The organism is Streptomyces sp. A0592 (assembly GCF_004795115.1).
Classification (GTDB): domain Bacteria; phylum Actinomycetota; class Actinomycetes; order Streptomycetales; family Streptomycetaceae; genus Streptomyces; species Streptomyces erythrochromogenes.
Map to the genome: position 1 here is coordinate 1 of NZ_SSBM01000017.1, position 55464 is coordinate 55464.

Annotated in this window: 52 protein-coding genes and 3 pseudogenes; 28 read left to right on the forward strand and 27 right to left on the reverse strand. The window is 72.5% G+C overall.

The window, feature by feature from the left end; all coding sequences use genetic code 11:
- Positions 1 to 123 precede the first annotated feature (123 nt).
- Together E6U81_RS23150 and E6U81_RS23155 are read right to left on the reverse strand one after the other, a co-directional pair.
- Positions 124 to 2202: an SGNH hydrolase domain-containing protein gene (locus E6U81_RS23150; protein ID WP_136232009.1), complete on the reverse strand. Its 2079-nt coding sequence runs from the start codon at positions 2200 to 2202 to the stop codon at positions 124 to 126.
- 240 nt (positions 2203 to 2442) lie between these two features.
- The gene (locus tag E6U81_RS23155; protein WP_136232010.1) at positions 2443 to 3948 is read right to left on the reverse strand and encodes a cryptochrome/photolyase family protein; all 1506 of its coding nucleotides are present in this window, start codon (positions 3946 to 3948) and stop codon (positions 2443 to 2445) included.
- 170 nt (positions 3949 to 4118) lie between these two features.
- Between E6U81_RS23155 and E6U81_RS23160 the strand changes: the two genes are divergently transcribed.
- Genes E6U81_RS23160 through E6U81_RS23170 form a run of 3 tightly spaced genes read left to right on the forward strand, consistent with a single transcriptional unit; the run spans position 4119 to position 6085 of the window.
- Positions 4119 to 4487, forward strand: coding sequence for a UBP-type zinc finger domain-containing protein (locus tag E6U81_RS23160; protein ID WP_136232011.1), 369 nt, complete (start codon positions 4119 to 4121; stop codon positions 4485 to 4487).
- A gap of 16 nt (positions 4488 to 4503) precedes the next feature.
- Entirely contained in the window at positions 4504 to 5001 is a 498-nt protein-coding gene (locus tag E6U81_RS23165; protein WP_136232012.1) for a DUF427 domain-containing protein, read from the forward strand.
- A gap of 19 nt (positions 5002 to 5020) precedes the next feature.
- Complete coding sequence (locus tag E6U81_RS23170; RefSeq protein ID WP_136232013.1) at positions 5021 to 6085, forward strand: MerR family transcriptional regulator; 1065 nt, start codon at positions 5021 to 5023, stop codon at positions 6083 to 6085.
- A gap of 18 nt (positions 6086 to 6103) precedes the next feature.
- On the opposite strand, the gene E6U81_RS23175 is transcribed toward E6U81_RS23170, so the two are convergent.
- The 7 genes from E6U81_RS23175 to E6U81_RS23205 form a co-directional block, all read right to left on the reverse strand.
- Positions 6104 to 6283 (reverse strand): DUF6480 family protein, encoded by a 180-nt coding sequence (locus E6U81_RS23175; protein ID WP_136232014.1) that lies wholly within the window; start codon positions 6281 to 6283, stop codon positions 6104 to 6106.
- Between the two features lie 123 nt (positions 6284 to 6406).
- Positions 6407 to 8917, reverse strand: coding sequence for an acyl-CoA reductase (locus tag E6U81_RS23180; RefSeq protein WP_136232130.1), 2511 nt, complete (start codon positions 8915 to 8917; stop codon positions 6407 to 6409).
- A 2-nt stretch (positions 8918 to 8919) separates the two neighbouring features.
- On the reverse strand, positions 8920 to 10068 hold the full coding sequence (locus E6U81_RS23185) for an acyl-protein synthase (RefSeq protein ID WP_136232131.1): 1149 nt from the start codon (positions 10066 to 10068) through the stop codon (positions 8920 to 8922).
- A 5-nt stretch (positions 10069 to 10073) separates the two neighbouring features.
- On the reverse strand, positions 10074 to 11219 hold the full coding sequence (locus E6U81_RS23190) for a GNAT family N-acetyltransferase (RefSeq protein ID WP_168714711.1): 1146 nt from the start codon (positions 11217 to 11219) through the stop codon (positions 10074 to 10076).
- The gene (locus E6U81_RS23195) at positions 11216 to 12532 is read right to left on the reverse strand and encodes an MFS transporter (RefSeq protein ID WP_136232015.1); all 1317 of its coding nucleotides are present in this window, start codon (positions 12530 to 12532) and stop codon (positions 11216 to 11218) included. Before E6U81_RS23195 ends, E6U81_RS23190 begins: the two co-directional genes overlap by 4 nt.
- Positions 12529 to 13863, reverse strand: a complete 1335-nt coding sequence (locus E6U81_RS23200) for an AMP-binding protein (protein WP_136232016.1) — start codon at positions 13861 to 13863, stop codon at positions 12529 to 12531. The genes E6U81_RS23195 and E6U81_RS23200 overlap by 4 nt, the downstream gene beginning before the upstream one ends.
- 248 nt (positions 13864 to 14111) lie before the next feature.
- Complete coding sequence (locus tag E6U81_RS23205; RefSeq protein ID WP_136232017.1) at positions 14112 to 15185, reverse strand: helix-turn-helix domain-containing protein; 1074 nt, start codon at positions 15183 to 15185, stop codon at positions 14112 to 14114.
- Between the two features lie 137 nt (positions 15186 to 15322).
- On the opposite strand from E6U81_RS23205, the gene E6U81_RS23210 reads away from it, so the two are divergent.
- Positions 15323 to 15745, forward strand: coding sequence for a DUF1398 family protein (locus E6U81_RS23210; RefSeq protein WP_136232018.1), 423 nt, complete (start codon positions 15323 to 15325; stop codon positions 15743 to 15745).
- A 230-nt stretch (positions 15746 to 15975) separates the two neighbouring features.
- Entirely contained in the window at positions 15976 to 18753 is a 2778-nt protein-coding gene (locus tag E6U81_RS23215; protein WP_136232019.1) for a sugar-binding domain-containing protein, read from the forward strand.
- A gap of 104 nt (positions 18754 to 18857) precedes the next feature.
- On the opposite strand, the gene E6U81_RS23220 is transcribed toward E6U81_RS23215, so the two are convergent.
- The gene (locus E6U81_RS23220) at positions 18858 to 19364 is read right to left on the reverse strand and encodes a nuclear transport factor 2 family protein (RefSeq protein WP_136232020.1); all 507 of its coding nucleotides are present in this window, start codon (positions 19362 to 19364) and stop codon (positions 18858 to 18860) included.
- A gap of 235 nt (positions 19365 to 19599) precedes the next feature.
- Between E6U81_RS23220 and E6U81_RS41165 the strand changes: the two genes are divergently transcribed.
- The 4 genes from E6U81_RS41165 to E6U81_RS23235 all read left to right on the forward strand — a co-directional run bounded on the left by E6U81_RS41165 (position 19600) and on the right by E6U81_RS23235 (position 22072).
- The gene (locus E6U81_RS41165; RefSeq protein WP_240803970.1) at positions 19600 to 19923 is read left to right on the forward strand and encodes a barstar family protein; all 324 of its coding nucleotides are present in this window, start codon (positions 19600 to 19602) and stop codon (positions 19921 to 19923) included.
- Entirely contained in the window at positions 19902 to 20075 is a 174-nt protein-coding gene (locus tag E6U81_RS39960) for a hypothetical protein (RefSeq protein ID WP_168714712.1), read from the forward strand. Before E6U81_RS41165 ends, E6U81_RS39960 begins: the two co-directional genes overlap by 22 nt.
- A 67-nt stretch (positions 20076 to 20142) precedes the next feature.
- Complete coding sequence (locus E6U81_RS23230; RefSeq protein ID WP_136232021.1) at positions 20143 to 21000, forward strand: NAD(P)H-binding protein; 858 nt, start codon at positions 20143 to 20145, stop codon at positions 20998 to 21000.
- A gap of 43 nt (positions 21001 to 21043) precedes the next feature.
- The gene (locus E6U81_RS23235) at positions 21044 to 22072 is read left to right on the forward strand and encodes an AraC family transcriptional regulator (protein ID WP_136232022.1); all 1029 of its coding nucleotides are present in this window, start codon (positions 21044 to 21046) and stop codon (positions 22070 to 22072) included.
- Here the strand turns inward: E6U81_RS23235 and E6U81_RS23240 are convergent.
- Complete coding sequence (locus E6U81_RS23240) at positions 22029 to 22553, reverse strand: GNAT family N-acetyltransferase (RefSeq protein ID WP_240803971.1); 525 nt, start codon at positions 22551 to 22553, stop codon at positions 22029 to 22031. The two genes, E6U81_RS23235 and E6U81_RS23240, sit on opposite strands and share 44 nt — an antisense overlap.
- Before the next feature lie 354 nt (positions 22554 to 22907).
- On the opposite strand from E6U81_RS23240, the gene E6U81_RS23245 reads away from it, so the two are divergent.
- From E6U81_RS23245 to E6U81_RS23265, 5 genes are all read left to right on the forward strand, one after another.
- Positions 22908 to 24146 carry a tryptophan 2,3-dioxygenase family protein gene (locus tag E6U81_RS23245; RefSeq protein WP_136232023.1) on the forward strand — a complete coding sequence of 413 codons (1239 nt, stop codon included), beginning with the start codon at positions 22908 to 22910 and terminating at the stop codon, positions 24144 to 24146.
- Between the two features lie 80 nt (positions 24147 to 24226).
- On the forward strand, positions 24227 to 24418 hold the full coding sequence (locus E6U81_RS23250) for a hypothetical protein (RefSeq protein WP_136232024.1): 192 nt from the start codon (positions 24227 to 24229) through the stop codon (positions 24416 to 24418).
- Between the two features lie 116 nt (positions 24419 to 24534).
- The gene (locus tag E6U81_RS23255) at positions 24535 to 25041 is read left to right on the forward strand and encodes a hypothetical protein (RefSeq protein ID WP_136232025.1); all 507 of its coding nucleotides are present in this window, start codon (positions 24535 to 24537) and stop codon (positions 25039 to 25041) included.
- A 52-nt stretch (positions 25042 to 25093) separates the two neighbouring features.
- Positions 25094 to 25723: a hypothetical protein gene (locus tag E6U81_RS23260; RefSeq protein WP_136232026.1), complete on the forward strand. Its 630-nt coding sequence runs from the start codon at positions 25094 to 25096 to the stop codon at positions 25721 to 25723.
- Positions 25724 to 25774: 51 nt separating this feature from the next.
- Positions 25775 to 26221, forward strand: coding sequence for a helix-turn-helix domain-containing protein (locus tag E6U81_RS23265; protein ID WP_136232027.1), 447 nt, complete (start codon positions 25775 to 25777; stop codon positions 26219 to 26221).
- On the opposite strand, the gene E6U81_RS23270 is transcribed toward E6U81_RS23265, so the two are convergent.
- Positions 26218 to 26721, reverse strand: a complete 504-nt coding sequence (locus tag E6U81_RS23270) for an NUDIX domain-containing protein (RefSeq protein ID WP_240803972.1) — start codon at positions 26719 to 26721, stop codon at positions 26218 to 26220. The genes E6U81_RS23265 and E6U81_RS23270 overlap by 4 nt on opposite strands.
- Positions 26722 to 26756: 35 nt before the next feature.
- Positions 26757 to 27092 (reverse strand): ankyrin repeat domain-containing protein, encoded by a 336-nt coding sequence (locus tag E6U81_RS23275; protein ID WP_136232028.1) that lies wholly within the window; start codon positions 27090 to 27092, stop codon positions 26757 to 26759.
- Positions 27093 to 27203: 111 nt separating this feature from the next.
- Between E6U81_RS23275 and E6U81_RS23280 the strand changes: the two genes are divergently transcribed.
- Positions 27204 to 27662 (forward strand): DUF5990 family protein, encoded by a 459-nt coding sequence (locus E6U81_RS23280; RefSeq protein WP_136232029.1) that lies wholly within the window; start codon positions 27204 to 27206, stop codon positions 27660 to 27662.
- A gap of 26 nt (positions 27663 to 27688) precedes the next feature.
- On the opposite strand, the gene E6U81_RS23285 is transcribed toward E6U81_RS23280, so the two are convergent.
- The gene (locus tag E6U81_RS23285; protein ID WP_136232030.1) at positions 27689 to 28507 is read right to left on the reverse strand and encodes a DUF1963 domain-containing protein; all 819 of its coding nucleotides are present in this window, start codon (positions 28505 to 28507) and stop codon (positions 27689 to 27691) included.
- 151 nt (positions 28508 to 28658) lie between these two features.
- Between E6U81_RS23285 and E6U81_RS41170 the strand changes: the two are divergent.
- The 6 genes and pseudogenes from E6U81_RS41170 to E6U81_RS23315 all read left to right on the forward strand — a co-directional run.
- A pseudogene (locus tag E6U81_RS41170) lies at positions 28659 to 28909 on the forward strand (hypothetical protein); the annotation flags it as partial.
- 121 nt (positions 28910 to 29030) lie between these two features.
- Positions 29031 to 29510, forward strand: a complete 480-nt coding sequence (locus E6U81_RS23295) for a DUF4279 domain-containing protein (RefSeq protein WP_136232031.1) — start codon at positions 29031 to 29033, stop codon at positions 29508 to 29510.
- Complete coding sequence (locus E6U81_RS23300) at positions 29507 to 30229, forward strand: SMI1/KNR4 family protein (RefSeq protein WP_136232032.1); 723 nt, start codon at positions 29507 to 29509, stop codon at positions 30227 to 30229. The genes E6U81_RS23295 and E6U81_RS23300 overlap by 4 nt, the downstream gene beginning before the upstream one ends.
- 435 nt (positions 30230 to 30664) lie before the next feature.
- The gene (locus E6U81_RS23305) at positions 30665 to 32143 is read left to right on the forward strand and encodes an SMI1/KNR4 family protein (protein WP_240803973.1); all 1479 of its coding nucleotides are present in this window, start codon (positions 30665 to 30667) and stop codon (positions 32141 to 32143) included.
- 19 nt (positions 32144 to 32162) lie between these two features.
- Complete coding sequence (locus tag E6U81_RS23310) at positions 32163 to 32438, forward strand: hypothetical protein (protein ID WP_136232033.1); 276 nt, start codon at positions 32163 to 32165, stop codon at positions 32436 to 32438.
- A gap of 49 nt (positions 32439 to 32487) precedes the next feature.
- Positions 32488 to 32733, forward strand: coding sequence for a hypothetical protein (locus E6U81_RS23315; protein WP_136232034.1), 246 nt, complete (start codon positions 32488 to 32490; stop codon positions 32731 to 32733).
- A 538-nt stretch (positions 32734 to 33271) separates the two neighbouring features.
- On the opposite strand, the gene E6U81_RS23320 is transcribed toward E6U81_RS23315, so the two are convergent.
- Positions 33272 to 34012, reverse strand: coding sequence for a PhnD/SsuA/transferrin family substrate-binding protein (locus tag E6U81_RS23320; protein WP_168714713.1), 741 nt, complete (start codon positions 34010 to 34012; stop codon positions 33272 to 33274).
- A gap of 145 nt (positions 34013 to 34157) precedes the next feature.
- A complete protein-coding gene (locus E6U81_RS23325; RefSeq protein WP_168714714.1) occupies positions 34158 to 35405 on the reverse strand; it encodes a cupin domain-containing protein in 1248 nt (415 codons plus the stop codon).
- 190 nt (positions 35406 to 35595) lie between these two features.
- Here E6U81_RS23325 and E6U81_RS23330 point away from each other — a divergent pair, with 190 nt between their 5' ends.
- A complete protein-coding gene (locus tag E6U81_RS23330; protein WP_136232037.1) occupies positions 35596 to 36072 on the forward strand; it encodes a VOC family protein in 477 nt (158 codons plus the stop codon).
- Positions 36073 to 36319: 247 nt separating this feature from the next.
- Positions 36320 to 36391, forward strand: a pseudogene (locus E6U81_RS41175) (NTP pyrophosphohydrolase); the annotation flags it as partial.
- Positions 36392 to 36998: 607 nt separating this feature from the next.
- Here E6U81_RS41175 and E6U81_RS23340 read toward each other — a convergent pair.
- Positions 36999 to 37328 (reverse strand): SHOCT domain-containing protein, encoded by a 330-nt coding sequence (locus E6U81_RS23340; protein ID WP_136232038.1) that lies wholly within the window; start codon positions 37326 to 37328, stop codon positions 36999 to 37001.
- 43 nt (positions 37329 to 37371) lie between these two features.
- Positions 37372 to 37791 carry a DUF6325 family protein gene (locus E6U81_RS23345; RefSeq protein ID WP_136232039.1) on the reverse strand — a complete coding sequence of 140 codons (420 nt, stop codon included), beginning with the start codon at positions 37789 to 37791 and terminating at the stop codon, positions 37372 to 37374.
- Positions 37792 to 37998: 207 nt separating this feature from the next.
- On the opposite strand from E6U81_RS23345, the gene ppk2 reads away from it, so the two are divergent.
- Positions 37999 to 38790 carry a polyphosphate kinase 2 gene (gene ppk2, locus E6U81_RS23350; protein WP_136232040.1) on the forward strand — a complete coding sequence of 264 codons (792 nt, stop codon included), beginning with the start codon at positions 37999 to 38001 and terminating at the stop codon, positions 38788 to 38790.
- Here the strand turns inward: ppk2 and E6U81_RS23355 are convergent.
- Entirely contained in the window at positions 38787 to 39842 is a 1056-nt protein-coding gene (locus E6U81_RS23355) for a terpene synthase (RefSeq protein WP_136232041.1), read from the reverse strand. The genes ppk2 and E6U81_RS23355 overlap by 4 nt on opposite strands.
- 254 nt (positions 39843 to 40096) lie before the next feature.
- Between E6U81_RS23355 and E6U81_RS23360 the strand changes: the two genes are divergently transcribed.
- A complete protein-coding gene (locus tag E6U81_RS23360) occupies positions 40097 to 41512 on the forward strand; it encodes an amidase (protein ID WP_136232042.1) in 1416 nt (471 codons plus the stop codon).
- 78 nt (positions 41513 to 41590) lie between these two features.
- On the opposite strand, the gene E6U81_RS23365 is transcribed toward E6U81_RS23360, so the two are convergent.
- From E6U81_RS23365 to E6U81_RS23385, 5 genes are all read right to left on the reverse strand, one after another.
- Positions 41591 to 42565 (reverse strand): carbohydrate ABC transporter permease, encoded by a 975-nt coding sequence (locus E6U81_RS23365; RefSeq protein WP_136232043.1) that lies wholly within the window; start codon positions 42563 to 42565, stop codon positions 41591 to 41593.
- Positions 42562 to 43956, reverse strand: coding sequence for an ABC transporter permease subunit (locus E6U81_RS23370; RefSeq protein ID WP_240803974.1), 1395 nt, complete (start codon positions 43954 to 43956; stop codon positions 42562 to 42564). The genes E6U81_RS23365 and E6U81_RS23370 overlap by 4 nt, the downstream gene beginning before the upstream one ends.
- A 10-nt stretch (positions 43957 to 43966) precedes the next feature.
- Positions 43967 to 45301, reverse strand: a complete 1335-nt coding sequence (locus E6U81_RS23375) for an ABC transporter substrate-binding protein (RefSeq protein WP_136232044.1) — start codon at positions 45299 to 45301, stop codon at positions 43967 to 43969.
- Positions 45302 to 45363: 62 nt separating this feature from the next.
- Positions 45364 to 47100, reverse strand: a complete 1737-nt coding sequence (locus E6U81_RS23380) for a glycoside hydrolase family 13 protein (RefSeq protein ID WP_136232045.1) — start codon at positions 47098 to 47100, stop codon at positions 45364 to 45366.
- A 211-nt stretch (positions 47101 to 47311) separates the two neighbouring features.
- Positions 47312 to 48589 carry an ABC transporter substrate-binding protein gene (locus E6U81_RS23385; RefSeq protein WP_136232046.1) on the reverse strand — a complete coding sequence of 426 codons (1278 nt, stop codon included), beginning with the start codon at positions 48587 to 48589 and terminating at the stop codon, positions 47312 to 47314.
- Positions 48590 to 48756: 167 nt separating this feature from the next.
- Between E6U81_RS23385 and E6U81_RS23390 the strand changes: the two genes are divergently transcribed.
- From E6U81_RS23390 to E6U81_RS23400, 3 genes are read left to right on the forward strand one after another with little or no spacing between them, the layout of a single operon-like run.
- Entirely contained in the window at positions 48757 to 49263 is a 507-nt protein-coding gene (locus E6U81_RS23390; RefSeq protein WP_031151728.1) for a PadR family transcriptional regulator, read from the forward strand.
- Complete coding sequence (locus tag E6U81_RS23395) at positions 49260 to 50051, forward strand: ABC transporter ATP-binding protein (RefSeq protein ID WP_136232047.1); 792 nt, start codon at positions 49260 to 49262, stop codon at positions 50049 to 50051. The genes E6U81_RS23390 and E6U81_RS23395 overlap by 4 nt, the downstream gene beginning before the upstream one ends.
- A gap of 2 nt (positions 50052 to 50053) precedes the next feature.
- Complete coding sequence (locus tag E6U81_RS23400) at positions 50054 to 52402, forward strand: FtsX-like permease family protein (protein WP_136232048.1); 2349 nt, start codon at positions 50054 to 50056, stop codon at positions 52400 to 52402.
- Between the two features lie 69 nt (positions 52403 to 52471).
- Here E6U81_RS23400 and E6U81_RS23405 read toward each other — a convergent pair whose 3' ends face one another.
- The 3 genes and pseudogenes from E6U81_RS23405 to E6U81_RS23415 form a co-directional block, all read right to left on the reverse strand.
- Positions 52472 to 53029 (reverse strand): ribosome-inactivating family protein, encoded by a 558-nt coding sequence (locus E6U81_RS23405; protein WP_240803975.1) that lies wholly within the window; start codon positions 53027 to 53029, stop codon positions 52472 to 52474.
- Between the two features lie 264 nt (positions 53030 to 53293).
- A pseudogene (locus E6U81_RS23410) lies at positions 53294 to 53629 on the reverse strand (nuclear transport factor 2 family protein); the annotation flags it as partial.
- A gap of 237 nt (positions 53630 to 53866) precedes the next feature.
- A complete protein-coding gene (locus tag E6U81_RS23415) occupies positions 53867 to 55417 on the reverse strand; it encodes a hypothetical protein (protein ID WP_136232049.1) in 1551 nt (516 codons plus the stop codon).
- Between the last annotated feature and the right edge of the window lie 47 nt (positions 55418 to 55464).

The following is a 55464-nucleotide window of genomic DNA, read 5'->3' on the forward strand; positions in this document are numbered from 1 at the left end:
GCAGGCCGGCGGCGGGCAGATGCGCCTCAAGCCGCACCCACTCCGCATTCGTCAGATCACCCCGCCCCATGCCCGACCTAACGACCGGACAAGCAGACAGTCACAAGATCCGCCGGACAGGACCTAGCCGCGCCGCTCGCGTGCGGAGACGGTCACGTGGTCCACCCGCATCGGTTGGCCCGGCTGTGTCTTCGGTCCCACGTCGGCGCCGTCGGCCTGCGGCAGCTTGCCGCCGACCGCCACGTTCAGGATCAGGAACAGCCCGTGGTGCACCGCCCGCTTCCACGTCGCGGAGTCCATGCGGTCGGCTGTCACCCGGCGGTGAACGCGGCCTTCCAGATACCGGCGCACCTCCTCCGCACCCGGGGTGAGGTCCACCTCGACGGCATACGGGTGGAACGCCGTACGGTAGTCCGGGCACGGCTGCGGACCCGAGGTCAGGCCCACCGGTTCCGGGCACGGACCGCCATCCGGGACCCCGCAGTGCATCGAGCCGAAGACGGTGTCCCGCCCGTTCACGGACTCCATGACGTCGAGCTCCCCGACGCCGGGCCACCCCGTGTACCCGTCGCGCAGCGGTGCTTCCAGGGTCCAGAACGCCGGCCAGTACCCGGCCGCCCCGGCCCCGGTCACGTCCGGAAGGGCGATCGACGCCTCGATCCGCAGTGCCCCGCCGGGCGGGGGAGTGAAGTCGGAGCGCCGGATCTCGATGCGCCCCGAACTTCCCGCGCCGTCCTTGCGGGTGGGGACGATCTCCAGCGCGCCCTTCCCGTCGAGGCGGACGTTGTCGGTCGAGTCCGTCATGGTCTCGACCTCGCCGGTGCCCCACTGCGGCGCCGGGCAGCCCGGATAGCAAGTTCCCACGTCATGCATCCAGTTGGCGGCCGACGGCGGACTGCCCGCCGGCCCGTCGAAGTCGTCCCGCAGCAGGCGCGTCCACCCGTCCGCCCCGCCGACCGTGCTCGCCGCTCCCGCACTGCCCGCCGCCGCTACCGCCTTGCCTGCCGGCGCTGCCGCGGGCAGGGCCCCCGCCTCCGTGAGCAGCCGCTCCAGCCGGTTGGTCAGGACGGCGGCCGCCGCATTGGTGAGGTGGGCGTCGTCGCGGTAGAGCGGGATCCGGTCGAGCACTGCCGGGCAGGTCGGCCCCTCGCCCGGGCACAGCACCTCGTTCACGCCGACGCTCCGTACGCCGGGCAGCGCGCCGGACGCGATCCGGCGCGCCGGCGGATCGGGCCGGAGCGCGTCCGCGCGGCCGAACGCACAGTCGGCGGGGGAGTCCGGGCTGCCCGAGACGCACGCCGGGACGTCCGCACCCGGTACGGGGGTGTCCTCGACGTAGACGACCGGGACGCCCAGGGCCCGCAGCGGCGCCAGGGTCTTCTCCCAGCCCTCGGCCAGGAGCTTCTCGTCCGCGGTGTACCGGTTGAGCGAGGAGACCACGACGAGGCGGGGCTTCGCCTGCTTCCCGAGCCGCTCCAGGGTGTCCGCCCGCCAGGTGTCGCACTCCCGGTAGGCGCGGCCGGCGCGCTGGATACAGCTCATGGTCCCGTCGGTGTCGAAGCACTGGGGGCTCTGGACGATGCCGACGGCGGGGTCGGACAGGTACGGGACGAGATGGCGCAGGAAGTCCGGCCTGGGTGCGAAGTCCGCGTCGAGGATGGCGATGAACTCGCCGCTGCTCAGGGTGAGCGCGTGGTTGAGGTTCCCCGCCTTCTTCAGGTGCCCGCGGTCGGGGCGCACGACGTACCTGTAGCCGTGACGGGCGGCCAGCGCGGCGACTTCGGGCCGGTCGGCGTCGTCCAGGACCCAGACGGTCAGCGCGTCGGCCGGCCAGTCGACGGCGGCCACCGCCCGGTAGGCGTTGTCCAGGACCGCCGGCGGTTCCCCGCAGGTGGGCAGGTACAGGTCGACGCCGGGCAGGGCGGCCGGCCGCCAGGCGCGGACCAGCACCTCGTGCGACTGCCGGGTGAGGCGGCGCTGGCGCAGGCTGTTGACGGAAGAGAGCGCCAGGGCCACGACGTTGAGGCCGAGGACGGCGAGGAACGCCCACAGGGCGGGTGTCCGCAGGGCGAAGGTGAACATGGTCGCCGCCGTGAACACGAAGGCGAGCGAGGTGGCGATCAGCACCCATCGGCGTTGTGGCCCGAAGTACCAGTAGAGCTCTTCGTCGGATGGTGGTTGCGGAAGATGATGAACAGTCACGAAGCCCCCACGGCTGTGCACGTACCCGTTCGACGCGACCCAGCCTGGTGTCAAAGGTATAGACCACTTGCCCGGATCCGGGGTGATGGGCGTAATGAGCCACGGGATTGGCGTGACCTCGAATGGTCCAGACCTCTTGGTCTCACCATTCGACCGGCCGCTCCGGACCGCTCCGGGAAGTCCCAGGTCACGCGGGGGTGAACAGTCCTGGAACTCCGGGCCGTCCGTCGGCACCAAGCCTCACGGAGCGCTGTCGCCCCGGTTGCGTTCCTGCCGGAGCAGCTCCGTCAGGTCCCCCAGCCGGTCGAGCCCGCGGACCGGGCCGGCGGTACGGGCACCCCGGCCCAGCAGGGTCCGGTGGCGGTGGAGGAAGGACCAGTACCCGGCGGTGTACGGGCAGGCGTCATCGCCGCTGCGGGAGCCCGGGCGATAGCGGCACGGCCCGCACAGGTCGCTCATCCGGTCGATGTAGGCGCCGCCGGACGTGTAGGGCTTCGTCGTCATCCGGCCCCCGTCCGCGTACTGCGACATGCCGACCACGTTGGGCAGCATGACCCAGTCGTAGCCGTCGACGAACGAGCGGTGGAACCAGTCCGTGAGCGCGGCCGGGTCCCAGCCCCGCTGGAGCGCGTAACCGCCGAGCACCATCAGCCGCGGAATGTGATGGGTCCACCCGGTGTCCCTGACCTGGCGCAGCACCGTCGACAGGCAGCGGGCCGTCACCGCGTCCGCGTCGAGCGAGACCCACCACGCGGGCAGCGGAGCGGTGTGCCCCAGGACGTTGGACGTCCGGTACTCCTCGCCGAAGTGCCAGTAGAGCTGCCAGACGTACTCCCTCCATCCGGCGATCTGCCGGACGAAGCCCTCGACGGAGTTGAGCGGCGCGGCGCCCGCCCGCCACGCCGCCTCGGCGCGCTCCACGCATTCCGCCGGATCCAGCAGGCCCAGGTTGAGCGAGGAGGACAGCAGGCTGTGGCTCAGCACCGGGTCGGCCGCCAGCACGGCGTCCTCGTGGGCACCGAACCCGGCGAGCCGGTGGTCGACGAAACGCCGCAGCGCGGCGAGCGCCTCGCGCCGGTCCGCGGGGAAGAGCCGCGGCCCGTCCCGGCCGACGAACGAGACGGCGCCGGTCCGCTCCCAGCGGTCGAGGTCCTCCCGGACGCCGGCATCGATGCGGTCCTCGCGGGGCCGGTAGGGCGCGGGTGCGCCGAGTGTCCGCGCGCCCCGCGGCGGCGGCTCCCGGTTGTCGTGGTCGAGGTTCCACCGCCCCCCGGCCGGCTCGCCCCCGTCCATCAGCAGATCGTGCTCCCTGCGCACATGGCGGTAGAACTTCTCCAGCCGCAGCCCTCCGTCGCCGTGGCCGGCCGCCCACGCCGCGAAATCCTCGCGGCCGACCATGAAGCCCCGAGCGGGGAGGACGGTCACGTTGTCGAGGGAGTCCACCAGGGCCGCGGCCGCCCGAGACGTCGGGTGGTACACCGTGACGGGCGAGCTGCCGACGGCTCGGCGCAGGCCCTCGCGGTAGGTGTCCGCCTTGACGTAGACCACACGGTCCCCCAGCTCGGCGGCACGATGGCGCATCGCCGAGAGCACCAGGTGCGCCTTGGCCCGGTGGAACCGCCGCCGCCGGAACACGGCCTGCGATTCGATCATCACCAGTCGGGTGTCACGGGGAATGCCGCCCTTCCCCGGGGCGGTGAAGGCAGGGCCCAGCTGATCGCCGAAGAGCCAGTGTGCGCCGGTCATGTCGCCGCCCTTCCTCACACGGTGGATGCGTCCCCGTTGCACATTCCCGGATACCGGATGTTTCGGACGCACCCCGCCCGCGGCGCATCCGTTCGCGATGCCCCGGCGGAAGAGGGGGCGCAGGGTGTCCGCGAGCGGCGGACGCCTTCCGGTCGCGGGGCGGAGGCTCGATGGGAGAACCCGGGCGGTGGCAGGTCGCGCCCGACGCGGGGCGTCCGGACGGACGCGCCTGCGCGCACCTCGACCACCTGGAGAACGGGACGGCGGCCGCGGCGGCACCGTCCGCCGGCTGCTCGGCGTGCCTGCCGCGGGGACTGCCCTGGGTGAGACTGCGGCAGTGCGTGACATGCGGGTACGTCGGCTGCTGCGACAGCTCCAGGGGCCGGCACTCCTACGCGCACCACGTGGAGAGCGGGCACCCTGTAGCGGTGTCGCTCGCACCGGACGAGGACTGGGCCTGGTGCTTCCACGACGAGGTCTTCCTGGTCCGGGCCGGGCGGAACCCTGCGGACCCGCCGCCGGCGGGCGGGACACGGTAACGGACAGGAGGTCCCCATGGGAGCGAACGGTGTGGACAGGGCGGCGACTGAATCGGTGTGGGACTACCCGCGCCCGCCCCGGATCGTCCCCGACACGCGGCACGTGGTGGTACACCACGCCGGTGTGGCGCTGGCCGACTCCCGGCGCTGTCTCCGCGTCCTGGAGACCAGCCATCCGCCGGTCTTCTACATTCCGCGGGCCGATGTGCGCATCGAACTCCTCCGGGCCTCGGAGCACCGGAGCGTGTGCGAGTGGAAGGGCACGGCCACCTACTGGCGGCTCGGCCCGGAGCTCGACGGCCCGCCCGTGCCCGACATCGCGTGGAGCTACGAGGCCCCGCGGCCCGACTTCGCGCCGATCACGGGTCATCTCGCGTTCCACGCCGACCGGGTCGAGGCGTGCACGGTGGACGGAGAGCGGGTACGGGCCCAGCCGGGCGGCTTCTACGGCGGGTGGATCACGGACGAGATCACGGGCCCGTTCAAGGGCGTGCCCGGGAGCAGGGGCTGGTGATGGGTCCTGAGGCGGTGCCATGCCCGAGAAGTCTGCCCGCACTCCCCGCATGACGACCGGAGCCGTGGCCCGGCGCCTCGGGATCTCGCCCACCACCCTCAGGTCCTGGGACCGGCGCTACGGCATGGGCCCGGCGGTACGCGACGGCGGCCGGCACCGGCGCTGGACCGTCGAGGACATCGCCGTCCTGGAGGACATGTGCCGGCTCACCACGTCGGGAGTGCCCCCCTCGGAGGCCGCCGGTGTGGCGCTGTCCCGCGCGAACCGGTCCCATGCGAACCGGTCCCATGCGAACCGGTCCCGTGCGGACAGGTCCCCAGTGGCGGACCCCGAGCCGCTGCCCGCCGCCGAAGCGCGCCGGACGCAGGGCCCCGGTCCCGGCGGCGGACTGCCCCTCGGGGACATCCGGCAGGAGTTCCGGGGCCTGGCCCGGGCAGCGGTACGGCTGGACGGCCCGGCCATGGACGAACTGCTGGCCGCTCTGGTGCACGGCCACGGGCTCGTGGCGGCCTGGGAAGAGGCCATCGCACCGACCCTGCACGCGGTGGGCCGCAAGTGGGAGTCCTCGGGCGACCGCTACGTCGAGGTGGAGCACCTCCTGTCCTGGCACGTCTCCACCGTCCTGCGGCAGGTCGTCGGCAACGCCCCGCCCGGCCCCCGGGACGCGGCGCCGGTCCTGATGGCGTGTGTTCCCGGCGAGCAGCACTCCCTGCCGCTCGAAGCACTCGCCGCAGGCCTGGCCGAGCGCGAGCTGCCCCTGCGGATGCTGGGCGCCGCGGTACCGGGCGAGGCCCTCGCGGCCTCGGTGCGCAGGACCGGGCCGTCCGCCGTGGTCCTGTGGTCCCAGTCGCGGCGCACGGCCGACCGCACCCTGGCCCGCCAGGTCGCCGCGACGGCCTTCGGTGTCCGCGGCGCCCGCACCCGTCCGCTGGTGGTCCTCGCCGGGCCGGGCTGGGGCAACCGGGCCCCCGGTCCCGGCATGCTCCGCCCGACCGGTCTGCGCGAGGCACTGGACGTCCTGGCCCGCCACTGCGCTGCCGCGGCCGGCCCGTTCACCTCCCCGACGACGGCCCACCGCTCCTGAGCGGCACGCGGTGCGGGGTCACCACCCCGCGATGCGCGCGACGAAGAAGGCGGCGACCAGGGCGGCCCCGATGACGATGAGGGTCAGGAACACCCGCGGGTGCTCCCACACCCCACCGTCGCCGCGCTCCGGATGGGCCGAGGAGATGGATCCCTCCGCCGGGGGAGTCTCCCCGGGCGGAATCCGCGGAGTGGACATGATGCCTCCGAACTCCCCGAGACCCCCACGGTCACGCGCCCGGCCACCCCGGTGCAACTCGCAGTGTTTCTGCATCGAAACGGCGGCCCGCCGCCGGGCGGGGCAGCGGGCCGCGCAGGGAACCTACCTGCGGGCGTCGACCACCGCGAGCAGCTTGCCGCTGGTCGGGCTGCGGTCCAGCGACGCGCCGTCGACCGCCTCCACCACCAGGTCCAGCAGCCCCTCCGCAACCGCCGACCGGAGCTCCGGATAGCCGGCCAGGAAGACCTCCCGCAGCCGCTCCGCATCCGTCGCCCCGGTGCGTTCCACCCGTACGGTCAGCCGCTCGCACGCGTCCGTGACGTCGAGCCGGACCTGCAGCTCGCCGCGGTGGCCGCCGTTCTCCCCGGCCAGGTCCAGGAAGCGGCGGTGGTTGAGGAAATACGTCGCCACCCGCATCACGTCGCCCGTGCGGCCCCGCAGTTCGAAGCGGGGCGCGTGCCGACCGCACGGACAGCGTCCGGGGACCTCCCGGCCGAGGTCGCCGATCACGTACCGGCCCAGCTGCTGGCCGCGCCGGGCATGCGTGCTGAAGACCAGCCGTCCCGTCTCGCCCGGCGCCACCGGCCGGTCCTCGGCCAGGTCCAGGATCTCCATGGTGTGCAGATCGGCGTGCAGGTGGTGGACGCCGCCGGTGCTCTCGGTGCACTGGTAGCCCAGCGGCCCGAGGTCGGTGCTGCCGTAGGTGATCGAGCGGATCACCTCGATGCCGAAGGTGGCCTTCAGGGTGCGCTGCTGCTCCGGCGTGAAGTGCTCACCGCCGTAGAAGACCTTGCGCAGACCGCCGTAGGCCCGCAGCGCGTCCTTCTCCGCGTGCAGCAGCTGCCACAGGTAGGAGGGCATCCCGAAGAGGGTGTCGGCCCCGAGGTCGATGAGCGCCTGAGCCGTCGCCCGGTGGTCGGGGCCGGCCGACAGCGGCAGCTGCACCCCGCCGAGGCGTTCCAGCACGGAGAAGAAGCTGATGAAACTGCCGTACATGGCGCCGCAGTAGAAGAGGTTGGCGGTGCGGTCCCCGACCGGGTCGTAGCCGGCCGCGAGCAGGCCGCGGGCCGCCGCGTGCATCTGGGTGTCGTAGTCGTCGTAGCTGAAGACCGACAGCGCGGGTGCTCCGGTGCTGCCGCCGCTGCGGAAGTACAGCTCGGCATCGGCGCGCGCCACCCGCCGGGCCGGCTCCTGCACGTCCTCCTTGCCGAGCAGCGGGCCCGCGGGCGGCGGCAGGACCACGGGCCGGGCCAGGTCGTCCAGGCAGGCGGTGGTGGCGAAGAGGGCCGCATCCGCCTGGACCGCGACGCGGCGGCTGTAGCGCTGGAGGGCGTACACGCCGTCGTGCGGCTCGCCCGCGTAGCTCTCCAGCATGGCGCCGACCGGCGTCACCCGGGTGACGCCCGCGGCCAGGGCGGTGCGGGAGAGCTCGGCGATGTCGGTCCGGCTGCCCGCGAGGCCGGCCGTCTGCAGGTAGCGGCGCATCGGGCGCAGGGTGGCGATCATCCGCTTCCGCGGCAGGGGCTTGACCCAGACGCTGCGGTGCAGCGGCGAGGCGGTCAGCGGGGACCGGGTGTCGGCCATGACCCGCCACGAGCCGTCCGGCGCGGTGAACACCCGGGTCAGACCGAGGTGTTCCTCCAGCCGGGCCATCAGTTCGGCGGTGGTCAGCTCGGCCGCCTCGGCCGGGTCGGGATCGGCCGTCGGGGCCGCGCCCACCGCCGGCGGCCGGGCCGCGAGTACGGCCGCGAAACGCTCGGCGAAGGCGAACACCTCACCCTCGTCCTCGGTGTCGAGGTAGACCACCTGGGGGCTGGAGCAGGCCTGCTGCTCGTGCAGGCACACGTCGTCCGCGAGGGCGCCGAGCGTCACGGCGTCCGACCAGGCGTCACTCGTCAGGTAGGCGAAAGAGATCCGGTGTCCCCACTCCACCAGCCGGCAACCGGCCGGAACATGGGCCGCCACACCTTCCACGGCGCCTTCGCCGCCCCACACGGCCACGGCGTCCGCGGGCGCGCACATCAGACGCAGCCACTCCTGCCGGGACGACGGGAACCGCAGCACGACGATCCGTGCGGCCAGCGCGCCACTGGGGTCCAGGGCCGCCAGCTCCGCCATCAGGTGCTGCGTGAGCAGGGTGTCGGCGCTGCTGGTCTTGAGGATGTTGACGTTGCCGGAGAGCAGGCCCTCGACGATGCTCAGCGGTGCCACCGTCGCCGCGTTGCCCGGGGCGATGTGGGCGACCAGGCCGACGGGTGCCCACGCCTCGTAGACCGTCTCACGCGGATCGGCCCGGTTCAGCCGGCCCGGGGCGGCGTCCCCCAGTTCCCGGCGCAGCTTGCGGGTCAGCTCGCGCCGGCCGAGGAGGGCGCCGAGCTCGGCCAGGACCGCCGGGTCCTCGCCCTCCGGCAGATGCGCGGCGAGCCGGCCGTGCACGGCGTGGTCCGGGTCGCACAGTGCGGTGGAGAGGGCGTCGCAGGCGGCCAGGACGGTCTCGGTCTCCAGGTCCGTCGCCAGCGCGGCCTCGACGGCGGCCGGCAGCTCGGCGAGGCGGCGCCCCGCCTCCTCGTCCCCGACGAAGGAGCCCTGCCAGTAGTGGTGGTGCACGCTCATGGTCACGCCATTCCCTTCATCAGTTCCGCCGCGGCCACGGCGCAGCTCCGGTTGCGGCTCACCCCCGCACGGCCGTGCACGGTGAACCAGGGGGTCTCCAGTTCGCACCCGCACGCCTCGCCCGGCTGCAGGGAGGCGAGGTCGCCCATGACCACGCTCTGCGCCGGCACCGAGGTGATGTACGGCGACACGAGGTGCAGGTAGCCCCGCTCCCCGTACGGCAGGGGCTCCAGGCTCCGGGTGGAGCGGATCGTCACCCGGGACCAGACGGGGGCGTGCAGCCGGTGGTGGTCGCACTCGATGTACGGGATGCAGTGCTCCACCGACCCGAAGGTGTCCCGGATCCGCTCACCGGGGATGCCGAGCTGCTCGGTGACCCGCGCGTACAGCTCCTCCTTCTCGATGCGCCGGTCGGAGTGGCCCTTCCAGCCGCCGCCGAGGACGACGAGTGAGCCCTCGGGCAGGCGCAGCGGCGCCATCCCCATGGCCCGCATCCGCTCCAGGGTGAAGAAGAGGAAGGCGGGGAAGCCCAGGATGCGCACCGGGGCGTCCTCCCGCTCGAAGCGGCGCAGCGCGGCGATGCAGCCGAAGGGGTCGAACTCGTGGTCGCCGCCGGTGTTGCGCAGCGCGTACTCGACGCTGCGGGCCGGGGCGAAGTCGCACAGGTAGTTGTCGGTGAAGGCGGTGCCCAGGTTCAGCGACGGGGCCGGCTCGTAGCTGTACAGGAGGTAGTTGACCTCCTGGTCCGGGGTGATCCAGCCGTTGCGCTCGAAGATCCGGGCGACCATCCGCTGCGCCGAGCGGATGGTCCAGTGGTCGAAGAACATCTGCGACTTCTGGCCGGTGGTGCCGGAGGAGGTCAGGTGCAGCTCGACGTCCTCGCGGGGGATGGAGAGCACCTCGTGGCGCTTGAAGAAGTTCGCGTGGACGAGCGGCGTACGGTACGGCTCGGCCGGGGGAGTCGCCTCGTACAGGGAGCGGAAGAAGGCGGAGCGTTCGGTGTGCCAGGCGTTGGTCTCCGCCATGGCGGCGGCGAACAGCTCGTCCACCGCGGGCCCGTGGGCGTAGGGGTCGGTCAGGTCGCACAGCTGCTGTACGTGTGGCAGGAGGTCCGGGTCGGGTACGGCGACCGGCGCGAGATGGGGGTTCATGCGGTTCATGGGGCAACCTCGGATGGTGTGGGCAGGTGCGCCGACGCCCAGGCCGACGCGTAGCAGTCCAGGTAGGGCTGGAGGGGCGGTTCGACGGCGACGCCGCGGAAGTCGATCCGCTCGCTGGAGCGGGACAGGACGGCGTAGTCGTGGAAGCCGTCGCCGTCCGCGCGCATCGCCGGGTAGAGGGCTCCGGCGACGAACCCCTGGGCGAGGAAGGCGGAGAGGGCCTCCTGGTGCGCGAGCGGCACCAGCGCCTCCACGTAGCCGGCGCCCGCGCGGGCCAGGGCGCGGGTGACGGGTTCGAGGTGGGCGGCAGCGGCCGTCGGGTCGGGGTGGGCGGTCAGCAGGGAGCAGTACCCGCCGGCGCGGTTGAGGTAGGCGTACACCTCGAACCGGCCGTCCTCCGGTGTGAGCAGCACGTTCGGGGTGTGGAGGGGGTAGAACCAGCCCTCCGCGCCCGGGAACCGCTCGCGGAAGCGGCGGCGTACGAACGCCGGCGCCTCGATCATCTCCAGCCGCTCGACGGCCCCTCGCGGCGCGGGGGCCGGAAGCGGGCCGGACGCGGCGCGCACCTGCGGGTAGCCGATGCCGAGGGCCTCCCCGGCCGTGCGCAGCAACGGCAGCAGCACGGCGGGCACTTCGGTGACGGGCACCCGGCGGTCGAGCACACCGGGGGAGTGACGCGCGTAGAGCGCGAGGCTCTCGCGGCTGCGGAGATCCACGGCGTTGGGCAGGATGCCCAGCGGGCGGAAGCCGTTGCGGGCGACGACCCGCTGGGGGCCGGAGCCGACGGTGCGCACGGTCGCGTACACCGAGTCCAGCCGTCCCGTGTCCAGCATCTCGGCGCAGAGCGCCTCGGTCAGGGTGGCGGCCAGTCCGGCCGAGCGGTGCTCGGGATGCACGGCGATGCCCTCCAGCCGGGCGATGCGGCTGCCGGCCTCGCCGTGGATGGCGGCGGAGCCGGTCAGGGCCCCCGTGGTGGCGCAGCGGGCGACGAGCCACAGGGAGTGCGGGTTCGCCATGAGCAGGGCCATCTCGGCCGGGTCCGTGCCGAGCGCCACGGGGTAGTGCGGGCCGTACACCGCGTAGTAGAGCTGGCGCAGTTCGGCGATGTCCGCGCCGGTGGCCGGGGTGATGACGGGATTCACCGGGCGCCTCCGACGGTCTCCGGGTCCACCGCGGGCGAGGGCGCGGGCCGGGGCTGGGGCTCGGGCGCGGGCTCGGGGGTTCCGGACCCCAGCAGGGCCAGCGCGCAGGCGGCGGGCAGCAGGCCGACACCCTGCACCAGGCACAGCGTCTGCGGGGAGAGCAGGTCGCCCGCGGACCCGAACACCAGGGACGCCACGGGCAGGGAGGCGCCCAGGACGGCCTGCATCACGGCGAAGAAGCCGGGCTTGTCGGCCGTCGGTACCAGCCGCTGGAAGAGGGCCACGAAGCGGACGCTGACGGCCCCCGCACACCAGCCGGCCACGACCAGACAGCCCGCGATGATCGGGCGGTGGGCGAACAGGCCGGGCAGCGCCAGGGCGAGGGCCATCAACCCCAGGCACCAGGCGCCGGCGACGGTGAGCCGCCCGGGCACGCGGGTACCGGTGAAGGCGCCGACGAGGGCGCCCGCGCCCAGCGAGGCCTCCAGCAGGGCGACCGTGCCGCCACCGCCGTGCAGGACCGAACGGGTGTAGAGGGGGATGACGACGAACACGGCGGCCGTGAAGAGGTTCGCCGCAGTGAAGCAGACCAGGATCCGCCGTACGTAGGGCAGTTCGCCGAGGATGCGGCGCAGCGGGCGCTGCGCCGGCGGCGCGTCCGAGCCCTGCGCGGACGTTGCCGCGTTGCGGAAGCGGGCGCTCGCGACGAGGAGGGCGGCGCCGGCGTAGGCGGCCGCGCAGCCCGCGGCGAGTCCGGCCACACCGGCCCGGTCGACCGTCAGGGCGCCGAGCAGCGCGCCGCCGAGGCCGGCGAGGGACTGGGTGGACAGCTCGAAGCCGGTCGCCGTCTCGATGTCGGCGTCGTCGACGAGTTCGGGCACCGAGGTGGTCAGACAGGGGTCGAAGAACGCCTGGCAGGTGGCCAGGGCGAGAGCGGCGGCGTACACCCCGGCAAGCGGCGGTCCGCCGCCCTGCGCCCATACCGCGAGGACGCACGCGGTGGCCGCGGCCAGGCCGGCGGCGGTCCGCAGCACCGAACGGTGGGCGAATCCGGCCACCGTCCGGGCCACCACGGGGGCCAGTACCACGGCGGGCAGCGTGCACAGGGCCATGAACAGCCCGGAGGCCAGGCCGCGGGCGCCCTGCACGGCGTAGGCGACGATCCACCAGGACACGCCGACCTGGAACATGCGCACGGCGGCCTGGGTGAGCACCTGGCCGAGCCACACGGCGGCGAAGGCGCGGTTGCGCAGGATCAGCGGGGTGCGCCGGGCCGGTGGAGCGGCCGTGGGGGTGCCGGGTGCGGCGGTCATGCCGTCGGCCTCTCGTCGAGGACCCGGACGAGCTTGCCCGAGCGCGGGTTGACGGCGAGGTCGCGGTGGCGCGCCCACTCCACGGACAGCGGGTGCACGAACCCGGCACGCACACTGTCGGGATACAGCGGCCGTACGGCCTCCAGCTCCGCGACGACGGCCCGCGCGAGGGATTCCCGCAGATGCGAATCCCGCAGATCCGAATCCCGCCCGTCCGAGTCCGGCCGGTCCGACTCCCGCCGGTCCGAGTCCCGCTCGTCGCCGGGGGCGGTGGCCAGCCGCAGGACGAGCCCGTCGCGGCCCTCCCAGCGGCGGACGACGAGCTGCATGCCGACGACCTGCCCGGCGGTGTCGGCCGCGGCCACCGCGTCCTGGGCGTCCTGCGTGTAGAGGGACACGGGCCCGACGCGTACGCCTTCCTCGGCGCGGCCGAGGATCCGGAAGTGCCCGGGTCCGGTGCCGGTCCACTCGGCCCGGTCGCCGGCGGGGTAGCGGATGATCGGCATCAGGCGGCGGAACAGGCTCGTGACGACGACCCGGCCGGGACGGCCCGGCTCGGTGACGGGCTCGTCCGTGGAGTCGTCGAGGATCTCGACGACGGAGTACGGCGTGAAGGCCCGGTGCACCCGCGCGTCGGCGCCGGGCACGGGCCGGCCGAGCAGGCCGGCGTCCACGCTGGCGTAGCCGACGGATCGGGCCTCGGCACCGGGGAACGCGGCGGCCAGCAGGCGCCGTTGGTCGTCGAAGAGCGCCTCGCCGCCGAAGAGGAGCAGTTCGACGGAATCGAGCCGGACGCCGGTGGCGAGGACCTGTTCGGCGAGCCGGCACAGGGTGGTGGGCGTGCCGGCGAGTACTTGCGCGGAGAGATCGCGCAGGGTGGGGATCGTCGACTCCAGTGGGGCGCCGCCGCCGATGGGCAGACGGACGTTGTCCACGGGCGCGTGGGCGAGCGAGTCGAGGACGAACAGGAAGCTGGCGTACAGCTCCCCGGCGTAGAAGAGGTCGGCGACGCGGTGTCCCGGACGCAGCCCCGTGTCCACGAGACCCTGCCCGAAGGAGGTGACGAAGGTGCGCCACTCGTCCCGGGTGTAGACGGAGAACTTGGGGGATCCGGTGGTGCCGCCGGTCTTGTAGACCGTGGCTTCGCTGAGCGGGCCGGTCAGTACGCGGTTGTCGTGCAGGGTGTTGGCCGCCCAGAACGCCTCCTGGTCGACCACGGGAAGGTCGGTGAGTCGGTCGGCGTGCGGCGGCAGGGACCCGTAGAGGTCCCGGTAGAAGGGAGAGTTGAGACGAGCGAAACGTATGAGGTCCGAGAGTTGCTGGGCGGACATGGGCCTTTGCCTAGGTGACGGAAGTGGGACGGGAGCCACGGTGGGGCACGGCGAGAGCAAGAACTCGCCTGCCGCATCGACCGGTACGAGCGGGGGACACCCCGGCGCCCCCGCCTCCTCGACGCACGTCGCAAGCTGACGCGCTGTCATGATGATGAAACATCAGTGCGCAAGTCACCAAATTGAGCGAAGATTCCAGGCCATTGTGGCAACATTCAACAATTCTTGCGGCATGGGCTCTTGTGTCGTCAGTCGTCCAGCAGGCGCCACGCGGTGAGGGCGAGCCCGGCGCGCATCAGGCCGGCGGGCTGGGTCAGTTCGATGCCCAGGGCCTTGGTGATCTGTTCGAGCCTGCGGGCGACGCTGCTGTGGTGCAGGTGGAGGCGGTCGGCGGCGCGGCGCAGGGAGCCGGTGGCGCAGAAGGCGTCCAGGGTCTCCAGGTCCTCCGGGTTGCGGGCCATGCGGGCGATCGCCGCCACGTCGCCGTTGGCGCGCGCCGCGTCCTCGGGAATCTCGGCCAGAAGGGCCAGCGCTCCCAGGTCGTCGTGGCGGACGACCGGTCGGCGGGCGGATGTGAAGCGGAGGGCGGTCCGGGCCTCCCGCCAGGACCGGGCGGGATCGCCGGAGGCGCCGATGCCGGCGCGCGCGTCCCCGGGGAGGCGGTCGGGGAGCCGGGCCGGGGGGAGGGCGGTGGCGGCGGTGGCGATTGCGGTGGCGGTGGTCAGGACGACGCCGACGCCGGCGAGCGGCGCCGCCTTCACCGGGCGGCCCGGGCAGAGCAGGCCGGCGACCCGGTCCAGCGGAAGCTCCGACCGCACGGCGGCGACACGGACCGGCAGGTCCGCGGCGAACCCGAGCAGTCGCAGCGCCCGGGCCCGGCCAGCCTCGTCGCAGTCGGAGCTGACGACCAACTCCACGAGGGCGGGATCGGCCATGGTCGTGCGGGCCGGGCCGTACCGTTCGACGACCGCCGCGACGGCGATGGCCAGTCGGTCCAGCAGAACCTCGTCGAGCGGGTTGGGCGGGCCGGGGCGCTCCAGCCAGACCGTACCGATCTCCTCGTCGTCGAGGGTGATGGCCGCGCTGGTGGACGCGGAGCCGGGCGGGGCGGCCGCGTCGGCTCCGTCGGGCGAGGCGCGGACCACCCGCCCCGTGCCGTGCAGCCGGACCCCGGTCGTGCACTCGGCCAGCCCCGCCGAGGACCTGGCCAGCGCCGGGAGGTCCACCCGCCGGCGCATCAGCGTGTCGTAGAACGCGACGACGCGGATCGCGCCTTCCGCGTGCGCGTCCAGTTGCGACAGCCGTGCGGCGAGTGCCTCCATGTCTGGAGGATAGGCCGCCCGGACCGCGCGGGCGGGCCGCCGATCGGCGCGCGGTCGGGGCGGATCGGGCGACGGGCGTCGCGTGGCCCCGGCCCGCCATATTCGACAACATGTTGTCTGTCTGGCATCATGGTGTCATGAATGAAATCGATGCGATCCGTCATCTGCAGGCGGCTCTGGAGCGTGGTGCCGCAGTCCGCCCGAAGGTCGGCGGCTTTCCCCACCTCGCCGAGAGCCTGCGCCGGGCCGGCGTGAGCCACTGCCGCATGGCCGTCCCCTCCAACGCCTTCCTCTACCTGACCGGGCACGGCAATGTCGTCGTCCAGGGCGAGCCCCTCGTCACCGGCTTCGCCGCCGCGCCGCCCTTCGACCGGGCCGGCCTGGTCGCGGCCCTGCGCGCGGACCAGGCGGGGGAGACGACCTTCCCCGAGTTCGTCCGGGGCTGCTGGAACGCGGGCATCGTCTGGTACGACGTCGACACCGCCGCCCGCACCTGCACGTACTACGGCGCGGACGGCGAGTCGTACACCGAGGACTACCCGTCCGTCGCGCTCGCCTGAGCGGAACGCGGAACCGGGGCGCGGGGCTCAGGACACCCCGGAAGAAGGGCGGCGCCCCCCGGGCTGTCGCCGCCGTGCGCGGCCCCGCCCGTGGCAGACTCGGTCCCCTCCGGCCCGGCCGCCGCGCAGCGGGCGGGACGTCCACCCGATGAGCAACCCACAGCCCCGCGGACCAGCCGCGCCCGCCTTCGGCCGCGCGCGATCCCGGGCCCGGTCCCGCCGGAGGCCCCGTGCTCCGCCGCCTCGCCCACCGCCATCGCCACCGCCACGCGAGGACCGTCGCACTCGCCGTGGCCGGCCTGGCCCTCGTCCTCTCCGCGGGCACCACCGGAGCTGCGGCTCCCGCCGCCCGGCACGCCGGGGCGGCACCCCGTACGGTGGCCGCGCCGACCGCGCCGACCGCGCCGACCGCGCCGACCGCGGTGCCCGCCGCGCCCGGTAGCGCCACCCCGCTCTCCGGCTACGCCGTCCAGTCCACCGCGAAGGTCGCCGACGCGGCGGAAACCGTATCCAGCCCCGGCTATCCGGCAACCGGCTGGTATCCCGCAGGCCCCCGTTCCACCGTGCTCGCCGCGCTGCTGGCGGCCGGCGTGTACCCCGACCCCTTCCACTCCACCCAGCAGAAACTGATCCCCGCCGCGGACTTCACCGTTCCCTGGTGGTACCGCTCCGACTTCACCGTCGCCGAAACGACGGCCCGCACCCACCTGGACTTCAGCGGCGTCGTTTCCGCCGCCGACGTCTTCGTCAACGGCCGCCGGATCGCCACCACGAGCACGGTCGCCGGCGCGTACACCCGGCACGAGTTCGACATCACCGCCCTCGTCAGGCGCGGAACCAATACGGTCGCCTTCCGGATCCAGCCCAACAACCCGCGCAAGCACCTCACGATGGGCTGGCTCGACTGGCTGCAGCCGCCGCCGGACGAGAACATGGGCATCGTCCGCGACGTCACCGTCCGCCGTGCCGGCCCCGTCGCCCTGCGCGACGCGCACGTGGTGACCGCCCTGGCCATGCCGTCCATGGCCTCGGCCGACCTGACCGTCAAGGCGCGGGTGCGCAACGACTCCGACGCCACCGTCACCACGACCCTGTCCGCCGCCGTGGGCGCGACGACCGTCGCCGCCAGCGTCACACTCGCCCCCCACGAGACCAGGGCCGTGGTCTTCACCCCCGCCGAACACCCGGCGCTGCGCCTGCGATCGCCCCGCGTGTGGTGGCCGGCCCACATGGGCGGACAGCCGATGTACGCGCTCGACCTCACCGCCACCGTGGACGGCACCCCCTCGGACACCGCCCACCAGGCCTTCGGCATCCGCGACGTACGAGCACCCCTCAACGCGGACGGCGCCCGCCAGTACGAGGTCAACGGCCGCCCGCTCCTCCTCAAGGGCGGCGGCTGGTCCCCCGACGAGTTCCTGCGGTGGGACCCGACCTACGTCGAGGACCGTCTCAAGTACGCGCTCGACCTCGGCCTGAACACCCTGCGCCTGGAAGGGCACATCGAGCCGGACGAGTTCTTCGACCTCGCCGACCGCCACGGCATCCTCACCCTCCCGGGCTGGGAGTGCTGCACCAAATGGGAGGGCGAGTTCAACCGCGGCGGGTCCGGAGAGCGGTGGACCGCCGCCGACCACTCCGTCGCCAGGGCCTCGATGGCCGCCGAAGCCGCCCGCCTGCGCCACCACCCCAGCGTGATCTCCTTCCTGATCGGCAGTGACGCCGCTCCGAACGAGGAGATCGAGCGCGGGTACCTCGACGCGCTGAAGGCCGCCGACTGGACCGCCCCGGTGATCCCCGCGGCTGCTGACGCCGCGTCCCCGATCACCGGCCGGTCCGGCATGAAGATGACCGGACCGTACGACTGGGTCCCGCCGGGCTACTGGTACGACAAGCGCGAAGGCGGAGCAAGCGGCTTCAACTCCGAGACCAGCGCCGGCCCGGACATCCCCACCCTCGACACGCTCCGCCGCATGATGACCCCGGCCGAGCTCGAAACCCTGTGGAAGGACCCGGCCGCCGTCCAGTACCACCGCTCCCGGTCCGCCACGTTCGACACACTGGAGCTGTACGACAGCGCCCTCGCAGCCCGCTACGGAGCCCCGGCGAGCCTGGAGGACTACGTACGCAAGGCCCAGCTCGCCCAGTACGAGAACGTGCGCGCGCAGTTCGAGGCGTACTCCCGCAATGCCAAGGACCCCGCGGATCCGTCGACGGGCGTCATCTACTGGATGTTCAACAGCGGCTGGACCTCGCTCCACTGGCAGCTCGTGGACCGCTACCTCGACCAGGGCGGTGCCTACTTCGGCGCGAAGAAGGCGAACGAGCCCCTGCACGTCCAATACGGGTACGACGACCACGCGGTGGCCGTCGTCAACAACCGGACCGCACCGGCCACCGGCCTGACGGTCCGGGTGACGCTCTTCGCCCCCGACGGGACACAGAAGTACGACCGCACGGTGACCGGCCTGACCGTCGCCGGAGGCGGAGCCAGCAGCACCGCGCTGACGGTCCCCGAGTCGGTACCCGGCCTGCCGACCACGTATCTGGCCAGGCTGCTCCTCACGGACGCCGCCGGACGGGAGGTGAGCCGCAACGTCTACTGGCTCTCCACGGAGGCGGACGTCCTCGACTACGAGCGCAGCGACTGGTACTACACGCCCACCACCTCCTACGCCGACCTCCGCGGGCTGAACTCCATGGCGCGGACGGCGGTCGCCGCCACGGCCTCGACGGCGGCGGACGCCTCGGGGACGTCGACGACGACCGTGACCCTGCGCCACCCGGGCACCGTCGGCACCCCGGCCCTGCTCACCGACGTCCACCTCGTGGGGGCGCAGGGAGCGCCGGTGCTGCCGGTGCGGTGGACCGACAACCAGGTCAGCCTCTGGCCGGGGGAGTCGGTCACGCTGACGGCGACGTACCGGACGGCGGACCTGCGCGGTGCCGCGCCGAAGCTGCGGATCTCGGGCTGGAACACACCGACCGCCATGGTCCCGGCCGCCTGACGGCAGGCCACCAGCGCGGCAGCCTTTCCTGCCGGTCCGGTCCGGGCCCGACCGGGCCCGACCCGACCGGTCCGCTCTCCGCGGACCGGTGTTCGGGCGGGGCGTCAGTTGGCGGGCGGGGTCCAGTCGGCGGGAAGGCCGGACTGGCGGAGGACGGTGGCCAGGCTGTAGTGGTCCTTGTCGGAGGTGATCCGGCAGTGGTTCGTGTCGAGGTCGAGGACGGTCGTCATCGGCACGGCGAACGGCTTGGGGGCGCCCTTGAGATGGCCGGAGTAGATCGCCTGGACGGTGACACGGTCCCCGGCGGAACGGGTGGTGCGGATGGTGACGTGGACGTTGTCGATGAGGGAGTCGGCGCGGGCCTTCCACCCGGAGATCTCCTTGCGGCCGCGGAAGGTGGCGGCCACGGCCTCGTCGGTGTAGGTGCCGTCGGCGGTGAACAGGGCGCCGAGGGCCCGGGGATCGGTGCCGTTCCAGGCGCCGGCCCAGGCCGTGACGATCCTCGGCGTACGCCGGTCGGTGTGCTGCGCGGCATGGGCGGTGGAGGCGGTGCCGCAGAGGGCAGCGGCGGCGGCCAGCACGGTGACGGTGCGCAGCGGGCGGGATGTCATGACGGACTCCTTCGTGAGTGGTGTGCAGGTGTGGCTGCCGGTCGAGCGCGTCGGCGCGCCGCCTCAGCCGTCACACACCGTCGCGTCGAGCGCTGTCCACTCTCCAGCCCCCGCGGCGCCGACGACTGACCAGCACTGTCCACAGGTGTCCACGCCGCTCCCGGTTGTTCGGATCTAGAATGCGAAGCTCGCAGTTCGCGGCCGTCGTCGACGGTCCGCACCAAGGGAGGTGAGGGTGACGGCGCACGATCCGCCCTGGCTGCACGTCATTCCGGAAGGGGGCGCGCTGCCCGTCGATCTCCTCCTCCCCGCGACGGGCACGACGCACGTGGCGCGCCTCGACGGCCGCGAGATGGCTGATACGGACGCGGTCTTCCGGAGCTTCTACGACGGACTCCGGCTGCCCGACCACTTCGGGTGGAACTGGAATGCCCTCTCCGACTGCCTGCGTGACCTGCACTGGCTGCCCGCGGACCACCGCGTCCTGATCGTCGATGCCGCCGACGCCCCCTCCCGGACGATCCCGACGACCGGACGGTGCTCTTCAGGACCCTGCTGAGCGCCGGAAGGCGCTGGTCGTACACCCGCAAGCCCGACAGCACCGCACTCGGCGGGCTCGTCCTGGTCCTGTGCTGCGACCCTGCGGCCGTGCCGTCCCTCCGGGAACGGCTGCAGTCGTGCTGGGAGGAGCTGATCACCACCCCCGCTTAGACGCTGGCGTATGCGGATGAGTGTTTCGGCTATGTTGCGTCTCGGTTCGTTCGACTTGACTGAGGTCATGACGAAGACGACGAAGAACGACACGCAGACCCCCACCGCCCGGGCCATCACCCTGGTCATCGGGGGCAACGGCAAGACCGGCCGCAAGGTCGCCGAGAAGCTCACGGTCCGGGGCCGGCCCGTCCGGGTCGGTTCCCGCAGCGGGGAGCCGGCTTTCGACTGGAACGCCCCCGGCACCTGGCTGCCGGCGCTGGAAGGCGTCGACCGGGTGTACGTGACCTACTATCCCGACCTCGCCTTCCCGGGAGCCGTCGAGCAGGTGGGGGCCTTCGCCGAGGTGGCGGTCGCCGCGGGGGCGCGCCGTCTCGTGCTGCTGTCCGGCCGGGGCGAGGAGGCCGCGCAGCTCGGCGAGGAGAAGCTGAAGGCCTCCGGGGCCGACTGGACGATCGTACGGGCGAGTTGGTTCAACCAGAACTTCGACGAGAGCTTCTTCCTGGACCCGGTGCTGGCCGGCGTGATCGCCCTGCCGACCGCGGACGGGGTCGAGGCGTTCGTCGACACCGGGGACATCGCCGACGTGGTGGTGGCCGCACTGACCGACGACCGGCACATCGGCAGGACGTACGAGCTGTCGGGTCCGCGGCTCATGAGCTTCGCCGACGTCGCCGCCGAGCTGTCGAAGGTCACCGGCCGTGAGATCGCCTACGTGCCGGTCTCGGACGAGGCCTACCGTGCCGAGCTGCGGGAGCACGGTCTCCCGGAGGACTTCGCCGAACTGTTCACGCTGATCCTGGACGGGCGCAACGCGCACCTGGTGCACGGGGTCGAGGAGGTCCTGGGCCGGGCGCCCAGGGACTTCGCGGACTTCGCCCGCGAGGCGGCGGCCACCGGCGTGTGGGACGTCCCGTCCGCCTGACCGCACGTCACCCCGGACCGGCGGGAGTGGAGAAGATGTACGCATGGACATGTTGACCGGTCTGCTCGAAGGCCCCCAGGCCCGGGGCGCCTTCCTCCTCAAGTCCGTCCTGAACCCGCCGTGGGCCATGCGGATCGAGGACCGCGCCCCGCTGTCGGTGGTGACGATGGTGCGCGGTTCCGCGTGGCTGCTGCCCGACGGGGGCGAGCCGGTGCTGATCGCCCCGGGCGACGTGGCGGTGGTGCGCGGGCCGGATCCGTACACGGTGGCAGACGCCCCGGACACCCCGGTGACGGTGGCGGTCGGACCCGACCAGCGGTGCAGCACGCCGGAAGGTGAGGACGTCACGGCGTCCATGGCGCTGGGCGTGCGGACGTGGGGAGCGGCCCACCAGCACGCGGATTCGGCGGTGATGCTCAGCGGCACCTACCAGGCGCCGAACGAGATCGGCCGCCGGCTGCTGGGCGCACTGCCGAACATCCTGGTCAGGCCGGCGGGAGCGGCGGACGCGACCCTGATCGACCTGCTCGCCTCCGAGATCTCGAGCGAGGAGCCGGGCCAGGAGGTCGTGCTGGACCGGCTGTTGGACCTGCTGCTGATCGGGGTCCTGCGGGCGTGGCCCTCGGCGACGGATTCGAGCGCGCCCGCCTGGTTCCGGGCCCAGAGCGATCCGGTGGTCGGCCCGGCCCTGCGGCTGCTGCACGAGAGCCCGGCCCACGCGTGGACCGTGGAGGAGCTGGCCGAACGGGTGGGCGTGTCACGGGCATCGCTGGCGCGCCGGTTCAGGGAGGTGATGGGGGAGCCGCCGGTCGGCTATCTGACGGGCTGGCGGCTCGCGTTGGCGGCGGACATGCTGCGGGAGCCGGATGCCACGGTCGAGAGGGTGGCCCGCCGGGTCGGGTACGGCAGTGCGTTCGCCCTGTCGGCGGCCTTCAAACGGGTCCGGGGGATGAGCCCGCAGGCCCACCGCGCGGGCGTGGCCGGGCCCGACGCCGGCCTGGCGGCGGGGCCCGGGGGCACGGTGGTGCTCAGCGCGCCGGACGGGCGGCCTCGGTCGCCGGGTCGAGGCTGAGCACGCCGACGCGTTCCTCACCGATGAGTTCGCCGGTGGGGGTGAAACCGAGGCCGAGGTAGAAGGGTTCGGGGCTGCCGGAGCCGACGTGCCAGCTGACGTGCGCCGTCCGGTGGGTGCCGCGGCGGACGATCTCCTCGGCGACGGCGCGGACGGCGAAACGGCCGTAGCCCTTGCCCTGCCGGCCGGCGTCGATGTTCAGGCGCCAGATGCCGCTGCGCCGGTCGGTCGGATCGGCCGCCGGGTCCCAGACGATGTCGTGGAAGGCCATCACGAAGCCGACGACGTTGTTGCCGTCGACGACGGCACGGGGCCAGGCGCTGGTGGGGTGGATGTACGCCTCGGCGAGGGACTTGACCACGGGTGAGACCAGATGTGCCTGGTCGGGGCGCACTTGTACGGCGCACACCGCATCGAAGTTGTCGGCGGTGACGGGTTCCAGTCGCAGGGGCGGCCGCGGCGGGACGATCATGGCGGGCATGGCCTCACCCTAACGCCGGCGGCGCCTCCCCCGCCCGGGGGAGGCGGTTCCCCCGGGTGGGGGAGGCCGCGGACCGGGATGAGCTGGGACCTTGAAGGCAGTGGGCGAGTAACCGACTCCCCACTGTCCAGGGAGGTCTGACCATGCAGAAGTTTTCCGTCGTCGCCGCGCTCGGCACCACGACCGGGGCCCTCACGACCGCGGCCCCCGCGGTCGGCGCCGCCACCGAGACCCCTCGGGCGCCGCTTCCGCTGCTGTCAAGCCACGAACTTCCGAGACATGACCCGCGGTCCTTCCGTGATGTCTGGTGGAAGCCAGTGCCGCCGCACAGCGACACGGGAGAGGTGAGTGGCGATGACTCCTCAGGCAGAGCGGTGTCCGTCGACCCTTCGGGCGGTCAGACGCTGGGTGGCCGCCGACCGGGTTCCGGTGGAACCGGACGGCCTTGCCCTGGCCCGGTCCCTCAACAATCACGTGCGGCGTACGGGAAAGCATTTCCTGCCGAAGCCCATGCTGATCCGCCTGGGCGAAATTCGCCACCGGAATGCGCCAGGGCTCCCCTTCCTCCATGCCTTTCTCGACTGCCTGCTGGACAAGCACGAAAACCGTTTCTGGAATCGCACCTATCTGTCGCTTCCCGTTCTGGAGCTCCTCCTGGACGAACGGAATTCCGCGGCGAGCGCGGACCGGATGTCCGCCCTGCTCATGGCCGATGTCGTCCGGTTCGAGGCAGGGGCGGCGGGCGGGTCGCGAGAGGGGCCCGGGCGTGGCCGGCCGGATGCGGACACGGTGAGCACACGGCTGCGGCACGCCCTGAGGTTCGTCGCCCAGGGCATCGACGAATCCGGTCCCGGAGACCTGCCGTCACGCCTGGACGGTGGTTGCGGGTCGCGTCTGGAGGACCTCGCCGACCACCTTCCCCGGCCGCCGGCGACGGACGCCTGGGCGTGGTTCGACGTGACGGTCCAGCCGGTCTATGTGCTGCACGACGAATACTTCTTCATCCGCATTCTCCAGGCGCATGAAATGCTTTTCACCGCGATGGCGGAGCATGTGAGATCGGCCGTCGTCGCACTGCGGGAAGGGTATCCGGAGGAATGCGCCGAGCGAATAGACGACGCGGAGGCCATGTTCGAGCGAGCTGCCGGGCTGTTCCGTACGGTCGCCACGATGCGGGCGGAACACTTCTCCATCTTCCGCCACTACACCCAGGGGGCCAGCGCCATCCAGTCCGAGCAGTACAAACGCTTCGAAAGCCTGTGCGGCGTACCGCAGGCCTCGCGCCTGCACTCGACCGCCTTCACGAGCGTCCCCGCCGTACAGGCCGAGACGCAGGACCCCGGACACGACACCGTCACCCGCGCCTACCTCGACCTCCGCCGCGAGCGAGGGCCCGGCGGGGCGGCATGGAGCCGCCTGGACGCTGCGCTCGGCCGTCTGGAGAGCAGGCACCAGCGGTGGAAGTCGGCCCATCGCGGCCTCGCCGCGCGCATGCTCGGCGACGCCCACGGTTCCGGGTACACCGACGGCGTGCCGTATCTGACCGGGGCCTTGGAGAACCGGCTGTTCTGGGAACTGCCCCTGACCCACTGAACGGCGCGGTCGCCCCGCCTGCAGCCGGACAGGGCCGGCGCCTGGGTGACGTCGTCGGGGCGCCGTGCGTTGGTAGGGGCATGGATGACGTACTGGACCTGCTGGACGCACTGCTCGACGGGGTTACGGAACCCCGCCTGAAGCTGATCAGCGCGGACGAGGCGCGGGCATTGATCGTGCTGCTGGGGCTGCTGGAGGACGACGGGCAGCCCGAGGAGATCCGCCGAGCCGCCGGCGACATGCGCTCCCGCATCAGCACCCGCCTGTCCTGAGGCCGGCGGCGTGTCTGCCGTGCCCCGGTCCGGCCGCGCGGTAGGGGTGGGGGACGGACTCCCGGGATGCGGCGGGGGCCGATCCGGCGGGGCGTGCGAGAGCGGGAGCGTGGCTTGTGGCGATGGTCGGACTGTTCTGGGTCACCGCGGACGCCGTGTACGTGGGCTCGCCGCCGACCGCCGAAGGCGGCTGCGTCCGGCTGACCCCCGACGGGCTGGAGGCCGTGGACCCCGACGGCTCCCGGGCGTGGACGTGGGCGGAACTGCGCTCCACCGTCGTCGAGGACGTTCCGACCGCGGGCACGTCCGGCCGCGTCTCGCGGCTCCTGGGGTCGATGGTGTCGGCCGCGGTCGGGGCCTTCCTCGGCGAGGGCCCGCCCGAGATGCGGCTGCGGCTGGAGACGGAGGGCGGGCCTCAGGAAGTGACCGTGTTCGCGGCGGCGGCCGGCGGATACGGGGCCCGGGAGGCCGCCCTCTCCCAGGAGCTGCTCGCCCGCTTCGTCGCCGGGACCGCAGACCCGCGCGCCCTCGGGTCGTGGGGCCGCGAGCACGCCCTGGACGGCACACCCGAGCCCGCCGTCCGGGAAGCCCTGCTGGAGGCATGGGCGCGGGCACAGGACTGAGGACGAGAGCCCCCGGGTCTCTGCGAGGAGACGCATCGGGCAGACTGCCCGGGTGATCCTTCTGCAGCCGGTCCTGGAGATCCAGTCGATGCCTGAAGGCTTCGACCTCTGGCCGGTGGCAGAGGCGGAGCCGTACGGGTTCCTGCCGCTCAGCGGTGCGCTGTCCCCGGCGGAAGTCGGCACGGCGGTCATGGCGATCGCCGCGTGCAACGACTGGGCGCCCGACGGCGGGCTCCCGCCACGCCCCGCCGACCCGCTCGCAGCCTTCCTGCACGGCCTGCTCACCGTGGAGGACCTGTTCGCGTCCGGCGGGTTGCGGGTCACCGACACGGTGCACGGCAGGACGCTCGTGCCGGGATGCTGCAACGGCATCGACGAGCGGTCCGATTGGGGCGAGGTCGTCGACGGCTCCGGCCGGGCCTCCTTCGGCCACGATCCGTCACCGCTCGCCGAACGCCGTGGCGAACGTGTCCGGTTGACGGTGGACGCCGACCAGGACGACAGCCCGGTGATCGAGCTGCCGGTGACGGAACTGCGCGGCCTGCTGTCCCGCGCCGAACGCGACCTGGCGCAGTTCGTGCACCTGGTCGGGCCGTGGGCGGCCCGTCACGTCCCCGGCCACGCCGCGGCCACCACCGCGGCCGTGGCCCGCGCGCTGGCCGTACCTGCGCCCGTACAATGACAACAGGTTCCCGGACTGTCATGGTGCTGTCGGTTGCTGGAGGGGTGTGACGTGTCGGAACAGCTGGCGCTGCTGGTGGCGGACGTGTTCGAGGCCGCCGGGCTGCTCCGCAAGATGGGGGAGGGCGTCGCAGCTGCCGAGGGGCAGACCCAGGCCCGCTGGCAACTGCTCAGCGTGGTCTCCGAGGAGCCGCTGACCGTCGCCCGTGCCGCCCGCCGCCTGGGGATCGCCCGCCAGGGAGTGCAGCGGGTCGCCAACGACCTCGTCCGCGAGGACCTCGCCGGCTTCCACCCGAACCCGGACCACCGCGGTTCACCGCTCCTGACCCTCACCCCGCTCGGACGCGCCACGCTGGGGCGGATCACCGACCGTGCGAGCGCGATCCATCGGGTACTGACCGCCGACATCGCCACGGCCGACATCGCCGCCGCGCGCAGCCTCCTGCACCGCCTGATCGACGAGGTGCACCGCTACGAGGAACAGGCCTCGGACGGCTAGGACTTGTCCGGGAGCGCCTCGACCGCTCGTGCGACGAGGTCGTGGATCAGGAACTCGCCGGGCCTGAGGTTCTCCTCGAGGCGGACGAGGTCGTCCCGGCCGAACCAGCCGTAGGCGGAGTGCTTGGTCCACTCCAGCGCGGGATCGTCGAGGTCGCCTTCGACCTCGACGAGGTAGTCGGCCTCGTGACGGAGCCCACCGCCGTCGTCCCCCGTCCAGGTCGTGGTGCCGAGGAACCGCCGCACGCGGCGCAGGCGCCAGCCGGTCTCCTCCTCGACCTCGCGCGCGAGAGCCTCCAGGAGCGTTTCGCCGGCCTCGACGTGGCCGCCCACGATGTCCCACGCGCCGGGGAAGAGCCGTCGGTCCGCGCTCCGCCTCTGGGCGAAGGCCGCACCGTCCCGGTCGAGGATGACGGCGCCGACGGTCCAGACCTCGCCCGCCGCGGGAAGGGGCACCTCGACGCCGGCGTCGACGATGAATGACGGCTCGTGAGCGTCCACGCCCGACAGCCTACGCAGCACGCCCGCCCACTCCTTCACCGGCCGACGGAGGCCCGCCTGCCGATGTGAGCGATCAGCAGCTCCTGCGCCAAGCGGTGACCGTAGAGGCCGGCCTGCTCCATGGGCGTACGCCTGTTGGGGCCCACGAGCTCCGGGTCGGCGCCGAAGGCCGGCAGCACCGCCGTGGTGCGCACGGTCAGCGGCCCACCACTCTGGAGGGCGCCATCGCCCTCGGTGTCGATCGCGTGCGTCAGCAACGTCATGCCGCCGAAGACCTCATCGGGATCGGCACCTGCGGCCGGCAACCGGGCCAGGGCCTCGGCCTCCTCGAGTTCCACCGCCTGATGTGCGGGCGGCCAGTAGTCACTCATCGGTGCCTTCAACAGCCGGAACGACACATCCGCCAGTGACACCGGTCCGCTCGGCCCGCTGCTTGAGTGACCTCCCGCCGTCGGTGGTGCGTCACCTGGGACAATCTCGGCATGCACCTCCGCATCGATGCCTCCGACCTGCCGGGCCTGGCCTTCGCCCCCTCCGGGGCGCCGCCGTACCGCAACGTCCACGTGGCGGTCCAGCGCCGTGACCGCCCGGCCGAGCTGCTCGACCCGCAGCCCGGTGACGCCGCGTCGGCGACGTGGACCCTGGAATGCACGACGGCCGCCACTCCGACGGGTACCGACGTCAAGAGCCCCTACGTCCAGGGCCGTCCGGGCGGCCGGTTCGTCCACCTCTCGTGGAACGCGGTCGACGAGGCGGGCGCCTTCACCATGTTCCGGCGGGCCAAGCTGATGCTCGACGCGGTTCCCGCACCCGTACTGGACGCGGCCGTCCGCAGCGGGCTGCTCGTGGGACGGCTCGGCCTGACCGACGCCTGCGGGGCGCCCCTGTGCGCCCGGGTCGTGCCGCCCCGCATCACCTGGAGCGCCGAACCGGCCGCCTGACGGCCGGGCGGTCGGTGGAGCGGTGCTCAGGAACAGTCGAAGCGGTCCTTCACCGGACGCCCCGGGCAGCGCCGGCACTCGAAGAGGTAGACCCCACCCGCGTCACCGAGCATCAGACCGGCGCCCTCGTACCGAACGCCCTGATCCTCCAAGGGAGTCCATGTCAGCCGGGACGCGGCGTCCGCCTCCCAGCTCTCCACCGTCAGCAGGTGGTCCATCCGCTGCCCGCACCCCGAACAGTCCGGCCACTGCGGATCCTGGCACCAGCCGGGATACCCGCCCAGCTTGGTCCCCGGCGCGGTGGACAGGTGGTACTGGTAGTCCCAGCCCGTCTCCGCCTCCACCTGCTCGAACCGCGGCTCCAGCAGATCGTACAGCTCGTCGGGCAGGTCCCAGCTCGGGTACTCCTCGACCGGTTCCGGGTGGACGACGCACGGTCTCGGGATCTTCCCGTACGGGACCTCGCCGACGACCGCCGGTGCCGCGCGGACGGCACCGACGGCCGCCGCGTCCCGCCAGTGCACCTCCGGGACCACCCAGCACCCGTCGTGCCTCCGCGGGCACCACAGCACTTGCAGCAGATCACAGCCGGCCGGGAACGGTACGAGGCCCAGGGCGTCGGCGGCGCGGACCTGCACGACCGGCACCATCGGAGACCGGTGGTGGTCCGGGCACACGGGCCACGGCTCCTCCAGCGGCCACAGCAGCGGACCGCCCACCGAACTGTCCCGGCACGTCGGAGCACCGGCGCGCGGATGCAGCCGGACCGCTCGCCTCCGCAGCGGGGCGACCTCGGGGAACAACTGCTCCACGTCCAGCGGGCGGGGAGGCGTACGGCGGGTCATGGGACACAGGCTACGTGCACGGTCGCCGCAGGTGGGACGGGCTGTCCTCGCCGAGGGAAACGGGGCTGCGCCGGGCCGGAGAACCGGGCAGCACGACCGTGCGGCTGATCTGCTGTGGGACGACGTGCGGTGCTTCTTCGACCCGGACCTGATGGGTTCGTTGCCCGATCTACGGGTCCCGGATGCCTCGGTGACGGACTGGCAGGCGGTCCTCGACCTCGTCGGGGCGAGGGGCTGGAAGTGCCGGTGCTCCGAGGGCGAGGCGGTGCTTCCCGTGCTTCGGCGGAGAGCGTGCTGTCCCGCCCGGCGGACGCCGCGTGTGCGGACCTCCGGGTCTGGCCGATCGCCGAGGTTCTGGCGATCTCCCGTTTCAAGGACGACGAGGTCATCGACTTCGATGTCGTGCGGTGGTGCCGGATGCCGGAACGGACGGTCGTCGGGCCGGAGTTCCCGCAGTTCGTCCTTCCGGCTCGGAAGGCCGCCCGGTGCGCTGCGCGCGGAGGCGTACGGTTAACCTCCCGGGATGCCCATTGATCAGTACGTTTACTTCGCCCTGTCCAGCAAGCACATGTCCGCCGAGGAGATGACGGCGGTGCTGGGCCTGGAGCCCGATGAGACGCTGGTGCGCGGTAGCCGAAGGGCGGCGGAGCCCACGAGACCGGCTTGCCACAGCTGGAAGGTCGTGTGCCGAGAGCCGGGCCTGGCCGTGGACGAACAGATAGACCACGTCCTGGACCGCCTCCGGCCCCACACGGACCGCATCGCCGCGCTCGCGCGACAACTGGATGAGGAGCAGGGGGAGGACGGCTCCGCGGTGCTGGAAGTCGTGCGCTACTTCCGGGCCTCCGACGCCGACACGGCCGACGCCACGGACGACACCGATGACACGGACGCCACGCACTCGCCCAACCTCTTCGGCTGGGCCCTTGAGCGGGATGTGATGGAGTTCCTGATCGCCACCGGAGCGGTCCTCGACGTCGACGAGTACGACATGACGCGATGAGCCGCGGGTTTGATCTGGCCGAGTCGCTCACCAAGGGAGTGGAGGACCGCAGCGGAGCGTGGAGCTTCGTCGAGGCCTTCGCCGCCCATTGGGCCGAGCCGCTGCAGCGCGGTGACGGCTGGCCGGAAGAGGATCTGGCCGCGGCGGAGGACCGGCTGGGCGTCCGGCTGCCCGCGGCCCTGCGCGAGGCGTACCGGCTCTTCGGCCGTCGCCGGGAGCTCACCAGCAACCACGACGTGCTGCTCGACCCGGCCGGGCTCTACGTGGACGACGCCGAGGAGGCGCTGGTCTTCCGGCAGGAGAACCAGGGAGCCGCGTCCTGGGGCATCCTCCTCGACAGCCTCACCGATGACGATCCCGCGGTGTTCGTCCGGCCCGACCTGGCGGTCAAGTCCGCCGAGCGGTGGGAAGGCTGGCTGGACCGGCTCTCCCTCTGCTTCGTCGAGATCGTTCTCTCCGAATCCGTCCTGGCCGACCTGGAGCGCTGTGACTTCCTCGACCCCGAGGACGACAGCATCGAGTTGCTGGAGCGGCACTGCGCCCGGCTGCCGTTCCCGGCCTACCCCATCGGTGAGGAGGAGCACGGGATCCGTTGGTTCCTGGGCCCGGACGTGCTGGTGCGCGACGACGACGGCATGGCACTGCTGGCGCGGGGCCGGACGGCGCAGGACCTCGACCGGCTGCGCGCGCTCATCCCGGGCGACTGGCTCAACGCATAGCTCCGCCCTGGCAGAGGCAGCGCGCGGCGGCACACATGGCGCCCGGTTCCCACTGGGGCTACGAGGGTCCGGTTCTCCGCGCACTGGTGGCCCCTGGAGGGGCCGTGGTGCGTGCTGACCGGCTGGGACCCGAGGTCTACCGAGGCTTCGGCGCTCCGGCTCTGGTAGCCGACATTCTCGCTGACGACCTGCTGGATGCCGTGCGCCACCCGAGCCTGCCCGAGGGTTCGGGGCAACCGCGCAACGGTATGAGCGGCCGCAACGAGTCCACCCACGTATCCACCGGCCTTGACGCTCTCGGACAGAGCTGGGGGCCTGACGGGGATGTCGGCGCCTTCTGCAAGGATCGGCGGACGGCCGCCGGGGGGAACTTCGGGTACGGCCGAAGATCCCCTTCGACCATCGATCGCCGCTCGCGCACGACCGGAGAACCCGTTGTCCTCGTCATCGCTGTCGTCCCCGACGTTCCCGATCCACGACTTCGCCACCTGGGAGCCAGTGCTGCGGCTCTTGCGCGCCGCCAACGCGGAGAGCCTCGCCGCGCCGGGAGGCTACGTGGCCGGATCCGTGGCGCAGCGTGGGTGGACCCTGCCCGTTCGGCGGCTGCCCGCTGCCGGCGGAGCGGCAGGATTCGCCGAGATGCAAGCCGGGATGCGCGCGGCGCAGCCGGTGCAGGACGCGCTCGCCGAAGCCGGCATCGACCGCCTGCTGTGTGTGGCGGATATGGCGCCGGACGGGAGGACCCGGCTCCACCTGCTCGACCCGGGGCCGGCCGTGGAGGAGGGCAGCGGCCCGTACCCCGGTGCGCTCGTCATGGTCGAGGGGGCCGTCGCCGAGCCGTGGCGTCGCCTTCCGGACTCGGTGCCCGGGGCTGGGCCGGCCCCGTCCGTGGACCTGGCCCTGTTGGAGCGGACCCTGCGCGAGCGGCTCCCCGGCGCCGTCGGCGCCACCGGGGCGGAGATCGCTGCGGCGGAGGCGCGCCTGGGCGTCACCCTGCCCGACGAGCTCAAGGTGCTCTACGGGGTGACGCAGGCACGTTCGGCGGAACAGGACGACGAAGAACTGGATGACGAAGAACTGGATGACGAAGAACTGGATGACGAAGACAGGGACGGCGTCGGGCACGGCGAGCACGAGAGCGTCTCCGAGGTCCTCGGATGCGAGCTCTTCTCCCTGGACGAGCTGTACGTCGCCGACGCCCCGTCCCGCCCCTGCAGCTGGAGGTTCGCGGCCACGACCGCCGTCGTCACCACACCCGACGCCGCCGTGCAGGGTCTGGTCGGATCGCCCGGCTGGATCGCCTTCGGCGACAGCGGCTACGGCGACGTGCTCGCGATCGACCTGACACCGGGGCCGAGGGGACATGTGGGACAGGTCATCGTCCTCGACCACGAGCAGTACATCGGCGCCGAACTCGTCGCCGACTCGCTCACCGACATACTGACACAGGGGTTCGCGAGGTCCTTCCGCAGCCGCCCCTGGGACCGGCAGCCCGCCGTGGCCCGCGTCAACGTCGCGGCCCTGAAGAGCATCCGGGACGCTGTCGACCCCGCCTTGGAGGTCCTGGAGATCGGCGTATGGGACGACGAGCCCCTCAGCCTCGCCCCCCTTGCTGCCCTGCCCCGCCTGCGCACCCTCACAGCCTCCCCCGACACCCTCGCCGACCCGCTGGAGACATCCCGCCTGACAGGGCTGGAATTCCTGGAACTCGGCGCCCGCGACTGGCGCCTCCTCCTCGACGCCGGAGCGGTCCCGCGTACCCTCTCGGCCGCCGCCATCCGCGCGGGCGATCACCACCCCCTCCACATCGCGGCCCTGGCCAACGAACTCCTGGCCCTCTGGGACCGTCCCCTGATCACCGTGACCCTCCTGGAGGGCGACCTCGGCCCGGGGGAGCAGGAGACAGGACGATAGCCGGGGTGCCCGGAGTGCGGTGAGCGCGAGGAACTCCTCCACGAACTTCCGTGCCCGCCGGTCGAAGGAGGAGGCCTACCGTGGACGCCTCCTGCACTCCGAACCGTCCCTCGGGCAACTCCCTCACCACGCGATGCAGCTTGGCCCACGACCAGAACTCCTCGGCCCCACCCCCGGTATCGCCAAGCTGGAGGGTGTGCAGGAGATGGCGTGGGCGGGGGACCTGATGGAGAAGGGCCTCAACCCCGCCCGCCGCACCAAGGGCGGCGACGCCGTCCTCGACGACGGCGAATGACACCCGGCCCGCTCAATCCGCACCACCTGTGTTGAGGAGTTGAACCGCTGTGGGAGAGAGCGAGGACGCCATCGTCCGCGCCGACCGGCAGGCCTTCACCGCAGCCCCGCCCAAGCCCCTTACGGAAGGGAACAACTTCCTGCAGGATCTCAAGACGCCCCGTGAGGTTGCCGCCGAACTCGGTCTCAGCCAGCGGTCGGTCGAGTGCTACCTCAAGGGCGAAGGGTGGGACGCACACCGCTCCGGGGGCTCCATCCCTTCGCCCCGGTCTGCCGGGGGCGGGCCCGATTCCTGACACTGGACGCGTTCCGCCCTGCTGGGCGCACTTCGGTGGTAGGTGTTGCCGCGTGGTGGTGGCGTCAGGTGTCGGCCCACCCCAGAGGCTGTTCCCCGGCCTGTGTGTGCCCGCGATGAGGGCCGTGGTCGGCCCGCGCCGAAGTGTCGTGGGCGGGCGAGGCCCGGTGCCGAGCGCGCACTGGCACAAGCTGGGCCGCCCGCAGCCGCGCCCCCACCTGTGCCCCTTTGTGTACGTCGAATGCCCCGACCGGTTCCAGCAAGCCCGCAGGCGCCCCTGCACGCCGTGCGCACACACGGATGAAGCCTTCGTCCGCAGGCCATGACTTGGTCCCAGCGAGGCAGGCCCAACGAGTTGTGGGTCCGGGCGGCCGTTCCCGCAGACAGACGGCCGGCGCCGCGTTGACCCGCCACGAGCCAGGCCGCCGGGCGCGTCCGGTTCACCGACCGCGCCGGGACGACGGCCCACGCGACGGACGTGCGAGCTCTCCTGGTGCGACCACCAGGACTTGGGGGCCGGGCCGGACCTGCGGCGAGGGTCAAGCGGTCGCTTCCTCGGTGATCCGGAGGGTCTCCTTGACCGCAGCTGCGTCGTACGGGGCGAATCCGGAGAACAGCAGGGATTCCTCGTTCGCGGATCTGTAGTTCAGCACAAAGCGCCGGACGGCCGAGCGCAGCTGAAGTGGAGCCTCTCGGCTGGCGATGAACAGGGGTGTCGGCAGGTGGTCTCTGCGGGCGATCACACGCGTCCTTTCAGCGTTGGCCGGATCGTTCAGCCACACGTCTTCCTGAATGAACGTTGCGTCCGCCGCACCTGCCAGGACCGCCTCCAGCTGGCCCTCGTAGGGCGGCGTGATGACGAGTTCACTGAAGAATTCGTCGATGCGGCTTCCCAGGTCGTGAACCATCAGCATGGGCGCGAGGAAGCTCGTCGTGCAGAAGCGGTGCGCAATGGCCAGCCGCTTGCCGCGAAGGTCCCCGGCCTCGGTGACCTCACTGCCCGCGGGGACGACGAGCACACTCGGGATGCCGGTGGTGCCGTCCGCCGCGTAGACGGCGCTGGCGATCGGCTCGTACACGGGGTCGGCGCGCAGGTAGAAATAGTTGAGTACGGGGAGGTACGAGAACGTCGCCGTATGCTGTTCGAGCTGCTTGGTCAGCGGAGCCATGTCGCCGTGATAGCCGGCCACGTGAATGCCGTGGTCTCCGAGGAAACCGGACCATTCCGGGGAATCGACCTCGAGTCTCAGATTTGCGTCGTACAGGAATGTCGCGGCCATTGAACCTCCCATGAGGGGCGAGACTCACCATCCAGTCTCGCCCCTGACGGGAAGGCGTGCAGGGCGCCGCCGGGCTCAGCAGCCACCGCCTCCCCGGGTCCCGCCGGGTCCGGCCCGGGTGCGTCAGTCGGTGGACATCTCCGAGTCACTGTCGACCGTCTCCTTCTCCTTCTCCGGGGTCCAGTCGGTGCCGGTGTCCTCCTTGTAGGTCAGGACCGGGGACCACTTGGTGTCCGTCGAGCAGCAGGGTCCACTCGGCGGTCTCCCGGTGGGCGCGGGTGGCTTCGGAAAGGCCGGGGGGAGGGCCGTGGGGAATTCCCGGGGGGAAGACCGCCGCCGACCCCTTTCGCACGCCGCTCCCGGTGCGGGAGCTGAAGTCGCCGTCGGCGAAGAGCAGCAGTTCGTCGCCCCCGAGATTCACGTGCTGGTAGGGAACTTTGACGGCGAGGGGGTGGTATTCCAGCAGGCGCGGGGTGAAGGCGATCAGATCTCCGCCGGGCATGGAGAACACCTGGTGGACCGGTGGAGGCGCGTGCAGTCGGGCGGTGGCGGGCTCGCAGTGCGCGATGTTGAGGACGTACGGGTAGAGCGTCCCGGTCCAGCCGACGACGTCGAACGGGTGGTGCCGGTAGGTGATCGCCGTTCCGTGGCGGCCGTGCCGGGTCAGTACCGTCGTAGCGGCTTCGTCCACGGCCTCCGGCGCGTGCGGGTACCGCAGGTCGCGTTCGCAGTACGGGCTCGCCTCCAGGAGCAGACCGTGGGGGGAGAGGTACCGGGCCGGCGGGCCGATCCGGCCCGCTGCCTCGAACAGGGTCAGGCGCAGGGGCGGCGCCGTGTCCCCGGCGGCCGGGGGCGTGCGCCGGCCCGGATCCGCGGCAGGGGCGGCCTCGGGGCCTTTCCCGGGCGAAGGGTGCCACGCGTGCACGACGCCTGCGGGGACGACGACCAGGTCTCCGGGTCCGACGTCCAGGTGGCCCATGGAGGTGTGCAGCCGGGCCGTCCCCGACTCGACGTAGGCGCACTCGTCCGCGGTGGCGTTGCGGTACAGCGGGGAGGACGCGACGGCCACGGCCCGCCACACGCGCAGCGCTCCGCCGCCCACCAGCATGACCCGGTGGCGCACCGCGTCGGCCGTGGTCCCGTCCTCGGGCGCCGGTGGGCGGGGGAAGTGCATGGCGGCGTGGGGGGCCGCGGAGCCGGTTGCGGTGGACGGCGGCTCCCACGGGTCGATCGCCTGGACTCCCGCCGGGTCGTACGAGTGGTAGAGCAACGACGATTCGCCGTCGAAGCCGTCATCACCCAGTAGTTCCTCCACCAGCGGCAGTCCCTTCGGACCGCACCAGTGGATGTGGCGTTTCGGCGGATACCGGCCCACGCTCCTGTAGTGCGGCATGAGGGCCTCCCGTCGTCGATTCGGACCGACCACCAGCCTCACGGCCGCCCCGTTCGTCCCGCGTCCTGCGATCGGGTACGGGACGGATGAACACGGATCGTCCTGTCCCTGCCCCGCCCGGCGGCAAATCGCGGGCATAGCATGTAACGGCCTCTGGAAAAGGGATGGGGAAAGAGACTCGGAGTTACCCGTGACGGTCGAACGAATCAACCATGTGGTCCTTTGGGTGAGCGACGTGAACCGGTCCGCCGATTTCTACTGTTCCGTGCTGGGGCTCTCGGTGATCGAGCGGCACGGCGACGAAAAGGCCTTCCTGCGCTCGCCCGTCAGCCCCAACCACCACGACCTCGGGCTCTTCCGTGCCGCCCGCGCGGAAGGCGCGGTGCCGGGCGCGCCCGGCATGTACCACACGGCGTGGCAGTGCGACGCGCTGACCGATCTCGTGGGCATCCGCGAACGCCTGATCGCGGCGGACGCATTCCTCGGGGGAACGGACCACGGGGCCACCAAGTCCCTCTACGCCAAGGACCCGGACGGCCTGGAGTTCGAGGTCATGTGGCTCACCCCGAAGGAGACCTGGGTCGAGGGGCGGCAGCCGCTCGGTCCGCTGGATCTGGAGGGCGAGCTGCGCCGTGCCGACAACGGCTGCGGCGACGGGGCCCGGTAGACCGGCCCTCCGGCGGGCCGGTCCAGCTCTTCGCCGGTGCAGGAGGCGGCGGCGCCGAAGGCCGGCACATCGGCCTGGAGGGAGGCCGACGTGTGGTCGTCCGTGTCAGGCGTTCTGATCCCGGTCGTCCCGGTCGTCCCGGTCGGCCTCTGCGGCTCAGAGGGGCGGCGTTGCCACTGGGCTCTGCCAGGGTGTGCGCCGTGGATCACTGGTGGAGCGGGTCGACGATCAAGATCGTTTGCTGGGGATGGTGGTCAGCCGCCGACGGGCCGTCCGGGAGGGTCGGCTGCACCGGGTCGCCGTGACGGTGCGTCGTGATGAGCGTGGACATCGCCGTACGCGCAGCGCAGGAGGACCAGCGGCAGCGGCTCGGTCGCGCCGCCCGTGTCGAGCGCAGCCGACCGGACCCGTGGGTCGGCATGGCACAGGCACAGCGCAAGTTCGGACGCGGTCGGCGGGGCGGGCATCCCCAGGACGGGGCCGCAACGCTGGGATCGTCCGCACCCGTGGAATCGTCCCCCTCACGCCAGTAGGGGACGGTATCCCAGCCAGCGACCTCACGGTGGTCGAACCAGTCGATGCTGAAGACGTCCGCATCGAGCCGTACCGGTCCTCTGCCCGGCCGGGCGCCACCGCCGAGGACCATGCCTTGCCGTGCGGCAGTCCCGCTGCCACCTGGGGGTTTCGGCGGTGGTGGGGCCGGAAACAGGCCGCGAACGCCTACTGGCCCGCTTCCATGGCCCGCGACGAACCCGATGCGCCGTGGACGGTTTCGCGGGGCCTCGGGCTCGGGAGCCGGAGGCGCGAGCCGATCCGCTCCGGCTGCTCACGCTGCCCGACCGTCAGGGCCTCCGCTGCCGGACCGGCAACGTGCCGATGTCGGTCAACAGCCGCCTTGGGTTCACCCCGCAGGGCGGCCGGACCTGTCAGCCCCGCAGGATGCGGTCCTTCTGGACCGCGAACTCCGTGTCCGTCAGGACTCCCTGCTCACGGAGTTTGCCCAGCCGCTCCAGGGCGCTGAGCGCCTCGTCGGTCAGGCCCCCGGACGGGCCCGCGGACGGCCCCTGCGTCACAGGCGGCGCCGCGGCGACCGGTGCGTCCCGCGGCTCCGAGGTCTGTTGCGCGGCGGCCCGTTCGGCCTGGTGCCGCGAGACACGGCCGGACACGGCGGTCGCGGTACCGGCGACGACGGCGGTGCGTGCGGCGACGCCGATGACACCCGGCCGTCCGGCACGTCTCAGGGGGCGGCCCAGCATGGTCCTCACCTTGCCCTTCTCGATCGATCGCGGGCCGAACGGATCAGGCGGCGTCCTCGTACGCCCGCTCCACCACCGCCGCCGGGATGCGCTCGTGCGCCACGAGCTCACCGCCCGCCCTGCGGATGGCGCCGGTGATACCGGCGGCCCAGGTGTTCTCCCAGACCAGCATCGCCGCGGACGAGTTCGGCACGAGGTCCTCGGCGATCAGCGCGAGGTCCTCCTCGCTGAACAGGCCGCCGACCTCACCCTCGATGTCGTCGAACACCGACGCCTCCGCGGGGTCGAGGGCCTCCAGTTCGATGAACGACACCGATCCGTCCTCGTCCTTCTTGATGAAGGTCAGGTCGAGGATCCGCACCGTGCCGCCGGCCACGAGGGCCTTCAGCTCCGGGGCGATCTCGCCGCGGAACCGGTTCCCGGGGAAGGCGATGACCACGTACTCGACGGGTCCGATGTCCATGTCCGCTGTCCTTCCTCGCGACGTTCTCGTGCGCCGGCGCGCATCAGGCGTGCTTCCAGGATGCGCCCCGGACCGCACCACCGCCTCACCGCACGGCGACCGCGGCGGGCGCACCGACACGCCCGGGCCCGACGTACGCCATTGCGCCCGGGTGCCCGCCGTGAATGACTTGATCGACACACCGGACCACGACGGGGAGCGAGCGCCATGGGTCTCAAGAGGGCGGTCTACGAGCAGGAGCTGCTGCGGCTGCAGACGGAGCTGGTCAAGCTCCAGGAATGGGTGCGCACGGAGGGCGCCCGGCTCGTCGTGGTCTTCGAGGGACGCGACGCGGCGGGCAAAGGAGGAACGATCAAGCGGGTCGCCGAACACCTCAACCCGCGCGTGGCCCGCATCGCGGCCCTTCCGAAGCCGACGGAGCGCGAACGCGGCCAGTGGTACTTCCAGCGCTACGTGGAGCACCTGCCGGCCGCCGGCGAGATCGTGCTGTTCGACCGCAGCTGGTACAACCGCGCCGGAGTGGAGCACGTGATGGGCTTCTGCACCCCCGCGGAGCACCAGCGCTTCCTGCGCCAGTGCCCGGTCTTCGAGCGCATGCTGGTGGAGGACGGAATCCTGCTCCGCAAGTACTGGTTCTCCGTCAGCGACGCCGTCCAGGAGGAACGCTTCCGCCGCCGTACGGAGGACCCGCTGCGGCGCTGGAAGCTCTCTCCCATGGACCTGGAGTCCCTCACCCGCTGGGAGGCGTACTCACGGGCCAAGGACGAGATGCTCGTCCACACGGACACGGAGGACTGCCCCTGGTACGTGGTCGAGAGCGACGACAAACGCAGCGCGAGGCTCAACATGATCGCGCACCTGCTGTCCTCGGTCCCGTACGAGGACGTGGCCCTGCCGTCGCTCACCCTCCCGGCGCGGCCCCGGTCGACGGGCTACGTGCGCCCGCCCAAGGACCTGCAGAAGGCCGTCCCCGACCACGCGGCGACCCTCACCCGCTAGAGCGCCGAGGCGTCCCACCACCACTGGAGCGCGGGGATGCCCAGCGGGCGGGCCGCTTCCGGGGACGGCCGGTCGGCGAAGGCCCGTGCCAGCAGGTGAGGGCCGAGCCGGTACCCGTACCGGGGTGAGGTGAGCTCCCATTCGCCGGCGCCGCGTACGAACCGGTGGAGGGCCGCCAGGTACCGGCGGCTGCCCGGTGCCGTCGCCGCGACCCGCTCGCCGAGTTCGAGGAAGCGGCACATCACGCGGTCGTACTGGCCGACGGCCGCGGTCACCGCTTCGGTGAGGCCCGCCCCGTTGCGGCGCAGGAGGGTGACGACGTCCAGGCGGCGGCCCGGGCGGGTGCTCTCCTTGCGGTACGACAGCAGGTCGTTGGCCCAGCCGATGAGGAACGCCGCCATCTCCTTCAGGGCCGCCAGGCGTGCGTCGTGCCGTTCGGCCGGGGCGAGGGCGATGCCGTGGGCGTGTTCGAGGAACGGGAGGACGGTGTCCACCGCACCCGAGTGCAGGCGCATCAGCGCGTACTGCTCGATGCCCGGGTACTCGGGAGCCGTGCGCTGCCCCGCCTCCCACAGCAGGGACAGGAAGTACACCCGCAGGCTGTCGAGCCATGCGGCGCCGGCGTGCGGGCCGAACAACGCCTCCGTCCGCCGTCGCAGGTCGCGCACCGCGTCGGCGACCGGGTCCCTCGGCAGCAGGGTCGCGGCGGGGTGCTCGGCGGCGTACAGCAGCCGGCTCAGGCGGTCGGCGAGCCCGGCGGGCCGTACGCCCAGCGGGCCGTCCTCGCAGTCGTCGTCCACGTGGAACAGCCACATCACCAGGTCGCCGAGCAGCTGGACCGCCTCCCGGCGCGCCCCGGGCAGCACCCGGGCGGCCAGCTCGCCCGTCCGGTGGCCCAGCAGCGCCTCGTGGCCGGGCAGGCCGTCGAGCCCGGCCGCACGGGCCCACCGACGGGTGCCCTCCTCGACCTGCCGGTGCTCGGGATGGATCGCCCCGGGCAGCGGGCAGAAGAGCCGGGGCCGCGGTGGGGACATCGACGACGGTCCGGACACGACCCACCCCCTCGCACACACCGGGACCGAGCCCCGGCCGGAGCATTCCCCCGCGCCGCCCCCGGCAGCCCGGATTCACCCCCGTGCGCCACCCGCACCACCCCACGCGCGTCCCCGCCCAGCCTGTCCGCCCGCACGGCAGATGCCGCCACAGGAGGAAGTCCTGTTCGCCGACCGAAACCGTGCTTGACGTGGGGGCGGTGGGGCGCCAGCCTTGCCCGGAGTTACCGGTAGGTAGGGGCGAAGGGGTGGGCATGGACAGGGACGACGCGGACCTGATCTTCCAGGGAGTCGAGCGGCAGGCCGAGCTGGTGCGCACCGGCAAGGTCACCTCCCGGGCCCTCACCGAGGCCGCGCTGCGCCGCATCGACCGGTTCGACCCCGCCCTCGGAGCCTTCCGTGTCGTCCTCGCCGAGCAGGCCCTCGCCGAGGCCGACGCCCGGGACGCGGAGGCGGAGCGGCCGCTGGGCCCGCTCCACGGCGTGCCCATCGCCGTCAAGGACGAGCTCGACGTCGCCGGGCAGGTCACCACCTTCGGCGGTGCCGCCAACCGCACCCCCGTCGCCGCCGATGCGGAGGCCGTACGCCGTCTGCGCGCCGCCGGAGCCGTCGTCATCGGCAAGACGACGATGCCCGAATTCGGCCAGTGGCCCTTCACCGAGTCCGACACCCACGGCAGCGCCCGCAACCCCTGGGACACCACCCGTACCCCCGGCGGCTCCAGCGGCGGAAGCGCGGCGGCCGTCGCGGCCGGACTGATCGGGGCGGCGCTCGGCGGCGACGGCGGCGGATCCATCCGCATCCCGGCCGCCTGCTGCGGTCTGTTCGGCCTCAAGCCCCAGCGCGGCCGGGTCTCCACCGCCCCGAACCCCCACCTCTGGTACGCCCTCGGCACCGTGGGACCGCTGACCCGCACCGTCCGCGACGCCGCCCTCCTCTACGACGTCCTCGCCGGCACCACCCCCACCGACCGCTGGAGCGCCCGCCCCGTCACCACCGGCTGGCTGCGGGCCCTGGAGACCCCGCCCGGCCGACTGCGCATCGGCTACTGCGCCAAGCCCGCCGTGCCCGGAGTGCGCCCGCACCCCGAGCACGTCGAAGCCCTGCTGGAGACCGCACGGGCGCTGCGCGAACTGGGCCACGACGTACGGGAGGTCAACCCCCGCTACCCGGACGCGACAGCGCCGTTCGCGGCGCAGTTCTTTGGCGGGGTGCGAGCGGAGGCCGCCGCCGTCGAGCGCCCCGACCTGCTGGAGTCGCGTACCCGGAGCACCCTCGCGCTCGCCCGCCTGGTCCCTGAATCCGCCGTGGAACGCGGGATCCGGGCGGGGGAGCGGCTGGCGGAGCGCGCCGACCGGATGTTCACCTCCATGGACCTGCTGCTCACCCCGGTCGTGGCCGGCCGGCCGCGCCCGGTGGGAGCGCTGGACGGTGCCGGGCTGCTGACCGCGCTGGCGCGTTCGCGCCCGATGGTCGCCTACACCGCGCTGTGGAACGTCACCGGACACCCGGCGGCTTCCGTACCTGCGGGCCAGGGCACGGACGGCCTGCCGCTCGCCGTGCAACTGGTGGGACGCCGCGACGACGAGGTGTCCGTACTGCGGGTGGCGGCGCAACTGGAGGAGGCCCGGCCGTGGGCCGACCGCAGGCCGCCGCTGACCGGCTCCTGAAGGGCGGGCACGCCGACGCCTCCGCACGGGTACGGGTACCCGTGCGGAGGCGTCGTACGGAGCCCCGGCCGGCCGGCGCTATTTCACCGAGCCGGCCATCACGCCCTGGACGAAGTGCCGTTGGAAGGCGAAGAAGACGACCAGCGGGACCACCAGGGACAGGAAGGCCCCGGGGGCGAGGACCCCGATGTTGCTGCCGAACTGGCGCATCTGGGACTGCAGAGCGACCGTGAGCGGCTGCGATGCGGTGTCCGCGAAGAGCAGCGCCACGAGCATGTCGTTCCAGACCCAGAGGAACTGGAAGATGGCCAGGCTCGCGATGGCCGGCCGGCCGAGCGGCAGCACGAGCCGGGAGAAGATCCGCCACTCGCTGCCGCCGTCCATCCGGGCGGCCTCAAGCATCTCGCGCGGGATCTCGGCGAAGTAGTTGCGCAGCAGGAAGATCGCGAACGGCAGTCCGTAGGCGACGTGGAAGAGGACGACGCCCGCGATGGTCCCGAACAGGCCCACCGCGCCGAAGAGTTTCGCCACGGGCAGCAGCCCGATCTGCACCGGCACCACCAGCAGCCCGACGACCACGAGGAAGACGCCGTCCCGGCCGGGGAATTCCAGCCATGCGAAGGCGTATCCGGCGAGTGCCGCGATGACGACGACCAGGACGGTGGTCGGCACGGAGATCAGGACGGTGTTCCAGAAGGCCGCCCCGATGCCGGAATCCCGCAGCAGGGCGGTGTAGTTGTCCAGGGACAGCTGGGAGGGATCGGTGAGAGCCGTCCACCAGCCCTCGGTGGCGTTGTCCTGCTCGGAGCGCATCGAGGACAGGAGCAGGCCCGCCAGCGGTGTGATCCAGACGAGGGCGACCAGGATCAGCACGCCCTGGACGGCGGAGCTGCCCAGGAGGCGCGGGATCCGGCCCCCGCGACGCCGCCCGGGCGCCGACGTGCGGGACGAGGGGGACGAGGCTGAGGACGGGAGACGGGGCGGGTCGGCGGCCCGGACCGTCGCCGTCCGCCGGGACGGGCCGTGCCGCTCGACGGTGTTGTGGCCGCTCATGCCCCACTCCTTCGGAAACGCCGGACGTTGAAGATCATCGCCGGGACGACGAGCAGCAGGAGCACCATGCTGAGCGCGCTGCCGAGCCCTTGGTCGTTGCCGCCGCCGAAGGAGACCATCCACATGCGGGTGGCCAGCACGTTCGCCTCTTCCTGGACCGGACCGGGCGCGATGATCCACACGAGGTCGAAGACCTTCATCACGTTGATCACGAGGGTCACGAAGACCACGGTGAGCACCGGTGCCAGCAGCGGCACGGTGATCTTGCGGAAGATCTGGCCCTCGGTGGCGCCGTCCATGCGCGCGGCCTCCAGCGCATCGCGCGGGATGGCGGCGAGGCCGGCGCCGATCAGGACCATCGAGAATCCGGTCCAGACCCACAGGTACGCGCCGATGATGGCGGGCGTCACCAGCGCCGGACCGAGCCAGTTCACGCCCTGGTACGGGGCTTCGAAGTTGGCCGCGGGCAGCCGGAGGGCGTAGTCGCCGTCGGCCAGTCCGGTGAACCGGAAGGAGCCGTCCTCGGCCGTGGTGGCGGTGGCGGCCACCCGGCCGTCCCGTACGGCCTCGACCTTCATGCCGGGCAGGCCCTTCTCACCGGGATCGACCCGGCCCGGCGTGCCCGCCCCGCCGGGGGCGAAGTCGAGGTAGACGGTGCCCCCGATCGCGTCGGCGCCGGGTGCGGCGCCCGCCGGGGCGGCCGGGTCGGACGCGGCCGTCGCGCCGGCCGGCATCGCGTCGGGTGCGACCCCGATGAACCCGAGGCCGATCGAGCTCCCGGGCCGTACGGTCGCCGCGGTGCTGTACGGTCCGCCCGCCCCGCCCGTGAGGCCGTGGCCCTCCCGGGCCCGAGCCGTCGGGTAGGCGGCGGCGTCGTCGAAGCCGTCGTGGACGGCGACGGCGGCGGCATTGAGGACTCCCCGGTCCGGGTCCTGTTCGTAGGCGAGCCGGAAGATGATGCCCGCGGCGAGGAACGACACGGCCATCGGCAGGAAGAGCACCAGCTTGAACGCGGTCGCCCAGCGCACCTTCTCGGTGAGCACGGCGAGCATCAGCCCGAGTCCTGTGAGCAGGGTGGGGGCGACGACGACCCAGACCGCGCTGTTGCGGATGGCCTTGAGGGTGGCCGGGTCCTGCACGATCGCCGCGTAGTTGGCTGCCCCGACGAACCGGTCGCCGTCGGCGTCGAAGAGGCTGCGGCCGAAGGAGAAGAGGACGGGGTAGACGACCAGCGCGCCGAGCAGGAGCAGGGCCGGAAGGACGAAGACGACCGCGAGGCGGCGCTTCCTGCGCCGGGCCAGGCGCCGTCCGTCGGTCGCGGGCCGGCCGGTCGCGGGGCGGCCGGTCGGGGAGCCGTCGGCCGGGGAGCGGTCGGTCATGGTGTCAGCCATGGCGGTCGCCTCAGTTCCCGTAGGCCTTGGCGGCCTCGGCCTCGAGCTTCGCAGCGGTGCCCTGCGGGTCCGAGGGGTCGCGCAGGAAGTCCTGGAGGAGCTTCCACTCGCCCGCGCCCTTGGTGCCGCCGAACGCGGCCGGGGCCTGGTCCGACATGTCGAAGCGGATCGAATTGCCGGCCGCGATCAGCGAGTCGGCGGTGCTGCGCGTGGTGTCGTCGCCGTACGAGGCGAAGTCGACCTCGTTGTTCGGGGACAGGAAGCCGCCCGCGCCGGCCCAGACCTCGGCGGCCTCGGAGCCCGCCAGGAACTCGACCAGCTTCATGCCGGCCTTGCCGTTCTTGCCGTCCTTCAGGACGACCGCCGCGTCGCCGCCGCTGACCACCGGCGCCCGGCCGCCGTCGACCGAGGGGAAGGGGAAGAACTTGGCGTCCTGCCCGAGCTTCTTGCCGAACTGCCCCTTGGCGACACCGCCGACGAAGTCGCCCTCGTAGACCATGCCCGCCTTGGGCTCCGGGCCGAAGACCTGCGCGACCGACGAGGGGAAGTCGGTGCCCAGCGCCGCCTGGGCGCCGCCGGCGACGAGCTGCTTGTCCTTGAACAGCTCCCCGAGGGTGGTCAGGGCCCGCACGACGCTCTCGTCGGTCCACTTCAGCTGGTGCTGGGCGAGTTGGTCGTACTTCTCCGGTCCGGCCTGGGAGAGGTAGATGTTCTCGAACCAGTCGGTGAGGGTCCAGCCGTCCTCGCCGGCTATGGCGAAGGCCGGGCGGCCGGAGTCCGCGAGGGTGCGGCCGGCCTTCAGCATGTCGCTGTAGCTCTTGGGCTCGGTGACGCCGGCCTGGGCGAAGGCCTCCGGCGCGTACCAGACGGTCGACTTGTGGGCGGCCTTGAAGTAGAGGCCGTAGTACGTGCCGTCGACGGTGCCGTAGTTCTTCCACACCGGCGCGAGGGTGGACCCGGCCGTCTGGGAGGTCTGGTCGGACAGCGGGTGGAGCCAGCCCTTCTTCGCGAACTGCTGGAGCACGCCCACCTGGGGAACCATGACCACGTCGGGCGCGGCCCCGCCTTCGATCTTGCTTCCGACGAAGGTGGAGACGTTGTCGCCGGAGGGTACGAAGACCGTCTTGGCGCCGGTCTTCTGGGTGAAGGCGTCGAGGACCTTCTTGAAGTTCTCCTGCTCGGCGCCGGTCCACACACCCGCCACGGTGACGGTCTGGCCGCTGAGCTCGCCGCCGCTCGCGGGTCCGGTGGCGGCGCCGCCGCAGGCGGTGGTGCCGAGGGCGAGGGCGAGGGCCGCGGTGGCGGTGGCGGCACTGCGGCGGGTCGTCTTGCCGGGTCGTCGCATGAGAAGTCCTTTCGGGGAAGTCCGGGGCTGCTGGGGGAGTACGGGTGACGGGGACTGCGGGGTCACCGGGGCTGCGGGGCCACGGGCCGGGTGGGCCGAGGCTGCGGGGCCGCCGGGCCGGGAGCCGGGTACTCGCCCGCCCACCAGGCCGCGGTCGCCGCGGGCAGCAGCCCGTCGGGACAGGGGCCGCTGGAGAGCAGCGGCGTACCGGGGACCGGTGCGGGCACGGGCTCCGTGCCGAAGTTGACCGCGCAGATCAGGCCTTCGCCGCGGGCGATGGCCAGTACCTGCGCGGGCGCGTCCAGCCAGTGCAGGGTGCCGTCACCGAGTTGCGGCAGGGTGCGCCGCAGCTGGAGGCCGTCGCGGTAGAGGTGCCAGAAGGAACGGGTGTCGGCCAGGGCGCGGTCGGTGGCGTGCTCGGCGAACCACTCGGGCTGCGGCAGCCACGGCTTGACGCCGGCCGTCTCCTGGCTGAAGCCGAAGGGGGAGGCGTGCCCGGACCAGGGCAGGGGCACGCGGCAGCCGTCCCGTACGTGCTTGCGGCTGCCCGTACGGCGGAAGATCGGGTCGGTGAGGACCTCGTCGGGCAGGTCGAGGACCTCGGGCAGGCCCAGCTCCTCACCCTGGTAGACGTACGCGGCGCCGGGCAGGGCGAGCATCAGGAGGGCGGCGGCGCGGGCGCGGGCCGCTCCCAGTCCGCTGCCTTCGACCCCGGGCTCGCCGGCGTAGCGGGTGACCGTGCGGACCTGGTCGTGGTTGTTGAGGACCCAGGTGACGGTGGAGCCGGTGCCGGCGATGTCGCGGATCGCCTCGGTGATCGTCGTACGGAAGGCGTCGGCGTCCCAGGGCGCGCTGAGCAGGTCGAAGAAGAACGCCTGGTGCAGTTCGTCGGGGCGGACGTACTCGGCGTGCTCGCGTGCGGTGGGCACGGACACCTCGCCGACCAGGAGCCGCTCGTGACCGTCCCGGGCGGTGTACTCCTCGCAGACCGCGCGCCAGCGGCGCCACACGCCGTGCACCTCGGGCTGGTTCCAGGCCAGCTGGTTGACGGCGTCGCGGGCCCGCTCGTCCGCGGCGGGGTCGTCCGAGTCGGGCAGTTCCGGGTGCTTGAACAGCCCGGCGGCGACGTCGATGCGGAAGCCGTCGACGCCCCGGTCCAGCCAGAAGCGGAGCACGCGCTCGAAGTCGTCGCCCACGACGGGGTCGCGCCAGTTCAGGTCCGGCTGCTCGGGCGTGAACAGGTGCAGGTACCACTCACCGGGGGTGCCGTCGGCCGTGGTGGTCCGGCTCCAGGCCGGGCCGCCGAACATGGCGTGCCAGTTGTTGGGCGGCTCCTCGCCCTCCGGGCCGCGGCCCGGAGCGAAGTGGAAGCGGGAGCGGGCGGCGCTGCCCGGCGCTGCGGCGAGCGCTTCGCGGAACCACGGGTGCTCGCTGGAGCAGTGGTTGGGGACGATGTCGAGCAGCAGCCTGAGCCCGAGCCGGTGGGCGTCGGACACCAGCCGGTCGAATTCGGCGAGGTCGCCGTAGACCGGGTCGACACCGCAGTAGTCGGCGACGTCGTAGCCGTGGTCGTGCTGCGGCGACGGGTAGAAGGGGCTGAGCCAGATGCCGTCGACACCGAGCTTCCTGAGGTAGGGAAGCCCGGCGCGTACGCCGGCGAGGTCGCCGACGCCGTCCCCGGTGCTGTCGAGGAAGCTGCGGACGTAGACCTGGTAGATCACCGCGTCGCGCCACCAGGGGGCGGAAGGGGCGGCGCTGCGGGAGGGGTGACCGGTACCGGCCGGAAGGGTGCTGAGCATCTCGCGTCGACCTGTCTCTGAATGCGAGAGCGCCCTGGATCAGGTGCGCTGTTATGCATGCATGTTAAGTAGCAGCGACTGGAAGGTGTCAACGATGTGTCCAGAAACAGGTAAAAGCTGGGGTGGTTTGTCACCGAATGACCGGGTGCACGAAAGAGGGCTCCTACTTAACATGTAAGTAGGAGCCCTCAGGGAGGTAGCGGAAGTGCGATCAGCCTGTGCGGGAAATGGCCCCGAGCTCGCGCGCGAGCCGCGCCACCGCCTCGTCGGGCGTCTGGCGCAAGGCCATCACGTCCTGCCCCACCGCCTGCACGGCGAGGCTCACCTGGTCGTAGCGCGGACTCTTGGGGCGCGGGACCGCCGACAGCACGCTCTCGCGCAGGGTCGGCAGGTACGGATAGGCGCGCACCAGCTCGGGATCCTCGTACAGCGCGGCGCGCACCGGTGGCAGCGAGCCCTCGGTGAGGACCCGTCGCTGCACCCGTTCACTGGTGAGGTAGGCGATCAGGTCGGCCGCCGACGCCGGATGACGCGCATGAGCGCTGACGGCGAGATTGGAGCCGCCCAGCACGCTGGTGCCGGGACCGTCGGCGCCCGGCAGCGGCACGGCGCCGAACCTGCCCGCGACCTTGGACCCCGCCGCGCTCGCGTCCGCGTACACGTAGGGCCAGTTCCGCAGGAAGAGCAGCCGGCCGTCCTGGAACGCCTTGCGGGACTCCTCCTCCTTGTAGCCGAGTGCCTCGCGGGAGATCCAGCCCTCCCGCACCCCGTCCGCCAGGAACCGCAGCCCGGCGCGCGCCCCGTCGGAGTCCACGGTGACGCGGGCGCCGTCGTCGCGCAGGATCGAACCGCCCGCGGAGTGCACGGCCTCGGTGACGTTGACGGTGAGCCCCTCGTACGGGAGGAACTGGCCGGCATAGCCGTCCAGCCCGTGCCGCGGGGCGATCGTGCGCGCCTGGCGGGCCAGTTCGGACCAGGTGCGCGGTGGCTGCTCGCCCGCCAGGTCCAGGATGTCCTTGCGGTAGTAGAGCAGGCCCGCGTTCGTGACGTACGGGACCGCGTACAGACGTCCGTCGAAGGTCGCGGTGTCCACGACCGGCCGCAGGAACGCGTCCAGTGGGAACCGGTCCCGTTCGAGCGGGGAGATCCATCCGGCCGCCGCGAACTCGGACGTCCAGGCGACGTCGATGTTCAGCACGTCGAACCGGTCGCGGCCCGATCGCAGTTCGCTGATCATCTGGGCGCGGGTCTCGTCCGCCGAGTCGGGCAGCTCGACGAGACTCACGCGCTCGCCGGGACGGCTCTCGTTCCAGTCGTCGAGGAGCGGACCGAGGTAGTCCGTCAGGTCGCCCGCCGTCACGAGCGTCAGGGGGCCGCGGGCGTCGGAGGCGGCGGCGCCCGCGTCGGGACGCACGCCGAGACCGGAGTACCCCGCCAGCACGACCGCCACCACCAGGAGAGCTCTACCCGCGGCACGCATCCACCGCATAGATTCCTCCCAGAGCGCGATCCGGCTGCACTGCCGACCATCGTGGCCTATATATACCCGTTAGGCATGGGCGATACTAGACGTCCAGGCAGACAGGACGGACGTCGGCGACATCCGACCGTGCGCCAGTGAACGGTTGACTACGGAGCGGGAAGGAGGGGGAGCGAGTGCGGCTGGCGCTCCTTGCGCTCCTCACCCGTAGCCCTGCGCACGGTTACGAGCTCAAGCAGGACCTTGAGAAGCTCCTGGGCGCCGCGTACCCTCAGCCGAACGTCGGCCAGATCTACGTCACCCTCGGCCGGCTCGAGAAGAGCGGCCTGATCGAGGGCGAGGACGTCGAACAGTCGGGCCGCCCCAACAAACGCACGTACAAGCTGACGGACGCAGGGCGCGAAGCCGTACTGGCGTGGTTCGAGGAGACCGCCGAGGAACCCCGGGTACGGGACGAGTTCTTCATGAAACTGGCGCTCGCACCGCAGTCGGGTCTGGCCGATCCGATCGCCCTGATCAACAAGCAGCGGCGCCAGTACCTCAACACCATGCGGGACCTGTCGAAGCTGGCCGCCGCCGAGGACCGCGACAACAAGATCTCCCAACTGCTGATCGAGGGCGCCATGCTGCACCTGCAGGCCGACCTCGACTGGCTGGAACGCTGTCAGGAGGAGCTGGAATGAGCGACGACGCCACCGCCGCTCCAGCCGTGCCGCCCACCGTCCGCCCCGCCGTGCCCATCGTCCGCGCCGAGGGGCTGACCAAGACGCACCACGGCGAAGGCGCCCCGGTGCCCGCCGTCCGCGGCGTGGACCTGTCCGTCCAGCCCGGCGAGTTCGTCGCGGTGACCGGACCCTCCGGAGCCGGGAAGTCCACGCTGCTGCACCTGATCGGCGGCCTCCAGCGGCCCGACGGCGGCAAGCTCTGGCTCGACGGGGAACGGGTCGACGCATACCGCGAGGCTCGCTGGGCCGTGCTGCGGCGCCGCAGCATCGGCGTCGTCTTCCAGTTCTTCAACCTCGTCTCCAACCTCACCGTCGCCGACAACGTCGAACTGCCCGCCCTGCTCGCCGGAGTCTCCCCGAAGGCCGCCCGCGACTCCCGCGCCGAACTGCTCGCCGAACTCGGCCTCGAAGGCCGCGAGCGGTCTATGCCCGGCGAGCTGTCCGGCGGCGAACAACAGCGGGTCGCGCTCGCCCGCGCCCTGGTCAACCACCCCCGGCTGCTGCTCGCCGACGAACCGGCCGGCAGCCTCGACAGCAAGGGCACCCGAGAGGTGCTGCGGCTGCTCACGCGGTTCCACCAGCGCGGTCAGACGATCATGATGGTTACCCACGACGCCCGGATGGCCAGCGCCGCCGACCGCGTCATCAGCTTCTTCGACGGCCGAATAGCCGACGACGCACAGCTCGGCGGAGGCCGTCCCGGCCCGGCCGGCGGCGTCTCCGGCGTACTCGAACTGAAGGAGTGACCGTGCGGGCCACCCTGCGCTGGGCGCAGGCCGACTTCCGCGCACACCGCGGCGAAGCCCTCTTCGTCGTCCTGGCCAGCGCCGGGGTCATCGCCTCGCTCCTGCTGGCCGGCGCGCTGTTCGGCTACGCCGCGAACCCCTGGCAGCGGGTCTTCAACCAGTCCCACGGCGCCCACATCTGGCTGCACACCCGCGCCGGCGCGGACACGGACGCCCTGTCCGGCGTGGACGGGGTCGCGGCACTGTCGGGGCCCTACCGCACGACGGCGACCACGGTCGAGTCCCGAGGCGCCCGCGCCGGGGTCACCCTCCGCGCGGCCCCGGTGGAGCCCCCGCAGACCGGTCGGCCGCTCGTCGGCGCGGGCAGCTGGCTCACCGCGCCGGACGAAGGCTCCGGCCCGGGCTCGGGTCCCGGCTCAGGTCCCGGCTCCGTCGTGCTGGAGACCTCGGTCGCACGGGCCCTCTGGGCGGAGCCCGGCGACACCGTACGCGTCACCGGGCCGGACGGCGCACCGCACCTCCTGCGGGTGAGCGGGACGGCCGACGCGGCCGAGCCCCGCTACCAGCCGGGCGGCGCCGCGGGCATCGGCTGGGTGCTGCCCGCCACCCTCGAGGAGATCGCCCGGGGCGACACCGGACAGAGCGTGGGGCTGCGCCTGGAGGACCCCGGCGACACGGACTTCATCGTCCAACGCGCGGTCACCGTACTCGGCGCCGACCGGGTGGCCGAGGTCACCAAGTGGCAGCAGGCACGCGCCGACGCGGGTGGCGACGACCGGCTCCTGGGCGCGATGTTCGCCGTCTTCGGCCTCGGTGCCCTGCTCGCGGCCGCCCTGGCCGCGTCCGGGGCGATCGGCGCGCGCGTCCGGGCCCAGCTGCGGGACATCGCCGTCCTCAAGGCGATCGGCTTCACTCCCGGCCAGGTCGCCCGCGGCTTCCTCGTGCAGCACCTGGCCTTCGCCCTCCTCGGCGTGGCCCTCGGCACCACGGCGATCGCCCTGCTCGGCGCCCGGATACCCGGGCGGATCGGGGAGGCCGCCGCCGTGTGGCAGGACCTGCCCGGCCACACCGCCCTGATGATCGGCATCCCCGTCGGCGCGGTGCTGCTCATCGCGGCCTCCACCGGACTCTCGGCTTGGCGGGCCGGACGGGTGCCCCCGGTGCCCGTGGCCCGGGCCGCGCTGCCGACCGCCGCGCCGATGACCGCTCTGGGGAAGCGGGCGCTCGGCGTACGGGTGCCGCCCGCCCTCGTCCTGGGGTGGCGGGCAGCCTTCCCCCGACGCGGCCGGACGCTGGTGACGGTGGCCCGGCTCGCGCTGCCGCTGGTCCTCATCACGGTCGCCCTCGTCGCCTGGTCGACCCTGGACCAGTTCCGCAGCCGCCCCGCGCAGATGGGGCTGGCCGCGGCACTGACCGTACGGGCCGAGCAGCCCGCCGGACCCTCGGACGCGGAGCTGGAGAAGACCCTCGCTGCGGTCCCGGACATCGAGGCCGTCCATCCGGGCGCGGAGATGGCGGCGCTCGTCCCCGGACAGACCGGCACCATCACGCTGCGCGGACTGGGCACGGCCCGGCAGCCCTACCCCTCCGCAGTGGTGGAGGGGCGCGCGGTCGCCGGCCCCGACGAGGCGGTGGCAGGCCAGGGACTGCTGGACCTCCTCGGCGTACGGGTCGGCGACTGGGTAAGGATGACGGTCGGCGGACGGCCGCAGATCCTGCACCTCGTCGGCCGCACCATCGAGCCCGAATCCGGCGGCCGGGTGATCACCACCACCCTGGACGCACTGCGTGAGCGCGACCCGCAGCTGAGGCCCGCCTACCACGCACTGGTACTGCGCGAGGGGACCGACCCCCGGGCCGTGAGCGGCGCCCTCGCCACGGCCGCCGGCGCAACCCTGGAGATCCGCGAGACGCCCAACCCGGCCGACCGGCTGGAACCGGCCCGCGGAGTGATCGGCGCGCTGATCGCCGTACTGGCCCTCATCGGGCTGATCGAACTGCTGACCCTGATCGGCACCGGCGTACGCGACCGGGGCCGCGACCTGCTCGCCCTGAAGGCGATCGGACTCACGCCCCGGCAGATCGGCGCCATGATCGTGACGGCCGCAGGCCTGACCGCGTTCGCCGCCGCACTGGTGGGCACGACGGTGGGGCTCCTGTCCGGCACCTGGCTGGTGGACACCCAGGGCGCGTCGAGCGGCATCGGCGCGGGCATCGCCCAACTGCCACCGCTGCCGGTGCTGTTGACGGTGACCGCCGGGGCGGTGCTGGGCGCGGTGGGGGCGGCGGCACTACCGGCGACCCGGACGGCCCGCCGCCGCCTCGCCGATTCCCTCAGCGAGACGCTCTGAGGTGTTCGGGCGAGCACCGTCCGGCCGGCGCAGCGGCAGCCACGCCGACCGGATTGGCGACCCGGGGTACTACAACCGCCCTCCGGTCGTCCAGAGGCGTGACATCGCATCGGCCAGGGCGGGGTACCGGGCGGCCTCGCAGAGCATTTCCGAGAGCACGAGCATTCCGTAGGCGGTGCTCCGCGGATCGCTGTTCCGGTGCAGCCGGATGACGGCGAGGCTCAGGTGACTGCGCCCCAGCATGATCCCGGCGCGCCGGACGGCGGCGGCCGTCTCGAGGTCGGCGCGGTCTCCGCCGAACGGCAGGGTTTCCGTCCGGTCGACGCCCTGCGGCGCGACCGCGTCCCGCACGCGGTGCACGGACGCTTCCGGCGGGGCCTGGCCGTTCTCGACGAGGTTGCGGAAACCGGCGATGCGCAGGCTCGTGTTGCGGGGGCGGAGTTCGATGAAGAGCTCGATGAACAGACCCCTGAGTTTGATGTGGAGGGGAAGATGCGGCATCTCGCCCTCCCTGCGTCCGGCTCCACCGAAGAATCCCTGCGCATCTTCCGCCTTCGCGCGAATGGTCGACGTCAGGGACCGGTACTCGTGGGCCGAGGCCTGCGCCGGGGAGAACAGGATGGGCATCAGCATGGCCGGCCTGCCGGGGGAGAGGTCAAGGACCCGGACCTGTCGTAAGTGGTCCGACCGCAATCGCTTGGGCTGGACTCACGCATACGCTCACCACCTTCGCCATCATTCCGACCACCGACGGGCTCCTTACCCTCACCGGGGGTCGGGTTCGATCCGATGCGATCCTTTCTAGTCGTCCGGATATGGGCCGCGAGAATTGTTGGCTGCTAGTGCCAAAAAATCAGCGCGCGGAACGCACCGCCGGATACTGACGGCTTCTCATGAATGCCGGTGATAAGCCTTGTTGGCGATGCGCCAGCCGTCGTCGACGAGGACCAGCAGGAAGATGTCGGTGAACGTGTCCGGGCCGTGCGAAAGCGTCATGGTCGCGGTCGCGACGGTGCCGTGGACAGCGACGGCGTCGATCCGGCGGGACCGGGTCGGCTCGTCGGGAGCCGGCCGTCCCCGGAAGAGGGCGCAGTACTCGTCCAGAGGCCACGAGACGAACGCGCCGTCCCGGATTCCCTCGACGTGGGCGGTGGGCAGGAACGCGTCCCGGAAATGAGCAGGGTCGCCGGTGGCGTGTCCGCGGACGTAGGCGCGCAGCGGTTCGAGCGCTGCCTCGGGCGCGCCGGGGGTGTCGGGGGTGTCGGGGGTGCCGGCCGTAACGACTGCGCCGTGCATGGGGGTTCGGTCCGGGACGTGGGGCTGCGGTGAGGTCATGCCCGCCACACTGGTGCACGGCGAGGGCTGCGACAAGCGCAGATGTCGCAGGTCAGCCCTGCGTGATGCGCATACCGTCCGGTCGCATCGCATCGCATCGCATCGCACGTCCCGTTCCGGACGGGCGGTTCAGCCGCTCTTCAGGCGACGGAGGAACTCGTCACCCAAGCGGCGCTGGAGCTCCGCCAGCTGCTCGTCCGTCAGGCCCTTGAGATCGCCCGGTGCGCCTCCGCCGCCTCCCGCGCCCTTCGCGGCCTCGTCCTGTTGCTTCTGCTGCTCCCTGCGTTTGAGCTCCTGGTCCTCGGGCGAGCCCGGCGCCGCGTACGCGCACCGGATGAGGGCGCCGTCGGCGGCCTTGAGGCAGGTGGCCTCGCGTCCCTCGACCGGCCCCCTTCCCTCCACGCGGTAGCGGATGTTCTGCTCGCTGCCGATGGTGGCCGTCCAGGTGCTGCCTCCGGTGGGGACGACCTCGAACACCTGGTCGTCGTTGTAGCAGCAGACGTCCCGGTACTCGGCCTTGATGAGCGCCACCAGAGCCTTCGGCGACGACCAGGCCGGATCGAGCCGGTGGACGGTCATCGGCGCGAGAGCGCCGCCCTGGTGACGGGTGGGCACCCGGGAGACCGCCACCACCGAGCTGGCCTCGCCCTGCGGAGTGAGGGGGGTGACGTACGCGCTGCCCGCGGCGCCCGCGGCAGCGCCGCCGTACCGCAGGGTGAACTCGGACTCGTTGCCCTCGTTGGCGCCGTCCTCGGAGGCGTCCCAGCCGCTCCGCTCGAACCACCAGTCGCTGAAGCTGCCGACGGCCGCTGTGCCTTCCCGCTGGCGGGCGGCGAGACTCAGCGGGTAGGAGGGGCCGGGGACCGCGGCCGTGTCGGTGGTGACCGTCAGCTTCCCGGTCCTGCCGTCGTAGAGGGCCACGCCGGCGGGGCGTTCGGTCACGACGAGGACGCCGGTCTGGCGCTTGAGGGGGACCACCACGACCGGTGTGCCGTTCGAGCAGGTCACGTAGGCGTCGTCGGCCTCGAAGCGGACCCACCGCTTCACGGCAGAGATCTTCCGGCCGAGGTTGTGGCCGAACCAGCCGCTGATGCGGGCGTCGGCCTTCTCCACGTCGAACGGACAGCGCTCCTGGCTTCGACCGCTGCCGCCCAGCGGAACCTCCTGTACGAGGCCCACCTCGTACCCGGCGAGCCAGCCGCGCCGCTCGACGAGCGTGCCGAAGCGGTCGGAGTCGGGCAGGTAGGTGATGTCGGCGATCTCACCGGTGACATCGCCGAGGTGCGGGGCGGCCTGTGCCTCGCCGACCAGGTACGGGGAGCGGGCGGAGAGGGTGGGGACCGGGTCGGTCACGATCTGCGCGGTGGCCATGTACGCGCGGTCCTGGAGGTAGGCCCCGTACACCAGCCAGCCGACGGCGAGCACCAGTCCGAAGACACCTCCGAGCCACACCAGGACGGCGGTCGTGTGCGCCCCGCCGAGGGAACGCCCCGTGCGCCGCCGGATCTGCCGCACCACCAGGCCGGTCGCGACGCAGCACGCCACGGCCAGCAGGGGCAGGGCGAACCACGCGAGGAGCTTGCGCAGCTCCCAGACCACGACCGTGGTGCAGTAGGAGGCGTACCACAGCAGGAATCCGGCCACCAGCAGGGTCAGTCCCCAACGCCAAACCCGGCCCATCGGTACACCCCCGCCCCGGACCGGGCCCCCGCCCGGTGTCGCAGGCT

What these genes read in the sequence shown, in the direction of transcription:
- E6U81_RS23395 (WP_136232047.1), top strand. Translation starts at nt 49,260, where the DNA reads ATGAGCGACGACGCCACCGCCGCTCCAGCCGTGCCGCCCACCGTCCGC.
- E6U81_RS23170 (WP_136232013.1), top strand. Translation starts at nt 5,021, where the DNA reads ATGCCCGAGAAGTCTGCCCGCACTCCCCGCATGACGACCGGAGCCGTG.
- E6U81_RS23300 (WP_136232032.1), top strand. Translation starts at nt 29,507, where the DNA reads ATGAGCCGCGGGTTTGATCTGGCCGAGTCGCTCACCAAGGGAGTGGAG.
- E6U81_RS23275 (WP_136232028.1), bottom strand. Translation starts at nt 27,092, where the DNA reads ATGAGTGACTACTGGCCGCCCGCACATCAGGCGGTGGAACTCGAGGAG.
- E6U81_RS23285 (WP_136232030.1), bottom strand. Translation starts at nt 28,507, where the DNA reads ATGACCCGCCGTACGCCTCCCCGCCCGCTGGACGTGGAGCAGTTGTTC.
- E6U81_RS23210 (WP_136232018.1), top strand. Translation starts at nt 15,323, where the DNA reads ATGAATGAAATCGATGCGATCCGTCATCTGCAGGCGGCTCTGGAGCGT.
- E6U81_RS23230 (WP_136232021.1), top strand. Translation starts at nt 20,143, where the DNA reads ATGACGAAGACGACGAAGAACGACACGCAGACCCCCACCGCCCGGGCC.
- E6U81_RS23250 (WP_136232024.1), top strand. Translation starts at nt 24,227, where the DNA reads ATGGATGACGTACTGGACCTGCTGGACGCACTGCTCGACGGGGTTACG.
- E6U81_RS23220 (WP_136232020.1), bottom strand. Translation starts at nt 19,364, where the DNA reads ATGACATCCCGCCCGCTGCGCACCGTCACCGTGCTGGCCGCCGCCGCT.
- E6U81_RS23375 (WP_136232044.1), bottom strand. Translation starts at nt 45,301, where the DNA reads ATGCGACGACCCGGCAAGACGACCCGCCGCAGTGCCGCCACCGCCACC.
- ppk2 (WP_136232040.1), top strand. Translation starts at nt 37,999, where the DNA reads ATGGGTCTCAAGAGGGCGGTCTACGAGCAGGAGCTGCTGCGGCTGCAG.
- E6U81_RS23365 (WP_136232043.1), bottom strand. Translation starts at nt 42,565, where the DNA reads ATGAGCGGCCACAACACCGTCGAGCGGCACGGCCCGTCCCGGCGGACG.
- E6U81_RS23320 (WP_168714713.1), bottom strand. Translation starts at nt 34,012, where the DNA reads ATGGCCGCGACATTCCTGTACGACGCAAATCTGAGACTCGAGGTCGAT.
- E6U81_RS23200 (WP_136232016.1), bottom strand. Translation starts at nt 13,863, where the DNA reads ATGTCCGCCCAGCAACTCTCGGACCTCATACGTTTCGCTCGTCTCAAC.
- E6U81_RS23180 (WP_136232130.1), bottom strand. Translation starts at nt 8,917, where the DNA reads ATGAGCGTGCACCACCACTACTGGCAGGGCTCCTTCGTCGGGGACGAG.
- E6U81_RS23240 (WP_240803971.1), bottom strand. Translation starts at nt 22,553, where the DNA reads ATGCCCGCCATGATCGTCCCGCCGCGGCCGCCCCTGCGACTGGAACCC.
- E6U81_RS23160 (WP_136232011.1), top strand. Translation starts at nt 4,119, where the DNA reads ATGGGAGAACCCGGGCGGTGGCAGGTCGCGCCCGACGCGGGGCGTCCG.
- E6U81_RS23370 (WP_240803974.1), bottom strand. Translation starts at nt 43,956, where the DNA reads ATGGCTGACACCATGACCGACCGCTCCCCGGCCGACGGCTCCCCGACC.
- E6U81_RS23195 (WP_136232015.1), bottom strand. Translation starts at nt 12,532, where the DNA reads ATGACCGCCGCACCCGGCACCCCCACGGCCGCTCCACCGGCCCGGCGC.
- E6U81_RS23360 (WP_136232042.1), top strand. Translation starts at nt 40,097, where the DNA reads ATGGACAGGGACGACGCGGACCTGATCTTCCAGGGAGTCGAGCGGCAG.
- E6U81_RS23175 (WP_136232014.1), bottom strand. Translation starts at nt 6,283, where the DNA reads ATGTCCACTCCGCGGATTCCGCCCGGGGAGACTCCCCCGGCGGAGGGA.
- E6U81_RS23340 (WP_136232038.1), bottom strand. Translation starts at nt 37,328, where the DNA reads ATGCTGGGCCGCCCCCTGAGACGTGCCGGACGGCCGGGTGTCATCGGC.
- E6U81_RS23280 (WP_136232029.1), top strand. Translation starts at nt 27,204, where the DNA reads ATGCACCTCCGCATCGATGCCTCCGACCTGCCGGGCCTGGCCTTCGCC.
- E6U81_RS23405 (WP_240803975.1), bottom strand. Translation starts at nt 53,029, where the DNA reads ATGCCCATCCTGTTCTCCCCGGCGCAGGCCTCGGCCCACGAGTACCGG.
- E6U81_RS23380 (WP_136232045.1), bottom strand. Translation starts at nt 47,100, where the DNA reads ATGCTCAGCACCCTTCCGGCCGGTACCGGTCACCCCTCCCGCAGCGCC.
- E6U81_RS23385 (WP_136232046.1), bottom strand. Translation starts at nt 48,589, where the DNA reads ATGCGGTGGATGCGTGCCGCGGGTAGAGCTCTCCTGGTGGTGGCGGTC.
- E6U81_RS23325 (WP_168714714.1), bottom strand. Translation starts at nt 35,405, where the DNA reads ATGCCGCACTACAGGAGCGTGGGCCGGTATCCGCCGAAACGCCACATC.
- E6U81_RS23185 (WP_136232131.1), bottom strand. Translation starts at nt 10,068, where the DNA reads ATGAACCCCCATCTCGCGCCGGTCGCCGTACCCGACCCGGACCTCCTG.
- E6U81_RS23245 (WP_136232023.1), top strand. Translation starts at nt 22,908, where the DNA reads ATGACTCCTCAGGCAGAGCGGTGTCCGTCGACCCTTCGGGCGGTCAGA.
- E6U81_RS23165 (WP_136232012.1), top strand. Translation starts at nt 4,504, where the DNA reads ATGGGAGCGAACGGTGTGGACAGGGCGGCGACTGAATCGGTGTGGGAC.
- E6U81_RS23235 (WP_136232022.1), top strand. Translation starts at nt 21,044, where the DNA reads ATGGACATGTTGACCGGTCTGCTCGAAGGCCCCCAGGCCCGGGGCGCC.
- E6U81_RS23155 (WP_136232010.1), bottom strand. Translation starts at nt 3,948, where the DNA reads ATGACCGGCGCACACTGGCTCTTCGGCGATCAGCTGGGCCCTGCCTTC.
- E6U81_RS23295 (WP_136232031.1), top strand. Translation starts at nt 29,031, where the DNA reads ATGCCCATTGATCAGTACGTTTACTTCGCCCTGTCCAGCAAGCACATG.
- E6U81_RS23415 (WP_136232049.1), bottom strand. Translation starts at nt 55,417, where the DNA reads ATGGGCCGGGTTTGGCGTTGGGGACTGACCCTGCTGGTGGCCGGATTC.
- E6U81_RS23345 (WP_136232039.1), bottom strand. Translation starts at nt 37,791, where the DNA reads ATGGACATCGGACCCGTCGAGTACGTGGTCATCGCCTTCCCCGGGAAC.
- E6U81_RS23205 (WP_136232017.1), bottom strand. Translation starts at nt 15,185, where the DNA reads ATGGAGGCACTCGCCGCACGGCTGTCGCAACTGGACGCGCACGCGGAA.